This window comes from Nocardia sp. NPDC004123, from assembly GCF_053603795.1.
In genome coordinates, this window is the sequence record NZ_JBSGGG010000011.1 from 113343 (window position 1) to 169789 (window position 56447).

The 56447-nt window shown below is 69.6% G+C and carries 55 protein-coding genes (2 of these 55 cut by a window edge); 29 read left to right on the forward strand and 26 right to left on the reverse strand.

The window, feature by feature from the left end; translation table 11 throughout:
- Window positions 1–187, forward strand: partial view of an ArsR/SmtB family transcription factor gene (locus ACWEQQ_RS17625; RefSeq protein WP_452348909.1) — the 3' portion only. It extends 125 nt beyond the left edge of the window; 187 of the gene's 312 nt are visible here — the last part of the coding sequence; the start codon falls outside the window, past its left edge; its stop codon occupies window positions 185–187.
- Window positions 184–723 carry an SRPBCC domain-containing protein gene (locus ACWEQQ_RS17630; protein WP_452342108.1) on the forward strand — a complete coding sequence of 180 codons (540 nt, stop codon included), beginning with the start codon at window positions 184–186 and terminating at the stop codon, window positions 721–723. The genes ACWEQQ_RS17625 and ACWEQQ_RS17630 overlap by 4 nt, the downstream gene beginning before the upstream one ends.
- A gap of 35 nt (window positions 724–758) precedes the next feature.
- Here the strand turns inward: ACWEQQ_RS17630 and ACWEQQ_RS17635 are convergent, their stop codons facing one another.
- The 5 genes from ACWEQQ_RS17635 to recC all read right to left on the reverse strand — a co-directional run bounded on the left by ACWEQQ_RS17635 (window position 759) and on the right by recC (window position 12171).
- The gene (locus ACWEQQ_RS17635) at window positions 759–2213 is read right to left on the reverse strand and encodes a flavin-containing monooxygenase (RefSeq protein WP_452348910.1); all 1455 of its coding nucleotides are present in this window, start codon (window positions 2211–2213) and stop codon (window positions 759–761) included.
- Between the two features lie 34 nt (window positions 2214–2247).
- Entirely contained in the window at window positions 2248–3090 is an 843-nt protein-coding gene (locus ACWEQQ_RS17640) for an alpha/beta fold hydrolase (protein ID WP_452342106.1), read from the reverse strand.
- A gap of 189 nt (window positions 3091–3279) precedes the next feature.
- Window positions 3280–5172 carry an exodeoxyribonuclease V subunit alpha gene (gene recD / locus ACWEQQ_RS17645; protein ID WP_452348911.1) on the reverse strand — a complete coding sequence of 631 codons (1893 nt, stop codon included), beginning with the start codon at window positions 5170–5172 and terminating at the stop codon, window positions 3280–3282.
- Entirely contained in the window at window positions 5169–8516 is a 3348-nt protein-coding gene (locus ACWEQQ_RS17650; RefSeq protein WP_452349011.1) for a UvrD-helicase domain-containing protein, read from the reverse strand. The genes recD and ACWEQQ_RS17650 overlap by 4 nt, the downstream gene beginning before the upstream one ends.
- A gap of 334 nt (window positions 8517–8850) precedes the next feature.
- The gene (gene recC / locus ACWEQQ_RS17655; protein ID WP_452348912.1) at window positions 8851–12171 is read right to left on the reverse strand and encodes an exodeoxyribonuclease V subunit gamma; all 3321 of its coding nucleotides are present in this window, start codon (window positions 12169–12171) and stop codon (window positions 8851–8853) included.
- A 231-nt stretch (window positions 12172–12402) separates the two neighbouring features.
- On the opposite strand from recC, the gene ACWEQQ_RS17660 reads away from it, so the two are divergent.
- The 3 genes from ACWEQQ_RS17660 (at window position 12403) to ACWEQQ_RS17670 (ending at window position 15201) form a co-directional block, all read left to right on the forward strand.
- Window positions 12403–12555, forward strand: a complete 153-nt coding sequence (locus tag ACWEQQ_RS17660) for a hypothetical protein (protein WP_326361853.1) — start codon at window positions 12403–12405, stop codon at window positions 12553–12555.
- An 89-nt stretch (window positions 12556–12644) separates the two neighbouring features.
- Window positions 12645–13535 carry a tat pathway signal sequence gene (locus ACWEQQ_RS17665; RefSeq protein ID WP_452348913.1) on the forward strand — a complete coding sequence of 297 codons (891 nt, stop codon included), beginning with the start codon at window positions 12645–12647 and terminating at the stop codon, window positions 13533–13535.
- Between the two features lie 217 nt (window positions 13536–13752).
- Window positions 13753–15201, forward strand: coding sequence for an NAD(P)/FAD-dependent oxidoreductase (locus tag ACWEQQ_RS17670; RefSeq protein WP_379386127.1), 1449 nt, complete (start codon window positions 13753–13755; stop codon window positions 15199–15201).
- Between the two features lie 730 nt (window positions 15202–15931).
- Here ACWEQQ_RS17670 and ACWEQQ_RS17675 read toward each other — a convergent pair.
- A complete protein-coding gene (locus ACWEQQ_RS17675; RefSeq protein ID WP_452348914.1) occupies window positions 15932–16351 on the reverse strand; it encodes a tautomerase family protein in 420 nt (139 codons plus the stop codon).
- Window positions 16352–16379: 28 nt separating this feature from the next.
- Window positions 16380–17081: an SDR family oxidoreductase gene (locus tag ACWEQQ_RS17680; protein ID WP_452342101.1), complete on the reverse strand. Its 702-nt coding sequence runs from the start codon at window positions 17079–17081 to the stop codon at window positions 16380–16382.
- Between the two features lie 406 nt (window positions 17082–17487).
- On the opposite strand from ACWEQQ_RS17680, the gene ACWEQQ_RS17685 reads away from it, so the two are divergent.
- Window positions 17488–18576, forward strand: coding sequence for a nucleotidyl transferase AbiEii/AbiGii toxin family protein (locus tag ACWEQQ_RS17685; protein WP_452348915.1), 1089 nt, complete (start codon window positions 17488–17490; stop codon window positions 18574–18576).
- On the opposite strand, the gene ACWEQQ_RS17690 is transcribed toward ACWEQQ_RS17685, so the two are convergent.
- The 4 genes from ACWEQQ_RS17690 to ACWEQQ_RS17705 all read right to left on the reverse strand — a co-directional run bounded on the left by ACWEQQ_RS17690 (window position 18517) and on the right by ACWEQQ_RS17705 (window position 20859).
- Window positions 18517–19167 (reverse strand): urease accessory protein UreD, encoded by a 651-nt coding sequence (locus ACWEQQ_RS17690; RefSeq protein WP_452349012.1) that lies wholly within the window; start codon window positions 19165–19167, stop codon window positions 18517–18519. The two genes, ACWEQQ_RS17685 and ACWEQQ_RS17690, sit on opposite strands and share 60 nt — an antisense overlap.
- Window positions 19157–19870 (reverse strand): urease accessory protein UreG, encoded by a 714-nt coding sequence (gene ureG / locus ACWEQQ_RS17695; RefSeq protein ID WP_452342099.1) that lies wholly within the window; start codon window positions 19868–19870, stop codon window positions 19157–19159. The genes ACWEQQ_RS17690 and ureG overlap by 11 nt, the downstream gene beginning before the upstream one ends.
- A gap of 67 nt (window positions 19871–19937) precedes the next feature.
- Window positions 19938–20570 (reverse strand): urease accessory protein UreF, encoded by a 633-nt coding sequence (locus ACWEQQ_RS17700; RefSeq protein ID WP_452348916.1) that lies wholly within the window; start codon window positions 20568–20570, stop codon window positions 19938–19940.
- A 61-nt stretch (window positions 20571–20631) separates the two neighbouring features.
- The gene (locus ACWEQQ_RS17705) at window positions 20632–20859 is read right to left on the reverse strand and encodes a hypothetical protein (RefSeq protein WP_452342097.1); all 228 of its coding nucleotides are present in this window, start codon (window positions 20857–20859) and stop codon (window positions 20632–20634) included.
- 205 nt (window positions 20860–21064) lie between these two features.
- On the opposite strand from ACWEQQ_RS17705, the gene ACWEQQ_RS17710 reads away from it, so the two are divergent.
- On the forward strand, window positions 21065–22042 hold the full coding sequence (locus ACWEQQ_RS17710) for a zinc-binding dehydrogenase (RefSeq protein ID WP_452348917.1): 978 nt from the start codon (window positions 21065–21067) through the stop codon (window positions 22040–22042).
- Here the strand turns inward: ACWEQQ_RS17710 and ACWEQQ_RS17715 are convergent.
- Window positions 22031–22933, reverse strand: a complete 903-nt coding sequence (locus ACWEQQ_RS17715) for an SDR family NAD(P)-dependent oxidoreductase (RefSeq protein ID WP_452348918.1) — start codon at window positions 22931–22933, stop codon at window positions 22031–22033. The genes ACWEQQ_RS17710 and ACWEQQ_RS17715 overlap by 12 nt on opposite strands.
- A gap of 118 nt (window positions 22934–23051) precedes the next feature.
- Between ACWEQQ_RS17715 and ACWEQQ_RS17720 the strand changes: the two genes are divergently transcribed.
- Window positions 23052–23888 (forward strand): hypothetical protein, encoded by an 837-nt coding sequence (locus ACWEQQ_RS17720; protein WP_452348919.1) that lies wholly within the window; start codon window positions 23052–23054, stop codon window positions 23886–23888.
- On the opposite strand, the gene ACWEQQ_RS17725 is transcribed toward ACWEQQ_RS17720, so the two are convergent.
- Entirely contained in the window at window positions 23885–25384 is a 1500-nt protein-coding gene (locus tag ACWEQQ_RS17725) for an MFS transporter (RefSeq protein WP_452348920.1), read from the reverse strand. The genes ACWEQQ_RS17720 and ACWEQQ_RS17725 overlap by 4 nt on opposite strands.
- 112 nt (window positions 25385–25496) lie before the next feature.
- On the opposite strand from ACWEQQ_RS17725, the gene ACWEQQ_RS17730 reads away from it, so the two are divergent.
- From ACWEQQ_RS17730 to ACWEQQ_RS17745, 4 genes are all read left to right on the forward strand, one after another.
- On the forward strand, window positions 25497–26165 hold the full coding sequence (locus ACWEQQ_RS17730) for a TetR/AcrR family transcriptional regulator (RefSeq protein WP_452348921.1): 669 nt from the start codon (window positions 25497–25499) through the stop codon (window positions 26163–26165).
- Between the two features lie 354 nt (window positions 26166–26519).
- The gene (locus tag ACWEQQ_RS17735) at window positions 26520–27110 is read left to right on the forward strand and encodes a cadmium resistance transporter (RefSeq protein WP_452348922.1); all 591 of its coding nucleotides are present in this window, start codon (window positions 26520–26522) and stop codon (window positions 27108–27110) included.
- A 168-nt stretch (window positions 27111–27278) separates the two neighbouring features.
- On the forward strand, window positions 27279–29630 hold the full coding sequence (locus tag ACWEQQ_RS17740) for an arylsulfatase (RefSeq protein ID WP_452348923.1): 2352 nt from the start codon (window positions 27279–27281) through the stop codon (window positions 29628–29630).
- An 11-nt stretch (window positions 29631–29641) separates the two neighbouring features.
- Window positions 29642–30583, forward strand: a complete 942-nt coding sequence (locus ACWEQQ_RS17745) for a formylglycine-generating enzyme family protein (protein WP_452348924.1) — start codon at window positions 29642–29644, stop codon at window positions 30581–30583.
- Between the two features lie 30 nt (window positions 30584–30613).
- On the opposite strand, the gene ACWEQQ_RS17750 is transcribed toward ACWEQQ_RS17745, so the two are convergent.
- A complete protein-coding gene (locus tag ACWEQQ_RS17750) occupies window positions 30614–31024 on the reverse strand; it encodes a YchJ family protein (RefSeq protein WP_452342089.1) in 411 nt (136 codons plus the stop codon).
- Between the two features lie 4 nt (window positions 31025–31028).
- Entirely contained in the window at window positions 31029–31436 is a 408-nt protein-coding gene (locus ACWEQQ_RS17755; RefSeq protein WP_452348925.1) for a nuclear transport factor 2 family protein, read from the reverse strand.
- A gap of 87 nt (window positions 31437–31523) precedes the next feature.
- On the opposite strand from ACWEQQ_RS17755, the gene ACWEQQ_RS17760 reads away from it, so the two are divergent.
- The gene (locus ACWEQQ_RS17760; RefSeq protein WP_452342087.1) at window positions 31524–32078 is read left to right on the forward strand and encodes a PadR family transcriptional regulator; all 555 of its coding nucleotides are present in this window, start codon (window positions 31524–31526) and stop codon (window positions 32076–32078) included.
- A 40-nt stretch (window positions 32079–32118) separates the two neighbouring features.
- Here the strand turns inward: ACWEQQ_RS17760 and ACWEQQ_RS17765 are convergent, their stop codons facing one another.
- From ACWEQQ_RS17765 to ACWEQQ_RS17795, 7 genes are all read right to left on the reverse strand, one after another.
- Window positions 32119–32376: a hypothetical protein gene (locus ACWEQQ_RS17765; protein WP_452348926.1), complete on the reverse strand. Its 258-nt coding sequence runs from the start codon at window positions 32374–32376 to the stop codon at window positions 32119–32121.
- A 118-nt stretch (window positions 32377–32494) separates the two neighbouring features.
- Window positions 32495–33166, reverse strand: coding sequence for an O-methyltransferase (locus ACWEQQ_RS17770; RefSeq protein ID WP_452348927.1), 672 nt, complete (start codon window positions 33164–33166; stop codon window positions 32495–32497).
- Between the two features lie 109 nt (window positions 33167–33275).
- Entirely contained in the window at window positions 33276–34997 is a 1722-nt protein-coding gene (locus ACWEQQ_RS17775) for an urease subunit alpha (RefSeq protein WP_452348928.1), read from the reverse strand.
- A complete protein-coding gene (locus tag ACWEQQ_RS17780) occupies window positions 34997–35308 on the reverse strand; it encodes an urease subunit beta (protein WP_452342083.1) in 312 nt (103 codons plus the stop codon). The genes ACWEQQ_RS17775 and ACWEQQ_RS17780 overlap by 1 nt, the downstream gene beginning before the upstream one ends.
- Window positions 35309–35313: 5 nt before the next feature.
- Window positions 35314–35616 (reverse strand): urease subunit gamma, encoded by a 303-nt coding sequence (locus tag ACWEQQ_RS17785; protein WP_326310528.1) that lies wholly within the window; start codon window positions 35614–35616, stop codon window positions 35314–35316.
- A gap of 129 nt (window positions 35617–35745) precedes the next feature.
- On the reverse strand, window positions 35746–36189 hold the full coding sequence (locus ACWEQQ_RS17790; RefSeq protein WP_452342081.1) for a PaaI family thioesterase: 444 nt from the start codon (window positions 36187–36189) through the stop codon (window positions 35746–35748).
- Window positions 36190–36484: 295 nt separating this feature from the next.
- Window positions 36485–37462 (reverse strand): LuxR C-terminal-related transcriptional regulator, encoded by a 978-nt coding sequence (locus ACWEQQ_RS17795; RefSeq protein ID WP_452348929.1) that lies wholly within the window; start codon window positions 37460–37462, stop codon window positions 36485–36487.
- Window positions 37463–37618: 156 nt separating this feature from the next.
- On the opposite strand from ACWEQQ_RS17795, the gene ACWEQQ_RS17800 reads away from it, so the two are divergent.
- Genes ACWEQQ_RS17800 through ACWEQQ_RS17810 form a run of 3 tightly spaced genes read left to right on the forward strand, consistent with a single transcriptional unit; the run spans window position 37619 to window position 40756 of the window.
- Window positions 37619–39043, forward strand: coding sequence for an amidase (locus ACWEQQ_RS17800; RefSeq protein ID WP_452348930.1), 1425 nt, complete (start codon window positions 37619–37621; stop codon window positions 39041–39043).
- Between the two features lie 55 nt (window positions 39044–39098).
- Window positions 39099–39749: a hypothetical protein gene (locus tag ACWEQQ_RS17805; protein WP_452348931.1), complete on the forward strand. Its 651-nt coding sequence runs from the start codon at window positions 39099–39101 to the stop codon at window positions 39747–39749.
- On the forward strand, window positions 39746–40756 hold the full coding sequence (locus ACWEQQ_RS17810; protein ID WP_452348932.1) for a nucleotidyl transferase AbiEii/AbiGii toxin family protein: 1011 nt from the start codon (window positions 39746–39748) through the stop codon (window positions 40754–40756). The genes ACWEQQ_RS17805 and ACWEQQ_RS17810 overlap by 4 nt, the downstream gene beginning before the upstream one ends.
- A gap of 350 nt (window positions 40757–41106) precedes the next feature.
- Here ACWEQQ_RS17810 and ACWEQQ_RS17815 read toward each other — a convergent pair whose 3' ends face one another.
- Window positions 41107–41811 carry a hypothetical protein gene (locus ACWEQQ_RS17815; RefSeq protein WP_452348933.1) on the reverse strand — a complete coding sequence of 235 codons (705 nt, stop codon included), beginning with the start codon at window positions 41809–41811 and terminating at the stop codon, window positions 41107–41109.
- A 115-nt stretch (window positions 41812–41926) separates the two neighbouring features.
- Here ACWEQQ_RS17815 and ACWEQQ_RS17820 point away from each other — a divergent pair, with 115 nt between their 5' ends.
- The 7 genes from ACWEQQ_RS17820 (at window position 41927) to ACWEQQ_RS17850 (ending at window position 48717) form a co-directional block, all read left to right on the forward strand.
- Entirely contained in the window at window positions 41927–42964 is a 1038-nt protein-coding gene (locus tag ACWEQQ_RS17820; protein ID WP_452348934.1) for a FecCD family ABC transporter permease, read from the forward strand.
- Between the two features lie 119 nt (window positions 42965–43083).
- Complete coding sequence (locus ACWEQQ_RS17825) at window positions 43084–44133, forward strand: FecCD family ABC transporter permease (RefSeq protein WP_452348935.1); 1050 nt, start codon at window positions 43084–43086, stop codon at window positions 44131–44133.
- Window positions 44130–44957, forward strand: a complete 828-nt coding sequence (locus ACWEQQ_RS17830; RefSeq protein WP_452348936.1) for an ABC transporter ATP-binding protein — start codon at window positions 44130–44132, stop codon at window positions 44955–44957. Before ACWEQQ_RS17825 ends, ACWEQQ_RS17830 begins: the two co-directional genes overlap by 4 nt.
- A gap of 78 nt (window positions 44958–45035) precedes the next feature.
- A complete protein-coding gene (locus tag ACWEQQ_RS17835) occupies window positions 45036–45437 on the forward strand; it encodes a BlaI/MecI/CopY family transcriptional regulator (protein ID WP_354831823.1) in 402 nt (133 codons plus the stop codon).
- A 43-nt stretch (window positions 45438–45480) separates the two neighbouring features.
- Window positions 45481–46422, forward strand: a complete 942-nt coding sequence (locus ACWEQQ_RS17840; protein ID WP_452348937.1) for a M48 family metalloprotease — start codon at window positions 45481–45483, stop codon at window positions 46420–46422.
- On the forward strand, window positions 46415–48118 hold the full coding sequence (locus ACWEQQ_RS17845; RefSeq protein ID WP_452348938.1) for a DEAD/DEAH box helicase: 1704 nt from the start codon (window positions 46415–46417) through the stop codon (window positions 48116–48118). The genes ACWEQQ_RS17840 and ACWEQQ_RS17845 overlap by 8 nt, the downstream gene beginning before the upstream one ends.
- Before the next feature lie 215 nt (window positions 48119–48333).
- A complete protein-coding gene (locus ACWEQQ_RS17850; protein ID WP_452343762.1) occupies window positions 48334–48717 on the forward strand; it encodes a hypothetical protein in 384 nt (127 codons plus the stop codon).
- 8 nt (window positions 48718–48725) lie between these two features.
- Here the strand turns inward: ACWEQQ_RS17850 and ACWEQQ_RS17855 are convergent, their stop codons facing one another.
- Window positions 48726–49166: a nuclear transport factor 2 family protein gene (locus tag ACWEQQ_RS17855; RefSeq protein ID WP_452348939.1), complete on the reverse strand. Its 441-nt coding sequence runs from the start codon at window positions 49164–49166 to the stop codon at window positions 48726–48728.
- 95 nt (window positions 49167–49261) lie between these two features.
- On the opposite strand from ACWEQQ_RS17855, the gene ACWEQQ_RS17860 reads away from it, so the two are divergent.
- The 4 genes from ACWEQQ_RS17860 (at window position 49262) to ACWEQQ_RS17875 (ending at window position 54401) form a co-directional block, all read left to right on the forward strand.
- The gene (locus ACWEQQ_RS17860; RefSeq protein WP_354831806.1) at window positions 49262–50698 is read left to right on the forward strand and encodes a GuaB1 family IMP dehydrogenase-related protein; all 1437 of its coding nucleotides are present in this window, start codon (window positions 49262–49264) and stop codon (window positions 50696–50698) included.
- A 337-nt stretch (window positions 50699–51035) separates the two neighbouring features.
- On the forward strand, window positions 51036–52412 hold the full coding sequence (locus ACWEQQ_RS17865) for a hemolysin family protein (protein WP_452343774.1): 1377 nt from the start codon (window positions 51036–51038) through the stop codon (window positions 52410–52412).
- Complete coding sequence (locus ACWEQQ_RS17870) at window positions 52405–53469, forward strand: hemolysin family protein (protein WP_452348940.1); 1065 nt, start codon at window positions 52405–52407, stop codon at window positions 53467–53469. Before ACWEQQ_RS17865 ends, ACWEQQ_RS17870 begins: the two co-directional genes overlap by 8 nt.
- Window positions 53469–54401, forward strand: a complete 933-nt coding sequence (locus tag ACWEQQ_RS17875) for a 3-methyladenine DNA glycosylase (protein WP_452349013.1) — start codon at window positions 53469–53471, stop codon at window positions 54399–54401. The genes ACWEQQ_RS17870 and ACWEQQ_RS17875 overlap by 1 nt, the downstream gene beginning before the upstream one ends.
- Before the next feature lie 18 nt (window positions 54402–54419).
- Here the strand turns inward: ACWEQQ_RS17875 and ACWEQQ_RS17880 are convergent, their stop codons facing one another.
- A complete protein-coding gene (locus tag ACWEQQ_RS17880; RefSeq protein ID WP_452343758.1) occupies window positions 54420–54992 on the reverse strand; it encodes a carboxymuconolactone decarboxylase family protein in 573 nt (190 codons plus the stop codon).
- A 131-nt stretch (window positions 54993–55123) separates the two neighbouring features.
- Between ACWEQQ_RS17880 and ACWEQQ_RS17885 the strand changes: the two genes are divergently transcribed.
- A complete protein-coding gene (locus ACWEQQ_RS17885) occupies window positions 55124–55402 on the forward strand; it encodes a winged helix-turn-helix transcriptional regulator (protein ID WP_452348941.1) in 279 nt (92 codons plus the stop codon).
- Between the two features lie 86 nt (window positions 55403–55488).
- On the opposite strand, the gene ACWEQQ_RS17890 is transcribed toward ACWEQQ_RS17885, so the two are convergent.
- Complete coding sequence (locus ACWEQQ_RS17890) at window positions 55489–56115, reverse strand: DUF4232 domain-containing protein (RefSeq protein ID WP_452348942.1); 627 nt, start codon at window positions 56113–56115, stop codon at window positions 55489–55491.
- Window positions 56116–56383: 268 nt separating this feature from the next.
- Here ACWEQQ_RS17890 and ACWEQQ_RS17895 point away from each other — a divergent pair, with 268 nt between their 5' ends.
- Window positions 56384–56447, forward strand: the beginning of a protein-coding gene (locus tag ACWEQQ_RS17895) for an LVIVD repeat-containing protein (protein WP_452343755.1). The gene runs 1514 nt beyond the window's last position; only the first 64 of its 1578 coding nucleotides appear in the window; its start codon is at window positions 56384–56386; the stop codon falls past the right edge of the window.

Consider the following 56447-nt stretch of genomic DNA (forward strand, 5'->3'; position numbering starts at 1 on the left):
CGGCATCAGCAAGCACCTCCGTTTGCTCGAGGAAGCGGGCTTGGTGACGGCGGTCCGCAGCGGGCGAAAGAAGTTGCACTACCTCAATCCCGTGCCGATCCGGCTGATTCACGATCGATGGATCGACAAATTCACCGAACAACAGCTCTCCGCACTGGCCGATCTGAAGAAGGACCTGGAATCGTGAGCTTCGAGGATGTCCTCTCGCGTGCGCGCCCGGAGACGACACAGATCCATCGCGTGATCATCGCCGCACCGGCCATGCGGATCTGGGAGGCCGTAACCGATCCCGACTGGACCGTGCGTTACGGATTCGGCGGCCGCAGCGTGCTCGAGCCTCGGGTCGGTGGTGCGTTCACGGTGTTCGCTCCCTCCGGACCTCGTCCGATCGACAGCGAACCGGAGGTCATCATCCGCGGCACGGTCACCGACTACGACCCGCCGGTGCTGTGGGGTGCGCGCATACGTTTCCGGGGCGATGAGCACCTTGCCGCGGAGCCGGAAACCTATCTGCGATACGAGATTCGTGATCGCGGCGACGGCACCTGCGCCCTGACCGTCATCCACGATGTCGCCGGCGCTCCGCTCATCTCGGTCATCGTCTCCGGCGATCTGGAATCGGAGGGCTTCGGCGGCGGCTACCCGTTCATGCTCAGCGATCTGAAATCCCTGCTGGAGACGGGGCGGTCGCTGCCCGTCAGTCGCCCCACCCGGAAGAGCTGATCACGTGCACTGCAATCGATTTGCTTCCACCGGGGTCAGGCCCGCTCGAAACGCATGGCGGGGTCGGTGATTCGGCCGTAGCGGAGTTTGGGGAGGTCGCGAAGGTAGTTCATGTAGAGGCGCCAGGGGGCGCGGTCGCCCGTTTTGGGGAGGATGTCGAGGGCCCGGAGCACGTAGCCGGGCTCGAAGTTCAGGAACGGCGCGGTGCCGATGGACGGGTCGCGCACCGGGGTCGCCGTGGCGTAGCCGTGGGCATCCATGTGGCGCAGCAGGCGAACCACGTACTCGCACACCAGATCCGCCTTCAGCGTCCAGGAGGCGTTGGTATAGCCCATGACGAAGGCGAAGTTGGGGACATCGGAGAGCATCGCGGCCTTGTAGGCCATGGTGTCGGGGAGGTGGACCTTGCGGCCGTCCACCACCAGCTCGACGCCGCCGAAGGGGATGAGGTTCAAACCCGTTGCGGTGATGATGAGGTCGGCGTCGAGGTCGCGGCCGGATTCGAGGCGCAGGCCGGTCTCGGTGAAGGTGTCGATGCGGTCGGTGACCAGCTCCAGCCGCCCCTCGCGGATGGCGCGGAACAGATCGCCGTTGGGCGACAGGCACAGTCGCTGATCCCACGGCCCGTAGTTCGGGTTGAAGTGGGTGTCGATGTCGTAGCCGTCGGGCAGCCAGCGCTTCTGAAAGCCGCGGATCCAGGCCCGCATGCGCTTCGGATAGCGTTGCGACAGTTGGTACATCAGCGTGCTCAGGGCGACATTCTTGGCGCGGGTCAGGCCGTAGGCGATGCGCGCGGGCAGGTATGCGCGGGCGCGGTCGGCGAGGTCGTCGCGGTCGGGCAGGGAGATGATGTACGAGGGTGACCGCTGCAGCATGGTCACGTGCGCGCCCTCCTCGACCAGGGCGGGGCCGAGGGTGACGGCGGTGGCGCCGGAGCCGATGATGACGACCCGCTTGCCCTCGACATCGACGTGGGCGGGCCAGTGCTGCGGGTGGATGATCGGGCCCGGGAAGCGTTCGGTGCCGGTGAAGTCCGGGGTGTAGCCCTCGTCGTAGCGGTAGTAGCCCGAGCAGCTGAACAGGAAGTTCGCGGTCATGGTCACCGACCGGCCGTCATGGTCGGCGATGACGGTCCAGCGGTTGTCCGCCGAGGACCATTCCGCCCGAACCACCCGGTGCCGGTAACGGATGTGCGAGTCGATCCCGTTCTCGGCCGCGGTGTCGCGCACGTACTCCAGGATCGAGCCGCCGTCGGCGATGGCCTTCTCCCCCAGCCACGGCCGGAACCGGTAGCCGAGGGTGAACATGTCCGAGTCGGAGCGAATCCCGGGGTAGCGGAACAGATCCCAGGTGCCACCGCTGGCCTCGCGCATCTCCAGAATGGCGTAGGTCCGCCACGGGAAGGCGCGCTGCAGATGGTAGGCGGCATCGATACCGGACAGTCCGGCCCCGGCAATCAGCACGTCGACGTGCTCGGGCGTAGTGGCCATAGCCCCAGCCTATCGACCGCGGTGAGCGAGACCACTACGAACGCGACAAGAACTCGGCCACCAAGCCCGCCACCCGGTCCGGATCGCCCCTGTCGATGCCGAAATGGTCGAGTCCCGGCACCGTGACGCGTTCGCACTGCGGGATCACCGAGGCCAGCAGCTCCTGATCGGAGGCCGTCCACGCGCGCCGATCCTTGTCGCCCTCGAGCAGCAGCACCTCGGCGGTGATCTCGGCGTAGTGGTGGTAGGTACCGTCGAGCCGCACGTACTGGCGATGCTCGATGAGATTCTGCGGCAGCTGCGCGATGACCATGTCCATCTCGGGCGCCTCCATGAACCTCGGCATCATGCGGCGGAACATCCAGCGCGGGACCTTGCGCGCGCCGTCCGGGCCGATCGCACGAATGAAGTCGACGAAGGCGTCGAAGGGTTTGCCCTGGGCCAGGTACTTCTCGTAGGGACCCATCCAGTCGGACGGCATCGAACCCCGGACCGACAGACCCGGCTCGTACACCGCGACCTTGCGGGTGCCCGGATGGTTCCGCGCCGCCTCGAGGGCGACGAACCCGCCGTACGAATGCCCCACCAGGAACGCCGCACCCGTCTCGTCCTGGAGGGCACGCACATCCGCGCAGTCGTCCTCGACACCGTGGCCGGGCCGCTGCGGGCCGCTGTCCCCGCGCCCGCGCCGCTCGATCGTGTGCACCGTGAACGCGGTGGCCAGCGCGTCGGCGAACCCGCTGTACCCCTGCGCCAGCGCCAGCACCCCCGGGACCACGATCACCCCCGGCCCCGTTCCCTCGGTCACGTAGGCGATCCGCGTACCGTCCGCGGACACCACGGCATCCGTGGACCGCTCGCCTTCCCACTCGGCCATGGGCAACCTTCCGCTTCGGCCGCACGCGCCACTTTCGGCCGCACACTCCGAAAGACCACGGCGACAGCCGTATCGGGCCCCGTCCACGCTACGCCGATCGCGCCACCGCAGGCCGGCCTGCCAGCGGGATACTCCGGCGGCGGCCAGGTGTTCCGAGGTCGGCGCGTGTTCCGAGGTCGGCGCGGCGGGTCATTCCCGGTTGCGCAGGCCGCTGGCGCGCAGCACCCGGCGGGCGATGCCGGAGCGGATGGACTCCTCGCTGCCGAGGATGCGGACGTGCCGCCGGGCGCGAGTGATGGCCGTGTACAGCAGTTCGCGGGTGAGCAGCGTGGACTCCGGTCCGGGCAGCACGACCGACACGGTGTCGTACTGGCTGCCCTGGCTGCGGTGGATGGTCATGGCGTAGACGGTGGTCACGCCGGGGAACTGGGTGGGATGCACCAGGTAGGGCTCGCTGCCGCGCTGCAGGGCGGCGCGCAGGGTGCCGTCGGCCGCACGGACGATGACGCCGGTGTCGCCGTTGTAGATGCGAGCCTCGTGGTCATTGGCGGTGACCAGCAGCGGCTGGCCCGGGTACCAGTGCCCGGCACCGGGATCTGTACTGATCCCGGCGGCGGTGACCCAGCCGGCGGCCAGGCGATCCCAGCGTTCGACACCGTAGGGGCCCTGGCGGTGGGCGCACAGCAGGCGATGGGATTCCAGCGCGGTGAGCGCGGCGGTCGCGTTCCCGTCGACGGCGGCATCGGTGGCCTCGCGGGCGGCGCGCAGGACGTCGGCGCGCACCTCGGTGATGTCGTCGGGCGGGTAGAGCGACAGTTCGTCGCCGCCGTCGGCCAGCAGGGCCAGGGCGGAGTCCGCGTCGCCGGCCCGGATCGCGACGGCCAGTTCGGCGATGCGCCCCCCGAAGCGGCGGCCGCGGGTGAGCCGGACGATGCCGCCGCGCAGGCGTTCCCGCTCGCGCCCGGACAGGGCGTCCGGATGGGCGGCAGCGGCGGCCGGATCGCCGCCGAGGATGCGTTCCAGCGCCGGATTCGCCTGTCCCGGAACAGGTCCCGCGACCAGGTCGGCGAGCACCGCGCCCGCGTCGACCGAGGCCAGCTGGTCCGGGTCGCCGACCAGCACCAGGCGGGCGTCGGGTCGCACGGCCGGCAGCAGGCGGCTCATCATGGTCAGCGACACCATGGACGTCTCGTCGACCACGATGACGTCGTAGGGCAGCCGGTTGAACTCGTTGTGCTTGAACCGGCCCGCGCCGCCACGCTGCCAGCCCAGCAGACGGTGCAGGGTCGCGGCGGTCAGCTCGGGCAGACCGATCTCGCCCGCCTGCTCGCGCACCGATTCCTGCATGCGGGCGGCGGCCTTGCCGGTCGGGGCGGCCAGGGCGATGCGCAGGGCGGGGGCACCGGGCACGGCCTGCTGATGCGCGACCAGCAGGGCCAGCACCCGGGCGATGGTGTGGGTCTTGCCGGTACCGGGGCCGCCCGCGATCACGGTGGTCCACTGGGTGGTGGCCAGGGCGGCCGCCAGCCGCTGCCGGTCCGGCGGCTCGCCGGGTCCGGCGTGGTCGGGGAAGAGCCGATCCAGTTCACGGCGCACGAGTTCGGCGTCCACCATGGGATGGGTGGCGGCGCGCTCGGTGAGGACGCGGCGGATGGTCTCCTCCTGCCGGTAGTACCGGTCGAGGTAGAGCAGCGGGCCCGAGTCGTTCGCACCGGGCGGGTCGATGAGCCGCAGCGGGCGCAGCGGCCCGGACGGGCTGCCGGTCACCAGCGGACTCACCCGCAGCGCCGCGATGACCGAATCCACGTCCGGCCACGGCAGGGTGGCCGGGTCGATCGCCGATTCCTCGGTGCCCTCGGCGTCGACACCGATCTCGTGCATGCGCCGGACCTCCAGGCACACCGACCCGGAGCGCACCGCACGCACGGCCAGCGCGGTGGCGAAGACGACGGCCGGGGACCGCTCGCCGCCGAGCCGGGCGAGCCGCAGCGCCACATGCACGTCGGCCGCCGACAGCACCCCGGCGGCATTGAACACCTGCAGCGGGCCGGTGCCCCGCTGCGCCAGCTGGATCGCGGTCATCGCGCCACCTCCGGGTCCCCGGCCAGCAGGGCCGACAGCTCGACGATCAGGTCCGCGGGCGGCAGCCAGTCGAAAACGCCGCAGCCGTCCGGGGTGTCGGGTCCGACCATGCCGCGCACGAACAGGTAGCGGATGCCGCCGAGGTGTGCGGCCGGATCGTAGCCGGGCAGCCGCCAGCGCAGATACCGGTGCAGGGCAACGGAATACAGGATGGCCTGCAGCGGGTAGTGCGAGCGCATCATCTCCGCGGCCATGCGCTCGTGGGTGTAGTGCGCGACGGTGAGGTCGCCGGTGCCGAGCCGGTTGGTCTTGTAGTCGACAACCACGAATCGCGGTCCGGTGGTGCGCAGCACGGCGTCGATGCTGCCGGTGAGGTAGCCGCGCAGCGGGGTGTCGTCGAGGTGGGCCAGCTGGTCGGCGTAGGGGGCGAAGACATCGTCGGCGGGCAGGTGGCGGCGCAGCAGGTCGGCAATGCGCGGGACGGTCACCCGCGCCGCGACCGGATGGTCGCCACCGGCCAGCGGGAGCTCGAAGTCCAGCTCGCTCAGGCGATCCCGGGTCGGGAAGTCGGCGAGCGCGCCGAAACCGATGGGCGTGTGCATGACCGCCAGCAGCGCGTCCGACAGCACATCCGGGTCGGCGTCGAACATCTGCTCGCTCACCGCGTGCTGGACCCGCGCGCGGATCTCGGCGGCCAGGTCGGGTGCGTCGGTGTCGACGTATTCGAGGACCTCGTGCACGAGCGTGCCGAACTCCGCGCCGTAGGGCAGCGAATTCATCAGCGACGGCCTGGCTCCCGCGAAGGCGGTGAGGTCCTCGGCGAGCACGGACGGGGTGGCCGGTTCGTCGGCGACGCCGCGGCCCTCGGGCAGATCGGCGGCGGGCAGGGCGTCGTGCGCGCCCGCCGTGAGCGCCGAATAGGAGGTACGCCGCCACGCCTGGTCGAGGGCCCGGCCGAAGTAGGCGGCCGCCAAAGGCTCGGTGGCGGTGGCGGTGTCGTCGAGGGGCAGCCGGGCGCGGGTGATCTCGCGCACCGGCTCGACGGCGATCACGCCCGGCGCCGCGGTGGCGGCCCACTCCCGGATGCGTTCCAGCAGTACCGAATCCGCTGGCACCGGCACCTTGTCGGCCACGGCCGGACTGCCGGGCTCGCGGCCCAGCAGCATGCGGTGCAGGGGCGCGGTCTGAGTGTCGTAGGCGGGGGCCCACCAGGCCACGATCTGCGCGCCGGCCCGGGTGAGGGCGACGTACAGCAGGCGCAGTTCCTCGGCCTGCTCCTCGGCCTCGGCGCGCAGGCGGCGGGAACTGTAGCCGGGTGCGTCGGGGCCGCCGACATCGAGGACGCGGCGGCCCTGCTCGTCGTGGAACAGCAGGGTGGGCGGGTTGCGCAGTTTGGCCGCGTCCCACGCGAAAGGCAGGTACACGACCGGGAATTCGAGACCCTTGCTGGCGTGCACGGTGGCGACCTGTACGGCGGCGGCGTCGCGGTCCAGGCGGCGGCTGCGGTCGGCGACGCTGCCGGAGGCAGGATCACGCACCCGGTCGGCCAGCCAGCGGGTGAGCGCCGACAGGCCCAAGCCCTCGCGCAGGGCCGCGTCGTCGAGCAGCTGGGCGATCTGGCGCAGGTCGGTGAGCTGACGTTCACCGCCCTCGAGAGCGAGCAGGCGGGGGGCCAACTTTGTTTCGGCGCTGAGCTTTTCGGCGACGGCGGCGAAGCCCGCGCGGGCGAACAGCCGGGCCGCGTCGCGCAGTTCGGCGCTGAGACGGCCGACCAGATCCGCGCCCCCGGCGTCGATGTCCTCGGCGCGCAGCCCGAGCAACGCGGTGCCGGCGGCCAGGCGCACCCGGTCGGCCCGATGCGGCTGCTCCAAAGCGTGCAGCACCCACAGCCATTCGGTGGCCGCGGGCGTGCCGAACACGCTCGCGCCGCCCGCCAGCACCGAGGCGACACCTGCCGCCTCGAGTTCGGTGCGCACCATTTCCAGCTGATTCCGGTTGCGGACCAGGACCGCGATATCGCCCGGCCCGATCGGCCTTTCGCCGGGCGTGCCCGCATCGATGAGCACGCCGGATTCGAGCAGGCCGACGATATCGGCGGCCACGTCGACGGCGACCCGTTCCCGCTGGCGGCCGACCGTCGGATACCCGGACTTGTTGAGCGGACCCGCGCCACTGCGCGGCAGGCACCGCAGTCGCAGGGGCGTGACCCGCTCCGGCGCACCGGAGAGCCGCGAGAACGGCCTGGTCGCCGCCACCCGGTGCACGGTGATCTCCTTGTGCCCCAGGGCCGCACCACCGTGGAGATGCTCGAGCGCGGTCAGCAGGCCCGCGTCGCTGCGCCGGTTGGTGGTGAGCTCACGTTTGCTGTCGGCGTGCGCCACCGCGTCCAGATAGCTGAGCACCTCCGCGCCGCGGAAGGCGTAGATGGCCTGCTTCGGGTCACCGACCAGTACCAGGGTGGCGTGTCCGTGGAAAGCGCGGCGCAGGATGTCCCACTGCAGCGGGTCGGTGTCCTGGAATTCGTCGACCAGCGCCACCCGGTACCGGTCCCGGATGCGCTGGCAGGCGCGCGGCCCGTGCTCGGGATCAGCCAGCACCTCGTGCAGCAGCACCAGCAGGTCGTCGAAGTCCCGCAGGCCCGAAAGCCGTTTCCGCCGAGCCGTTTCCACCCGCACCGCCGTCGCGAACGCCACCCGCTCGGCCGCCCGATCCTCCTCGCCCTCGGCCTCGGGCAGCAGCAGGGCGTGCGGATCGCCCACCGCCGCCGCGGCCAGCCGCTGCGCGTCCGCCGGACCGAACGGTGCGCCGCCACGTGCGTACCGGCTCAGATACAGGTCATCGGCGACCGTGGACACCACATCCTCGATCCCCTCCACCAGCCGCACCCCCGGATCCTGCTCCCCCGCCAGCCCCAGCTCGTCGAGCATCCGCTGACAGAAACTGTGCGTGGTGGCAATGGTTCCCGCGTCGAAGTCCGACAGCGCCGCCAGCAGCCGCTCCCGCCGCGTCGCGATCTCCGCCGGATTCCCCTGCGCCAGATGCCGGATCAGCTCGTCCCCCGAGGCCAGCGCCCGCTCCGGATCCCCCAGCGCCGCCGCCACTCCCACGAACCGGTCCCGCGTCCGCTCCCGCAACTCCTGCGTCGCAGCCCGGCTGAATGTCACCAGCAGCAACTCGGAGACATCCACCCCCAGCTCGGCCACGAACCGCACCGCCAGCCCCACGATGGCGTAGGTCTTCCCGGTCCCCGCACTCGCCTCGAGCACGGTGGTCCCCACCGGCAACGGCCCCGTCAGCTCGAACCGATTCCCCGAATCCCCGGACGACGGGGAAATTGCGGACATGGCCACCGAATCATCCTGCGGCCCAGCATCATCGCCGACATCGGCGGGCGCATCCCACAGCCCGTGGTCGGCGGCCCCGGAATGATCGCGGTCCGGTTCGCCGCCCGGCATCGCCGAATCCGGCTCGGCGGCAGGCAGATCGAACAGATCCGGGGTGTCGCCGATCGAGGATGCGGTCTCCCGACGGCGCCTCTCGCCGGCGGGACCGTCGCTGCTGCGGCGCGTGCGGGTGGCCGGGCGCGGCGCCAGGTCCGGATCGGTGAGGGAGAAGAGGTCGTCGGTCATTCGGGGCTCCCGGGCGCGGTGACGGGCAGGGGGTTCCTCCTCGGGGTGGTCATGGCTGACCTTGATTCTCGTTGGTGAGCAAGGGGTTCCAGAGCCGGCGTGCCAGTTCGCCGAAACGGGTGGGTTCGGAGTCGACGCCGGGGAGCGCCGATGCGGCGGCCTCGGTCAGCTGGTCGAAGCGCGGCGACCGGCCGAGGATGTGACGGAAGTAGCGGTCGGTGTGTTCGCCGAAGCGATCGTCGAAGTCCTGTCCGGCGGCGTGCAGGGCGTCCTCGGCGGAGGCACCGGCGAGGCGGCGTTCGGCGTAGGTGGCCGAGGCCGAGGGGGCGATGGGCAGGGGTTCGGACAGGCCCTCGTCCCGCAGCAGCACCAGGTCGCGCAGGATGCCGCGGGCCAGGGGCGCGGTGGGCGAGGTGAGGGTGGACTGCCAGGCGGGGCGATGGTGTTTGCCACGCCCGATGGTGATGGCGCGCCACGACTGGTGGGTGCCCGTCGCGGCCAGCGCGAGCAGGCGAATCCAGGCCGCCATCCGGTGTTTCGGAGCCAGCCGCGAGAACGTGGTGCGCAGCAGCGCGTCGTCGTGGACGTCCGGGACGGTACCGGTGAGGCGGCGGCCGTCACCCAGATCCACGGCGATATCGACGGTGCGGGCGGGGATCTCGTGCAGCGGCCGGGCCACCCGCACCAGCTGGTCGACGGTGCCCTCGACCTCGTCGAGCACGGCCGCGCCCATGGTGAACGGCGGCAGGGTGCCGCGCCGCCATTCGGCCGCGCGCAGCACGTTCGGGTCCACGCCGGTCAGGCGCGCGGACAGCATGCGCTCGCCCATGTTCCATTTGGTCAGGCCGTCGAGCTCGATGGGGAGGCGGTCGGCGATCTCCTCCTCGTCCTCCGGCACCCGGATCCCCAAGCGCTGCCACAGGAATGCCCGCACCGGATGCTCGGCGAAGGCCACCAGATCGGCCAGCTCCACATCGCCGCGTTCACGCGCGGGCAGCGGCGTACCCAGGAACAACGGCCGCGGCTGCGGCGAGCGCCCCGCGGCCAGCGCGCCCGCCAGTGCCACGGTGTCGAAACTGAACGGCTGCTCGGGCCGGAAGTTGCGACGATCGAAGGGCTGCAACGGATGTCGCGTCACCACCTGCTCCAGGGCGGCCGCGCCGACATGCGCGCGCACCGTGTCGAGCAGCTCGGCCAGCGGAATCGCGGGCGGGCGGTGCGCACCCGACACCGGATCGGATCCGGTGTGCAGCAGGACGAGTCGCTCCCCGGCGGCCATGATGGCGTCCAGCAGCAGCTGCCGGTCCTCGCTGCGCGGATCCCGATCCCCGGGGCAGCGGTGCCGGGCCAGCGCGTCGTCGCCGTCCACACCGCCCGCGCGGGGGAACACCTCGTCGTCGAGACCGAGCAGCACCACCACCCGGTGCGGCACCGACCGCATCGGCACCATGGTGCACACCGTCAGCTCGCCGGTACGGAAGTTGGCGCGCGAGGGCCGCCCGGCCAGCCGGGCGGTCAGCAGCGCCCCGATATCGCTGAGCCGCAAGGGAATCCCGCTCGCGGGCTCGAGCGCAGTCGCCAGTTCCCGGCGCGCCTGCACCCCCATCCAGCCCTGGCTCGCGGGCATCTCGGTGAGCAGGTCCAGCGACCGGCCCAGCACCGCCGCCCACTCGGCCGCGGGCCGCGCGGTGCCCGCCGGTTCCTCCAGCGTGGACCCGCGCAGATCGCGCAGGCACACCGCCAGCCGGTCCACGAATTCGGCGAACCGACCGGCCAGATCGATGTCATTGCTGTCCACATCGTCCAGCGGCAGCACCAGATCCAGCCAGTCCTCACTGGATTCCCCGGCCGCCACCCCGAGCAGAATGCGATCCACCGCCGCATTGAGCGTGTTCTGCGCGAAGTCCCCGAGCCCGAACGCCTGCCGCTGCCGCTGCCCGATCCCCCAGCGCGCCCCGGTCTCGGCGGCCCATTCCCGCAGCCGCTCGATATCGTCGTCGTCGAAGCCGCAGCGCACCCGAACCGGTTCGGCCGCACACAGATCCAGCACCTCGGTCACGGTGACGCGCCCGTCGGCCAGCTCCAGCAGCGTGCCGACCACATCCAGCACCGGATTGACCGCCCGCTGCGCGCGATCGGCGAGCCGCACCCGCAGCCCGTGCGCCGGATGCCCGGGCTCGGCCCCGTCGAGGGACCACTGCCCGAAGGCCGCGCGCACCAGCGGCGCGTAACGCTCCACATCCGGGCACATGACGATGACGTCGCGCGGCTCCAGCGTCGGGTCGGCGGCGAACAGTCCGAGCAGCGCGTCGCGCAGCACCTCCACCTGCCGTGCCGGCCCGTGGCAGGAGTGCACCGCGATGGTCCCGTCGGCCAGGTTCGGCTCCGGCATGAGCGACCACCGGTCCTGCCGCACCGCGGCCTGCAACTCCGACAGCAGCGTGCGGGGCGCGGCCGTCTCCGGGCGCGGGTGATAGGTGTCGATGTGGTCGTACCCGGACAGCCGCTGCTGCAGCTCCCGCACATCCCGGCCCAGCGCCGCCAGCAGCGGATGCCGCACGCGCACACCGGGACTCGGGATCACCTCGGCATCGGCGAGCTTGGTCCACAGCACGGGGCTGGGATGCACCAGCCACAGATGCACCTGCCGCCCCGCCGACAGCGCCGACAGCACCTCCAGCTGATCGGTGGTCAGCCGGGTCACGCCGAACAGCGAAATCCGTTCCGGCAGCGACACGATGGACGGCTCCACCCGCAGCCGCGCGCACGCCGCGCCCAGGCGCTCGGCGGGACTCGCCACCCCGACCACGCTGCGCAGCCGCCGCCACAGCAGTGGCTGCCACACCAGATCCGTGGGCAGCGCCCGGCCCGCGCCGTCGGTGTCGCGGCCGTCGGCCCACTCGGTGATCATGGCCGGGCGCTGGGCGGCATAGCTGTCGAACAGCGACGCGATCCGCGCGGCCGTCGCGTACCGGCGGCCGACCCGATGGCCGCCCGCGTCCCCGTGCCCGAGATGGCGCGCGAGTACCGCGGCCCACGGCTCGGTCAGCACCCCGTCCAGCACCGGCAGCAGAGTCCACACCAGCCGCTCCGGCGACCACGGATCCTGCTCCGGATCCACTCCCGTCGCCTCCGCCAGCGCCGCCGCCACCAGGGCGGCCGGATCCGCGAAGTCGATATTGGCCGAAATACCGTCATTCGCCGCGCCACTGCCGAGCACCGTGGCCAGCCGCTGATTCAGCCAGCGCTCGATCCCCTTGGCGGGAACCGCCACCACCTCCGGGGTGAACGGATCGCCGAGCGGATCAGCGAGCAGCTCGGCCAGCGCGTCGGCGAGCGTGTCCGCTCGTTCGGCCCGGTGAATGTGCACGAGCTGTGTTTATACAGTCGGCGAACGACATGCAAACACCGAGCGCCCCGGCTCGCCGGGTGACACCTGCCACATGCCCAGGATTTGCTAGGGCGCGTCACCCCGAAATTCGAGTGTGGTATGCGACAGTGCCTTTCGGGGAGGTTCGAAGTTCTCAGGAAAGGCTGGTCCGCGTCGATGTCTGCGTCGGTGATTCCGCTCGTGCCCAGAACCGGGTTCACCGTTCGGCGGGTGGGAGACCGCTGGGAACTCGTCAACTCCCGGCATTACGGACGCGGCGTGGTGCTGCAGTCGTGGCCGCGGGAGCGGCACACCGAGGCATTCGAGCACTGCTACCGCCTCAATGGGCGCAGCATCGAAGAGCTACAAGCGGCTTTCCACTGACTCGCGCGAAAGTCCGTGCAACAGTGTCGATTCGATAACACACACACCGATTCACCTCAAGACGTGCGTATCGGGCATGGTCCCCTCTATTGTGTTCCCTCGTGCGTTCCCCCAAGGCCCGGCGCGTGGCCTCCTCCGCTTGTGTTCTCGCTGCCGCGGCCCTTATTCCGGCCGCCCCCGCCTTCGTCCCCCTGGCCGGTGCCGCACCGGTGCACACCCAGGGTCCGATCGCGGGATTCGACGCCGATATGAGCAGCCGCATCGCGGCCGTCGACAATTACCTCGGTACCCGCCCCGGCGTCACCGGCTACGTGATGCGTGACCGCGTCACCGGCGGCATTTATCGGAACGGCAACGCGGACACCAACTTCTGGACCGCCTCCACCATCAAGCTGGCAATCGCCGAGGATCTGCTGAACCGCGCCCGGATCGGCGCCATCCAGCTCGGACCCGACGACCGCGCGCTGATGGAGTCCATGCTGGCAACCTCCAACGACAATGCCGCCGACATCCTGTGGAACAAGTACGCCGGCATCGACCGCATGTCGTTCAACAACGCCTTCCGCGCCAACGGCATGACCGGACTGGTCCCCATGCCGCCCACCACCTCGATCGAGCAGGTCAAGCTGTTCCCCGACTGGGGTTTCCAGCAGTGCTCCCCGGCCGACCTGGACCGGCTGATGGACAACGTTCTCACCCGCATGCACCCGGACGACCGCGCCTACCTGCTCGACCGCATGCGTCACGTGGACACCAACCAGCACTGGGGCGTGTGGGGCGCGGGCGCGGCCATGAACCCGGGCCTGAAGAACGGCTGGTCCGACGAGCAGGGTGGCTGGGTGGTCAATTCGGTCGGCTTCGCGGGCCCGGGTGAGCGCTACACCCTCGCCATCATGACCGAGCAGGGCGATCAGGGCGGTTACGCCGACGGCTCCGAAACCACCACGCACGTGGCGCAATTGCTGTTCCAGGGGCGCTGACACCGAACCTGCGCGCGGGCGGTTCCGGCACGGCCGGGGCCGCCCGCGGCGCACTTCGGGGCAATCCTCGCTGGACGACCACCCATATTGTAGTTTCAAGGTTGTTGTCTAAAAGGTCTGTTTTCGGTCGATCCTGATTGGTCCGCGCTACTCACACTGCATTACCGTTACGGGTGAGTTGTCGTACTTTCCCCGTCTGGCGAGGAGCAGGAACTAGATGAACGCCGAGAAATCCGTCGCACAGCGTCATCGCGTGGTGGTGATCGGGTCCGGGTTCGGTGGACTGTTCGCCTGCAAGCAGCTGCGCAAGGCCGACGTCGACATCACCCTCATCTCGAAGACCTCCACGCACCTGTTCCAGCCGCTGCTGTACCAGGTCGCCACCGGCATCCTCTCCACCGGCGAGATCGCCCCCGCCACCCGCATCGTGCTGCGTCAGCAGCAGAACGCGCGCGTCGTGATGGGCGAGGTCACCGACATCGACGTCGAGAACGGCACCGTCACCTCGCGCCTGCTCAACCAGGACTACGTCACCCCGTTCGACAGTCTCATCGTGGCCACCGGCGCGCAGCAGTCCTACTTCGGCAACGACCACTTCGCCACCTACGCGCCCGGCATGAAGACCATCGACGACGCCCTCGAACTGCGCGCGCGCATCCTGGGCTCCTTCGAAGAGGCCGAGCTCGCCACCGATCCCGAAGTCCGCGACCGCTTCATGACCTTCGTGGTGGTCGGCGCCGGGCCCACCGGCGTCGAACTGGCCGGGCAGATCGCCGAACTCGCCGACCGCACCCTGGAAGGCTCCTTCCGCAATATCGACACCCGCGACGCGCGCGTCATCCTCGTCGAGGGCGCGGGCGCGGTGCTCGCCCCGATGGGCCCCAAGCTCGGCGGCAAGGCGCAGCAGCGGCTGGAGAAGATGGGCGTGGAGATCCAGCTCAACGCCATGGTCACCAATGTCGACGCGCGCGGCGTCACCATCAAGGAGCAGGACGGCTCCGAGCGGCGCATCGAATCCGCCTGCAAGGTGTGGTCGGCCGGCGTGCAGGCCAGCGGTCTGGGCAAGATCCTCGCCGACCGCTCCAAGGGCACCGAGGTGGACCGGGCCGGGCGCGTCATCGTCGAACCCGACCTCACCATCAAGGGCTACCCGAACGTCTTCGTGGTCGGCGACCTGATGTCGGTGCCGGGCGTGCCCGGGCAGGCGCAGGGCGCCATCCAGGGTGGCACCTACGCCGCGAAGGCCATCAAGGCCGAGGTCGCGGGCAAGCAGACGGTGGCCGACCGCAAGCCCTTCAAGTACTTCGACAAGGGCTCCATGGCCACGGTGTCGCGATTCAGCGCGGTGTGCCAGGTGGGCAAGCTGGAGTTCAGCGGCTTCTTCGCGTGGCTGGCCTGGCTGGGCCTGCACCTGTGGTACCTGGTCGGCTTCCGCAGCCGTTTCGTCACCGTGCTCGAATGGTTCGTCTCCTTCCTGGGCCGCCACCGCGGTCAGATGGCCGCCACCGAGCAGTGGGTGTTCGCGCGGCTGGCGCTCGAGGCGCTCGACGATCCAGCCGAGGCGCGTCAGCTCGCCAAACAGATCGGCGGCGAAAGTTCTTCCGGTAACGGCAAATCCGCGGCGAATGCGGAAGCGGAGAAGTCTTCGCAACAGCGCGCGGGCTGACAGCAAGCCCGACCCGATGGGGGCGCCGGTGGTGGCGGGCCGCGGGCGCCGACTACCTGGCCCTGGCCACCCTCGGCGCTCCGGCCGAGCAGTCGGCGAGCGGGAATCGACGACTCCGCACCCGTCGGCGGAGCCGTCGCGAACGAGTCGCCGCTCAGGAGTGAGTGCAGATGCACTGAGGCCGGAATCCCCGAACTGGATTCCGGCCTCTTTCATGGCTTTTCACGAGCACAGTGGCTAATTTTCAGTTATGGCAATGATTTCCGGTTGTCCACTTTGTCACCAATCCAGGCGACCGGTGGGTTCGAATGCCGAGCGTCGATGTACCCCTAGATGTTCTGCCTGAACAGAAAGGTTCTGCATGGCCGCAGGTAAGCACCGACCACTCAACCCGCACCGGAACAAGGTCGGCAATGTGGTTGCGGCAGGGGCGGTTCCACTAATACCGGCGATCGTCGGATCGGGCACCGCAAACGCGGCACCGGCCGAGGTCGCTCCGATGACACAGCAGGACGGCGCGCCCAGGGCGCAGTGGCCGGCCGCCGCCGTAGTCGGCGCGGCCGCCAATGCGTTCAACGCGTTCAATGCTCAACCCCGCGTCGTCGGCGACTGACCCTCGCCGCCGAGCAGCTCGATCGAGCACCGCTGTGCTCGCGGTGGGAACCGGCGGTGAGGGCCGGTTCCCGCCGGCCCCGCCAGCCCACCGCGCCGATCCGGGCCACGTCCTCGGTCAGTAGGGAATGGGTTTGTTCGCCTCGGCCCAGCCACGCTCGATATGGCTGCCGGGCGGGGGCGGGAACAGTCCACCGATCATCCAGGTGTCCCGGGGTACCTCGTTGATATTGAATTCGAGATGCAGCCCCCGATCGAGGGTGTACGGGGCCATGAGATCGTGCAGACGCTCGCTCATGTGCTTGCGCAGATCGGGGTCCTCGAGTTGGCGCGCCAGATGGTCGATGGTGATCCGCACCGCGGGGATCGATACCCCGCCGACATAGAAAGAGTCGGCCGGGACCTCGTGGAAGAGCGCCACCGCGTAGAACTCCGGCAGCCCGAAGCGCGCGTAGTACGCCGTGATGTCCTTGGCGAAATTCTGTTTGTCCTCGGCCGTGAGGGTGTCGGCGGGGTGATAGATGTGCCACAGCGGCATGATGAACTCCCTTGGAAGAGACGGATTTTCAGCGACCGAACGACAGCACGAGGCCCTCGACCGGGCCGGACAGCGCGGCCTTCACCTGCCTGGTGAAGTCGTCCACGAGCACCTCGGTCGACCCCTGCTCCAGCCCGTCGGCGACCGCCGCCGCCACCTCGGCCGGACTGATCTTCGGCGCCGCGATGGCCTTCACCATGTCGGTGTCGGCGAACGCGAGATGCACACCGACCACCTGCGTACCCTGCCCCGCCAATTCGATCCGCAGGGAATTGGTGATCGACCACAGCGCGGCCTTCGACGCGCCGTACGCGGCCGCCCCCGAACTCCAGGACAGCACCGAGTGGATATCCACCAGCGCCCCGCCACCGTTCGCGGCGAGGATCGGCGCGAAGGCCCGCGCGATCCGCAGCGGCCCGAAGACATTCGTCTCGAACGTCTCCACCACATCCGCCATCTCGGTCTGCAACAGCGGAGCCGGCCGCAACACCCCCGCATTGTTCACCACGATGCTCACATCCCCGGCCCGCTCCGCGACCGCGGCAATCGAATCCGGATCGGTGACCTCCAGCTCGACCGGCACGATCCGCGGATCGTCACTCGACTCCGGCTTCCGCGCGCTCACGTACACCTTGGCCGCACCCCGGTCCAGAAACTCCCGGGCAAACGCACGGCCCAGCCCACGCTGCCCGCCCGTCACCAGAACATTCGCACCCTCGATTGTCGTCATATCTACCTCCTGATTCACTGACGGCCCCATCTGACTATATCTAACTATAGCTACCTTGGGCGAGTAAATACAGGTCGCGGATCTGCCGTCGTCGCGATGGGCATCGATCTCGCCGAGGCCGCTGCGAAACCCACCTGGTCTCGCCATCTCGGGCCCGAGCCGGGAAGTAGCGACGCCGTCGCCGGTCAGCCACCCCGCGCAGCGCGATGATCGGGGGCCCGAATCTGTTGCGGCGCAATCCCGGCGACAAGATCAGGGAGCTCCCGGAGTGGGACAGGGCAGAATTCCGCAGTGACGGCTCCCTGATCTTGATCGTCCAAGTCCGGTGAGCGCGTGGCGCTTTCGCGGTCCTACAACCCGGAATGACCGTGACTTCCTGTCACACCCCTGTTCTAGCGTCGTGGAGGTGGAGACGACACCGCGGTTCCGCGCTGCTCATCGGGCGGCGCTGGACCACACGCTGGAGCTGATCGCCGAATCACCGTGGGGCCGTGGGCTGGTGCTGCGCGGGAGTATCACCATGGCCGCGTGGGTCGGCGACAAGGCGAGGCCGCCGGCCGATCTGGACTGGATCGTGCCCGACCCGACCGATGTCGCCTTCACCGATCCGGCCGACCCGTTTCCCTATGTCGAGGACATGTCCTGGGTACAGCACTGGCCCGAGGCCGCGTTCGGAGCGGTGACCGGCGAGATGTGGGAGGACGAGCAGTTCGAGTCGTTCGGGCTATGCCCGATCCTGCCGCCGGAGGGCCTGCACTGGGTGGATCCGGACGACTACAGCGAGAACCACACCTGGACTCCCCTGCTGGACAACCTGGTCGAGACGATCCGGCAGCGACCGGCGACCCCGGCAGGTGTGGTCCTGAGCGCCGACGGTATCGACGACACTTCGGACGGGAGCTATGCCCTCGACTACAACGACACCCCCGGCCTCAGGGTCCGGGTGCCCTGGTACACGACCGGCCCCGACGCGATGACGGGCTCGGTCCAAGTGGATTTCGCCGCCGACCAATCCCTCCCCGACTCCCCAGTCTGGACCCTCGTGCCACGCGGCGACGGCAGCGCGCCCACCCCCTGCGTCACGGCGAGCCCGGAATTGTCGCTGGCATGGAAACTCCTGTGGCTGTTCGCCGAATCCACCAGAACCTCGGAGTACGTCGACATCCGCGACGGCGGCGCGGGCAAGGATCTCTACGACGCCGTGCTCCTGGCGGAGTCCCCGCGCATCCACCTACCCCGGCCGCTGCTGCGCAGAGCCCTCGGCGCAGCAGCCGACGATTTCGAAGCCGACGACATCCTCACCTGGAACGTCCACTGGGACACGTTCCGGCAGAACCATCCGGACGTCACCGGCAGCCTGCGCGAATGGCTCGAACGACTGGTCCGAGCGCTCACCCGAGCCGGGCATAGATCTCCTCGAGAGAGGAACTCCGGGTCAGCGGGTCAGCAGGCGACCCGTCCGGGTGAACAGGGTGCCGCCTGCGGCGAGGGGTAGGAGTGCTGCGTCCAGGCCGGTGGTGTCGGCCGGGCGGTCGTCAGGGTAGGTGAGCACACTCTCCAGTGCGCGCGGGGCCGAGAGGGCGTCGTCGGTGATGGTGTCCGCGCCGAGTTCGAGGCGGTGCCGCAGGAGTGGGGTGGCGCCGATGTCGGCGGTGAGCTCGCCGCTCCAGAAGCCGTGGTCCTCGCCGGTGCGGCCGATCTGGATGCGTTCCCGAAGGCGCAGGCGCGCACCCTCTTCCAGGCGGATGGTGGTGAAGGTGTCGTGCTCGGCGCCGCCCGCGACCACCGTCGGCTCGGGATCGACATCGAGTTCGCCGCCGGCGGCCACGTCGAACCGCCAGTGCGCCACGGACTTCCGGGTCTCGCGCCCGGGCAGCGCGATGGTGGCGGCCACCGACCGGACCGTCAACCGCGCGCCCGCACCCACCGACACGACGATGTCCAGCACGTCGCCGCCGAGCGGGGTGGCGGCGGTGCCGATGATATGCACCGTGTCCGCACCGGTGTGCCGCGCCGCCAGGCCGCCGATCGCGTGGATGTGCGGCAGCGTCCCGGCGGTCGCGGTGATGCGGAGCTCAGTGCGAATGGGCACTGCCCGCCGCCGCGTCCTGTTCGGTGGCCACGCGCAGCTGTTCGCGCACCCAGGCCAGGACCGGCGTCGCGGCCGGGTCCTCGGTGAGGGAGGTGAACACGAACGGCCGGCCTTCGCGCACCTTGGTCGAATCCCGGTCCATGACAGCCAGATCCGCGCCGACCATGGGGGCCAAATCGGTCTTGTTGATAACCAGCAGATCCGACCAGGTCACGCCAGGTCCGCCCTTGCGCGGTACCTTGTCGCCACCGGCCACGTCGACCACGAAGATCTGCGCGTCGATCAGGCCGGAGGAAAACGTGGCGGTCAAATTGTCGCCGCCCGACTCGACCAGGATCAGATCCAGCGGCGGGTTCGCCTCGATCAGGTCGTCGATGGCGTCCAGGTTCGCGGTGATGTCGTCGCGGATCGCGGTGTGCGGGCAGCCGCCGGTCTGGACCGCCGTGATCCGCTCGTCGGGCAGCACCGCGTGCCGGCGCAGGAAGTCCGCGTCCTCGGTGGTGTAGATGTCATTGGTCAGCACGGCCAGCGACAGCTCGTCCCGGAGCTGCCGGCACAGGGCCGCGGTCAGCGCGGTCTTCCCGGACCCGACGGGCCCGCCGATCCCGATCCGCAGCGGCTCCCCCGGCGTCCGCTCCCGCTTGGGCCGGTCGTGGCTGTGGTCGTGCGGTTCCCCGTCGATGAGGTGAGGTGGCATGTGCGGCTCCTTTCACCCCCATCCTTGCCCAGCCACGTAAACCGGTTGTTACCAACCCGGTGACCGGCTAGGACGCGAACAGCGGCATGTCCCGCCGCAGGTGCCGCTCGGCGAGCACGTCCTGCAGCGGGTCGGAGAGCGCGGCAAGCGATTTCGCCGCCTGCCGCGCGGTGGCGTCGCACAGCTCGGCGAGCCGGACGGTGCAGGCGGCGACCGCGGCGGGATCGAGGGCCAGCAGTCGCTGCGCGGCCGTCGCGGCCCCGGTCATGGTGGTGTAGACGGTGACGGCGGCGATGTCCTCGGGCGCGGCGTCGCACACCGTACCGACCACCCCGAATACCGTGGACAGATGCGGTCGAGCACCGAGCGCCCGCCAATCGGCGTGCGGCCAGACCTGTTTTGCCAGCCGCAGCAGCCCGCGCCCCTGGGCCCGCGACGCCGCCCGAGCCGCCGGCGACGGCGTCCGAGCGTCGGCCTCGAGTTCGGCGCGCCCCGGTTCGAGGGTCCCCGCGCAGACGGCGGCGGCCAGTGAGGCCGCCACCAGCCCGGAGGTGCGGATGCGCCGCCGCAGGTAGAGCTCGACGCTCGCGACATCGCGCAGCAGACCGGAGGCGACTGCCTCCTCGACCCCGCCCGAATGCACGTGCCCGCCGATCGGCAGCCGGGAATCGGCGAGGGTGAGGAGGGTGGCCAGGCTCATCGCCGTACGTCCGGATATCGCATGGCCCGATCCTAGGCCGCGCCCGGCCGCGGCCCCTCGGTTAGGTGAGCAGGCAGGGCATCGAGGCCGAGATGCTCTTCAGGGCGCAGGTGAAGGAATTGAGCGCGCCCGCGGAACCGGTCTCGGGGACCAGCCCGGCGACGGGGTTCACCGCGGCCGGTTCGGGGGCGGCGGGTTGCAGCGACAGCGGGGCGGCCAGGGCCGGGGCCGCGCCGAGTCCGGAGCCGATGGCCGCGATCGCACAGGCTTTCAGCACAACGGTTTTCATGAATCGTCCTCTCTCACAGCAAGCTCACAGGAAGCGGAACGCAGCGAGACTAACCCGAAGGCCGTGAGTGTGAAGGCAATTCGTTTCAAATCGCGAGGTGAATTCAGCGCCGCAGGCGGCGGAGCCCGCGCCAGGGAACTTGACCTGAACCAATCTTCAGGTTGCAGGCTTGGGGGCACGTTCATTGCCGAGACCAGGAGTTGCTGTGCGCGCCATCCGTCTTCATGAGTTCGGACCTGCCGAGAATCTGCGGTACGAGACGGTCCCGGACCCCGAGCCCGGTCCCGGCCAGGTCCGGATCGCGGTCCGCGCGGCGGGGGTGCATCTGCTGGATACCGCACTGCGGCAGGGCTTCTCGGGATCGCCGACGCCGATCCCGGAACTGCCGACCACCCCCGGACGGGAAGTGGCGGGGACGGTGGACCGGGTCGGTTCCGGAGTGGACGACAGCTGGCTCGGCCGCGCGGTCGTCGCCCACATCGGGCAGATGCCGGGCGGATACGCGGAACTCACCGTCACCGAAGCCGAACGGCTGCACGCGATTCCGGACGGTGTCGATGTCGGGGCCGCGGTCGCCATGATCGGCACCGGACGCACCACGCTCGGGATTCTCGGCTTCGCCGAGGTCAGCGCCGAGACCGTGGCCATCGTGCCGTCCGCGGCCGGTGGCATCGGCACCCTGCTGGTGCAGTACCTGGCCGCAGCGGGCGCGACCGTCATCGGACTCGCGGGCGGCAAGGCGAAGGCCGATCAGGTCTACGAGAACGGCGCGGATCTGGCGCTGGACTACCTGGACCCGGCATGGCCGGACGCGGTGCGCGCCCGCTACGGCGACCGTCCGGCCACCCTGCTGTTCGACGGTGTCGGCGGCGAGATCGCCCGCACCGCGGTCGATCTGCTCGGCGCCGGCGGCGTGCGACTGGTGTTCGGCTGGTCCGGCGGACAGATCGACCTCGACGAGCAGGCCCTCGCCGCACGCGGCATCACCTCGCAGGTCGTGCTCGGCCCGCCCATGCTGGAACGCGCGGGCGGCTTGCGCGCCTTGGAAACTCGCGCGCTGGCCGAGGCCGCGACCGGCCGTCTGCGCCCGGCCGTCCAGTCCTTCCCACTCGCGCAAGCCGCCGCCGCGCACCGGGCCCTCGAATCCCGCGAGACGACCGGAAAAGTGGTGCTACTTCCCTGACCGGCGCCCCATGCCGCGCTCCATGAACCGTTGCGCGGCCCCGCGCCGCAGATCCGAGAACGCCTGCACCGGACCGGTCCACCAGGGCGAGATCTCCAGCGGCCGCGCCACCACGGCGTGGCAGATGAGATCGGCCGCCTCGTCGGCGCTGAGCCCGGGCACGCCGGAGAAATCGGTGGGCGCGCTCATGCGGGTGTGTACCAGCGGCATGTACACCGAGGTGGTGGTGACACCGTCGGCGGCGATCTCCGTCGCCACGGTGCGCAACCAGATGTCGAAGGCGCCCTTGGACGCACCGTAGGCCGACCACCGCGGCGCGGGCGGCATGCGCAGTCCCCAGGTGGAGATGTTGACGATGTGCCCGCGCCGGTGCTCGCGCATGCTCGGCAGCAGGGTGAGCAGCAACCGGACGGGTCCGAGGTAGTTGACGTCGATGGTGCGGGTGAAATCGTGGAACCGGTCATAGGATTCGTCGATCGGGCGGCGAATCGACCGGCCCGCGTTGTTGATCATCACGTCGACCCGGCCGTGCTCGGCCAGCACCCGCTGCCCCAGGGCCTCGACGGCATCGAATTCGGTGATGTCCGACTGGTAGACGTGCGCCGTCCCGCCCGCTTCCCGGATCTCGGCGGCCACCCGTTCGAGGTCCGCCAGCGACCGCGCCACCAGCAGCACCGTCGCGCCCGCGGCCGCCAGTTTCCGCGCGGCCGCCTTGCCGATGCCGTGCGAGGCGCCGGTCACCAGGATGACCTCGCCGGACACGGCCTCGCGCAGCGCTTTCTCACGCGGCCGGGAGGTCGGATAGAAGAGTCTGGTCGCCACGCGTTCCGCCAACGGACGTCCGTTCGACCCGGCCGGTCGCGCACTGTTCGGAGCGTCTTGCTCAGCCACGTTTCCGAGCCTAACCGTCGGACCGGTATGTGATCGGGAACTGAGTGGAAATACCCTGGGCGCAGCCCGCTTTCCGGCACCAGGATGGGAGGCGGTCTACGGGGGGAAGGAATCCGTCATGTCGCATCGAGCGCCGGAAGAGCCGACGCCGGAACACGTCTCGATCCCGGGTTGGATCGCACGCGGCATCGTGCTGGTGCTGTTCGTTCCACCGCGGCTGGTGTGGGAGGCGCTCAGGCGGATACCGCGACTGATCGCCGCGGCATTCAGGCTGTTCGACGAGCATCTGGCGCGACCGCTGGCGATCTTGTTCCGGGACTGGGTCTTCCGCCCGCTGCGCAATTTCGTGCGCAACTATCTCTGGCACCTGCTGATCCAGCAGCTGCTGTTCGGCATGGTCCTCACCCCGATCGGGGCATTCCTGCTCGCCTATGTCCTGCGCCCGATCCAGCGCGCCATCGAGGAGTGGCTGTGGCGGCGGGTCCTGAAGCCGGGCATCCCGTGGATCTTCCGCACCGTGGTGAGACCGATCGCCGAGGCTATCGGGTGGACGCTGGCCATGGCGTGGAAGTGGCTGGTCGCCGTCCCGATCTCGGCCCTGTGGCGGCGAATCCTGCGGCCCGGCGGCCACTGGCTGCTGGTCACGGTGCTCGAACCGCTCGTCACCTGGTTGATCGTGTGGCCCGCGGAGCACCTGTGGCGATGGGTGCTGCGTCCTCTGGTCTACGCCGTGGTCGTGACGGTCCTGTTCGGCTGGCGGGTGGCCACCACCGTCGTCCACATCACGGTGGTGGCCCCCTGCCGCTGGTTCCACCGCACTGTCCTGCAACCACTCTTCGCGGCCGTCGCCCGCGCCTGGCGTGCCCTCGCGAGCCCGGTGCGCTGGGCGTATCAGCGGGTGGTCATGCCCTGGCGCGCCCGCATCACCGAGGTGTGGACCACCCTGTTCGGCTAGTGCGCGGAACCGGCCGGCACCGCGGCGCTGGTCGCGGGGGCGCCGGACTTGGCGAAGAACACCACCACCGCCATCGCGGCCAGCAGCACCGCACCGGTCGTGGTCGCCACGTGCATACCGGTCACGAAGGATTCCCGCGCCGATTCGACCAGGGCGGCATTGTCACCGGCCTGGTCGACGGTCTCGCCCAGCGTCGGCCCGAAGTTCCCGCCGGAGCGGAACACCAGGGCCGCCAGGGATCCCAGCAGCGCCAGGCCCAGCCCGTTGCCGAGTTCGAAGCTGGTCTCGGAGATGCCGACCGCCGACCCGGCCCGCTCGGCCGGGACCGACGACACCGCCACCTCCGACACCAGCGTGAACGCGATGCCGAAGCCCGCGCCCGCGACCACGGAACCGGCGATGTACCAGCCGATCCCGCCGTCCACACCGACCCCGAGCAGCATGAGATTGCCCAGGGACGCCATGCTCAGCGCCAGCACGAAGGTGGTCTTGGTGCCGAGCCTGCGCCCGATCCGCGCGCCGCTCATCGAGAACACGAACACCACCACGGCCCCCGGAATCCCGAGCAGCGCCGACTGCAGTGCGTCGCGGCCGGTCACCGACTGCAGGTACACGCTGGTCAGGTAGCTCATGCCGGCCAGCGCCAGCATGCCGACCGTGCTGGACCCGATGGCCACCGAGAACAGCCCGCGCCGGAACAGGCTCAGATCCAGCAGGGGTTCGGCCAGCGTCCGCTGCCGCCGGATGAACGCGGTCAGCAGTAGCACGCCGAGGATCCCGATGCCGACGGCCGGCAGGTCGAATCCCTCGGCCGCGCAATGCTTGACGGCGTACACGAGCGGCAGGATGCCACCGATGGACAGCAGCACGCTCACCCAGTCCAGGCGCCCGCGCCCGGCCTCGCGGTGCTCGGGCAGCAGCAGCGGACCGAACATCAGCAGCACCAGCAGCACCGGCGTATTGATGAGGAACACCGAGCCCCACCAGAAGTGGTGCAGCAGGATGCCGCCGATGATGGGCCCGACCGCCGACCCGCCCGCGAAGAACGCGGTCCAGACGCCGATGGCGGTGGCCCGTGCCCGATCGTTCGGGAACAGTGTCGAGATCAGGGCCAGGCTGGACGGCAGCAGTGTCGCGCCGCCGATGCCCATGAGCGCCCGCGCCGCGATGAGCACGTCCGCGCTGGGTGCGAAAGCGGCCAGCGCCGACGCGATTCCGAAAACCGTGGCACCGGCGAGCAGAATATTGCGGCGCCCGATGCGGTCGCCCAGATTGCCCATGGTGATGAGCAGTCCCGCGATCATGAAGCCGTAGATGTCGAGGATCCAGAGCTGCTGTGTCGCGGACGGATCCAGGCTCTGGGTGAGGGTCGGCATGGCCAGGTAGAGCACCGACATGTCCATCGACACCAGCAGCACCGGCAGCAGCAGAACCGCCAGGCCCGCCCAGGCGCGGCGCGGCGTCTTCACGTCGGGACGCGCGAGGGTACTCGTCATGACCTATCCTTCGGGCTGATTTCGGGCTTGCAAGAAAATGCGCGCGTACGTTGTACGCACGAGCGCGAGTACAGTGTACGCAACCCCTGCGCGGAAGGGAACAATTCGTCCGATGACCGAGGCCAAGCTCACCCGGGCCGCCATCGTCGACACCGCCATCACCCTGGCCGACGAGTCCGGACTGGATTCCCTGTCCATGCGCCGCATCGCCGATCGGATGAACTCCGGCGCCATGTCGCTGTACCGGCACATCCCCAACAAGGACACCCTGCTGGCGGCCATGACCGATGAGGTCTCGCGGCGCAACCCCTACCCGCCGGCCGAGGGCCAGGGCTGGACCTGGCGGGACCGGGTGCGGATCGCGGCCGAGGTGGATTGGCGTCTCTACCAGGAACATCCGTGGGTGCTGTTCACCTTCGCGGTGCCGCGCTACAACTTCGGCGAGCACAGCCTGGTGGTGCTGAGCTGGCTGGTCGAGGGCTTCGCCGAGCTCGGCGTCGACACCCGCGAGGCGACCCGTATGTCACTGTCGGTGTGGAGCTACATCGCCGGGGTCGCTCTACAGGAGGTCAGCGCCCGGCTGCTGCAGGGCCGCGACAGCAGCGCCGACGAACGCTCCGGGCTCACCGCCCTGCTCGACGGCGACCCGCGCTGGCCCATCCCGCCCCCGCTCGCCGATCTCGTCGGCACGGGCGACACCGCCCTGCTGAATCCGGAGCATCTGCTCGACACCGGTCTCACCGCACTGTGCGACGGCTTCGAGGCCCGCGCCACTCACTGATCCGCCCGGAATCACCATCATGGGCACCACCGAATCCCGTTGTCCGGCATCGCCTGCACTCTTGCATTGACTGCAATATTGCGGACGATGCAGTTCTGCGGCTTCTGCGTGCAGACGGCGACGGCGTCTTGTGCCCCTGTTCGATCACTCGTAGACTCGAACACTCTCTTTCGAGTTCCCAGGCAAGGCCATCCGGGTCGCAGGCCGTGATATCCAGCGGGACCCCGGCGCCGGCCACATGCTTTTGCCGTCGACCTGATTCGGCATCCGTTCCGTCCATCGATCGGTGGTCGATGTGTACCGAACTCGGAACCGCGCCCTAGCCCATCCGGCGCCCACCCAGGCTTGGCGGAGATGGCCACCGTCGTGACCGCCGCGGCGATGTTCGTCGGTACCAACATCGACAATGCGGTCGTGTTGACGGTGCTCAACGTCACCTCGCGCAGCACGGGAATCCCGCGGCGGTGGCAGATCTGGGCCGGGCAGTTCCTCGGCGTCGGGCTGATCGTGGCGGTGTCCGGGCTGGCGGCGCTGGGACTCTGCGCCGTCCCGGTGGAGTGGATCGGACTGCTCGGCGTGGTCCCGCTGAGCCTGGGGATCGGGATGCTGGTCCGGGCCCGTCGACGCTGCGACCGCACACCGCCCGCGGCCGGCACCGGGCTGTGGTCGGTGGTGGGACTGACCGTCGCCAACGGCGGGGACAATATCTCCGTCTACACTCCGGCCTTTCGCATCATGGGGACGGCGGACGCGCTGCTCACCGTCATGGTGTTCGCCATCCTCACCGCCGCCTGGTGTTCGGCCGGCATGGTGCTGATAGCCCATCGCCGGCCGGCCGAAATCCTGCGGCGCTACAGCCGTTGGATGATGCCGGTCGTGCTGATCGTGCTCGGGCTCTACATCATCGACCGTTCGGGCCTCGTGTTCGGCCAACTGCTGCTATGAGTCCATTCCGGTCGGTACTCTTCTATCGGAACGAGAGGCCGGTGAGCAGCGAGAGTTCCGGACACCGAGTCCAGGAATGGCATGGTCACCGACGCGTCGATGAACTCCCAGCGGTATCGCCGGAGCTGGGTATCACTCCCAACGATTCTCCTTTTCCCGAGGTGAATGATGGCCAGGAAGTTCGAAGGACATGTCGCCCTGGATATCCGTGACTCGGTCGCCGACTGGGGCCCGTACGCGGAGCCGACCGCGAAGCAGGGCGCGCCCAACGTGCTGTATCTCGTGTGGGACGACATCGGAATCGCTACCTGGGACTGCTACGGCGGTCTGGTCGATATGCCGAATATGAAGCGGATCGCCGATCGCGGCGTGCAGTTCACGCAGTTCCACACCACCGCACTGTGTTCGCCCACGCGTGCCTCGCTGCTGACCGGGCGAAACGCGTCATCGGTCGGCATGGCGACGATCGAAGAATTCAGCGATGGATTCCCGAGCCTGTCGGGGCGCATACCCGCCGACACCGCGTTGTGTTCGGAGGTGCTCGCCGAGCGCGGGTGGAACACCTACGCCGTCGGCAAATGGCACATGACGCCGCTCGAGGAGGAGAATCTCGCGGCGTCGAAGCGGCATTGGCCGCTGGGGCGCGGGTTCGAGCGGTTCTACGGCTTCCTGGGCGGCGAGGCCGACCAGTGGTATCCGAATCTGGTGTACGACAATCACCCGATCTCGCAGCCCTATCCGCCGGAGGACGGGTATCACCTGTCGAAGGATCTGGCCGACAAGTCGATCGAGTTCATTCGCGACGCAAAGGTGATCGCCCCCGACAAACCCTGGTTCATGTACCTGTGCCCGGGATGCGGGCATGCGCCGCACCACGTCGCGCACGAGTGGGCCGACAAATACCGCGGCCGGTTCGACATGGGCTACGAGAAGTATCGCGAGATAGTGCTGGAGAACCAGAAGCGCATGGGCCTGGTGCCGGAGAACACCGAGCTGTCGCCCATGAACCCGTACCTGAACGTCACCAGCGCCGATGGCAAGCCGTGGCCGGCGCAGGACACGGTACGGGCATGGGATTCGCTGTCCGACAACGAGAAACGGCTGTTCGCCCGGCAGGCGGAGGTGTTCGCCGGATTCCTGTCGTACACGGACGCCCAGATCGGCCGGTTGCTGGACTATCTCGAGGAGAGCGGCCAGCTCGACAACACCATCATCGTGGCCTTCTCGGACAACGGCGCCAGCGGTGAGGGCGGTCCGAACGGTTCGGTCAACGAGATGAAGTTCTTCAACGGCTACATCGACACGATCGAGGACAGTCTGGCCAAGCTCGACGAGCTGGGTTTGCCGACCACCTACAACCACTACAGCATCGGGTGGGCGATGGCCTTCAACACCCCGTACAAGCTGTACAAGCGGTATGCCTCGCACGAAGGTGGCATCGCCGATCCATGCGTGATGTCGTGGCCGGCCGGCATCCCGGCCCGTGGTGAGATCCGCCACCAGTACCTCAACGTCTGCGACATCACCCCCACCGTCTACGAACTGCTCGGCATCACACCGCCGGACACGGTGAAGAACGTGGAGCAGCGACCCTTGGAGGGGGTCAGCTTCCGGGCCCTCTTCGAAGACGCCGGCGCCGATATCGGCAAGCACACCCAGTTCTATTCGATGCTCGGCACGCGCGGCATCTGGCATCGCGGGTGGTTCGCCGACACCATTCACGCGGCATGCCCGTCGGGCTGGGGACATTTCGACAAGGACCGCTGGGAACTGTTCCATCTCGAACAGGACCGCAGCCAGATGCACGACCTGGCCGAGGTCCATCCCGAGAAGCTGGAGGAACTGAAGGCACTGTGGTTCTCGGAGGCCGAGAAATACAACGGGATGCCGCTCAACGATCTCGACATCGTCTCCGCGATGGTGCGCTATCGCCCGACCTACGCCAAGGGCCTGGACCGGGCCGTCTACTACCCGGACAGCGCGGAGGTCGGACCGGGCGCGGCGCTCGAGATTCTGGGACGCTCGTTCGCACTGCTGGCCGAGACGACGATCACCAGCCCGGACGCGGAGGGAGTGCTGTTCGCCCACGGTGGGCGGCTCGGCGGGCACGCCTTGTTCGTCCAGGACGGTCGCCTGTGCTACATCTACAACTTCCTCGGCGAGGAGGAGCAGGCCATCGTCTCCGACCGCCGGGTACCGCTCGGCGATCACATCCTCGGGGTGCGGTACGAACGGCACGGCACCCGGCCCGACCACTTCACGCCCACGGGTGAGGCCGTCCTCTACATCGATGAGAACCCCGTGGGTTCACTCGACGACATGCGGATCCAGCCGACCGTGTTCTCCGGTGTCGGGGAGGGCGTCCGGGTCGGCCGGGACACCGGCCAGTCCGTGACGGCGCGGTACCGGTCACCGTTCCCGTTCACCGGGGGGACTATGCACCAGGTCATCGAGGACGTGAGCGGAAAGCCGTACCAGGATCTGGAAATGGCAGCGGCCGCGGCCTTTTCGCGCGATTGAGGCGAGCGCCCATGGCCACTGCGATCCGCGCACAGGTCCACCGCGGCATGGTCCGGATAGCCGGTGGCGATTTCAGCATGGGTTCGGAGGGTTTCTTCCCCGAGGAGCGGCCGGTGCATCGGGTGCGAGTCGATTCGTTCTGGATCGACCCGCACCCGGTGACCAACGCCGCCTTCCGGCGATTCGTCAAGCAAACCGGATACATCACTGTCGCCGAGCGCATTCCGGCGGCCGAGGACTACCCGGATGCGGAGCCGGCGGACCTGACACCGGGCGCGCTGGTGTTCCGGCCCACCTCGGGTCCGGTGTCGTTGGACAACTGGCGCCGCTGGTGGCGGTACGTTCCGGGAGCGAGCTGGCGCCATCCACACGGACCCGGCAGTACGCTCGACGGGCTCGATCGTCACCCGGTCACCCAGGTCGCCTACGAGGACGCTTCGGCCTACGCGGCCTGGGCCGGCAAACAGCTGCCCACGGAGGCGGAATGGGAGTACGCGGCCCGCGGCGGACTCGATTCGGCGACCTACGCCTGGGGTGACGAATTCGAACCCACCGGCCGGCGCCTGGCCAATGTCTGGGTCGGCGCCTTCCCCTGGAAGTTCCATCCCGGCCGAGGGCAGACGTCCACACCCGGCACCACGGCGATCGGCACCTATTCGCCCAACGGCTACGGCCTGTACGACGTGACCGGCAACGTCTGGGAGTGGACGGTCGACTTCTTTCACCCCGGGCACTCGGCGTCGTCCTGTTGCGCGCCACGCAACCCACAGGTGGACACACCCGAAGTCGAAGCGGCGCAACGCTTTCCGCGCCGCGTGGTCAAGGGCGGCTCGTATCTGTGCGCGGCCGACTACTGTCTGCGCTACCGCCCGGCCGCCCGGCAGGGGCAGACCGAGGACACCGCCACCTGCCATCTCGGATTCCGTTGTGTCGTGCGCGACGAAGGTCCGTGACGAGTGGTGCGGCAGAACCGAACTCGCTGATCAGTTCTCGATGTCGCCGTCGAGGTAGACCCACGCCCCGCGGTCGCGGCGGAAGCGACTGTTCTCGTGCAGCTGCCCCGCCCTGCCGTGGGCGCGGTAGTGGGCACGGAACTCCACCGTGCCCTCGGTGTGGAACGGTCCCCCGCCGGTCGTGCCGAGGATCTCGAGCCGGTCCCAGCGCAGTCCCGGGTCGAAATCCACATCGGCGGGCCGGGTTTCGGGGGCCCAGCTGCGCAGCAGATACGCCTCGTCCCGCACCGCGAACGCGCTGAAGCGCGACCGCATCAGCTGTTCGGCGGTGCCCGCGCTGACCTCGCCGCGGTGCAGGCGCCCGCAGCAGTCGGCGTAGGCGGCGGGCAGCCCGCACGGGCAGTCCTCGGGCACGGGACGGGGGGTGCGGCGCTTCGACATGGGCTCAAGCGTAGAAGCTGCGTCCGGTGGGTCCACCGGACACCGACCAGACCTCGACGATCCGCCCGTTCTCGAACCGCAGGATGTCGGTACCGCTGATGTCGCGCACGACGGTGCCGTCCGGATCGACGATCCGGGCCCCGTAGGGCTGGGCGACTAGTCCGGTTCGGCTGTCGGCCATGTCGACGACGGGCACGCCCTGCGGGGCGTACTCCAGGCCCGGCCGTTCGGCGCGGAACGCGTCGACGACGGCGGCGAGGGCCGCGGGGTCGCGGACGTCGTCGAAGGCGGACGCGCCGGGCTGGGCGTAGCGGAGGGTGAATTCGGGCGCCATGATCTCGGCGGCGATGGCGAGGTCGCCGTTCCAGAGGGCGGCCCAGCGGTTGTACAGGTCGATGGCGTAGTCGCGCATCCCAACTCCATAGTCTCATTGATACGGTATGACGGGAATGAATGTATAGTCTCAGCGATACCGTGTCAACCCGAGAGGAGTTGCCGAATGACCGACCTCGGCCCGCAGGACCACATCGTGCTGGGCCTCATCGCCCGGCACGGCCCGCTGACGCCCTACGACCTGAAGGTCCGCCTCGAGGAGAGCGTCGACAAGTTCTGGCCCATCCCGCACGCCCAGCTCTATCGCGTCCCGCCGCGCCTGGCCGAGCAGGGCCTGCTGCACGAGGAGGCCGAGGAGAGCGGACGCCGCCGCCGCGTCTTCCATCTCACCGAAGCCGGCCGCGCCGAACTCACCCGCTGGCTGGGCGACCCCACCTCGCCGCCGCCGGAGACCCGCGATCCCGCGCAGCTGAAACTGTTCTTCGCCGACCTCGGCGAGCCCGGTGACGTGGTGGCACTGGCCCGCAATCAGGCCGCCGAGCATCGCGGCTGGCTGGAGCTGTACCGGACGCTGTACAGCGAGATCGATCCGGACGACAGCGAGCGCGCGACCTCCCGCGCCCGCGTGCTGCGGCTGGGCATCATGCACGAGCAGGCGTACGTGGACTACTGGGAGGAGTTGGCCGCGAACCCGGACGAAACGCCCGGTTCGCGAGAGTGATCGCCCGCAGGGCAGGTGACAGTGATTGCCCCACAGGGCATTACGACGCGTGCACGACCGGGAGCACCGGACTGGCCGACACGGTGGTGGAGACGCCGGCCCGCTGGTTCCGGCCGGGGTCGGCGGTGGCCGGATGCTCGCCGCGATAGATGACGACGGCGAGCACACCCACCGTCCCGACCAGCGCGGCCACGAACACGGCCGAGCGCAACCGCTCGAGCGCGCCGGGTCGATGCCCGGATTCCGGCAGGGCCGCGAAGGCTGGCGGCGGAAAGGTCGAGCCGTACGGGTCCGTCATGCGTACGACCGTATTGACGACACCCACAGGATGACAAGCGAACGTGCAGCAAATTTTCCGGGGCGAGGCGGACCGGGCAGAGTATACCCAGTTCACCCTCCGTTCCGTGACCTGAAACTCAGTCGTCCTCGCCGAGCACGACCGCGTAAGCGAAACCGTCCCAACCCTTTCCGCCAACGGTCTGCAGTACGCTCCCGTCCAATCGTGGCTCGGCGGCGATCAATTCGATGACCTCCCGGCTGGCCCGCACCGCCGCATCCGCCGACGCCGCGTCGGCGATACCACCATTGCGGACCACATTGTCGACGATGATCACCGACCCGGGCCGGGTCAGCCGCAGGGCCCACCGCACATAGTTGGCGTTGTTGACCTTGTCGGCATCGATGAAGACCAGATCGAACGGTTCCGGCTGCTCCTCGGCCAGCACCGGCAGCGAGTCCAGCGCCGCGCCGACCCGGATGTCGACCCGCTCCCCCACCCCCGCGCGATCCAGATTGTGGCGCGCCACCTCGGCGTGCTTCGGCTCGTATTCGAGGGTCACCACCCGGCCGGCCTTCCCGACGGCCCGTGCCAGCCAGGTGGTGCTGTATCCCCCCAGCGTGCCGACCTCGAGTACGCGCCGCGCCCGCACGGATTTCGCGATCAGATACAGGAACTTGCCCTGCGGCGGCGAGACGTCGATGGCGGGCAGCCCCGCCTGCGCGTTCGCCCGCAAGGTTTCCGAATCCTCGTCTCCCACCAGGGTTTCGACGAGATAGTGATCAACTTCGGCCCACTCGGCAGTCGTCATATCCGAAGTCTGCCACCGCCTCCGGCGCACTCCCAGCATTGCGCTCACGCCGAGAGATTTCCCACTCGGGAGCCGGGCGCGCGCCCGCCGCGCCCGGCGCCGGCTCCGTTCAGAACAGGAAGTACCGCTGTGCCATGGGCAGTTCGGTGGCGGGCTGTTCGGCCCACACCTCCCCGTCGATCCGGACGGTGAAGGTGTCCGGCTCCACCTCGATGCGGGGCATGGCGTCGTTGTTGGGGAGGTCGGCCTTGGTGCGGCTGCGAACATTGGCCACCGGCACCAGTTTCCGGTTCACCCGCAGCCGGTTCGCGAGGCCGTCCTCGATGGCCTGCTCGGACACGAAGTGCAGCGAGGTGCCCGCCGCCACGCTCGGCGCGGCCCCGAACATCGGGCGCGGCAGTACCGGCTGCGGAGTGGGAATGGACGCGTTGGCGTCGCCCATGGCGGCCCACGCGATCGTGCCGCCCTTGATGACCGCGTGCGGGCGGACCCCGAAGAAGGCGGGCTCCCACAGCACCAGGTCGGCCAGTTTGCCCACTTCGACGGAGCCGATCTCGGCGTCGAGGCCGTGCGTAACCGCCGGGCAGATGGTGTATTTCGCGACGTAGCGCCGCACCCGGTTGTTGTCGGCCGCACCGTCGCCGGGCAGCGCGCCGCGACGGCGCTTCATGACGTGCGCGGTCTGCCAGGTGCGCATGACCACCTCGCCGATGCGGCCCATGGCCTGTGCGTCACTGCCGATCATGGAGATCGCGCCCAGATCGTGCAGCAGATCCTCGGCCGCGATGGTGGAGGGCCGGATCCGGCTCTCCGCGAAGGCCAGATCCTCCGGAATGGACGGGCTCAGGTGATGGCACACCATGAGCATGTCCAGATGCTCGTCGAGGGTGTTGACGGTGTGCGGCCGCGTCGGGTTGGTGGAGCTGGGCAGCACGTTGAGATGCGCAGCGACGGTGATGATGTCGGGTGCGTGCCCGCCGCCCGCACCCTCGGTGTGATACGAGTGGATGGCCCGGCCCCGGATGGCGGCGAGCGTGTCCTCCACGAATCCGGCCTCGTTCAAGGTGTCCGAGTGCAGCGCCACCTGCACGCCGGAGGCGTCGGCCACGGTGAGGCAGTGGTCGATGGCGGCCGGGGTGGTGCCCCAGTCCTCGTGCAGTTTGAAACCGCCCGCGCCGCCGCGCAATTGCTCCCACAGCGCGTCCTCGCGCACGGTATTGCCCTTGCCCAGCAGCAGGATGTTCACCGGCCAGGAGTCGGTGGACTCCAGCATGCGGGCCAGATGCCAGGCGCCCGGGGTGACGGTGGTGGCCTTGGAGCCCTCGGCGGGTCCGGTGCCGCCGCCGACGAGGGTGGTGATGCCGCCGGCCATGGCCTCGTCGAGGATCTGCGGGCAGATGAAGTGCACGTGGCAGTCGATGGCGCCCGCGGTGACGATCCGGCCGTTGCCGGCGATGATCTCCGTCGAGGGCCCGACCACCAGGTCCGGGTGCACCCCGCTCATGGTGTCGGGGTTGCCGGCCTTGCCGATGGCGACGATGCGGCCGTCACGGATACCGATGTCGGCCTTGATGATTCCCCAGTAGTCGACGATCACCACGCCGGTGATGACGGTGTCCGGGGTGCCCTCGGCGCGGGTGGCGCGGGCCTGGCCCATGGATTCGCGCAGCACCTTGCCGCCACCGAAGACGGCCTCGTCACCGGCGAGACCCGGTCCGCCGCTGCGGTCCTCGGTGATCTCGATGAGCAGATCGGTGTCCGCCAGGCGGATTCGGTCGCCGGCGGTGGGCCCGAACAGTTCGGCGTAACGGGCGCGGGACAGTTCGGCCATCAGGCATCCAGCTTTCCGGGTGGGGTGAGGCTGATTCCGTGCACCTCGCGGGCGCCGCCCAGCGGAACCAGCGAAACCCGCTGCCCCAGACCGGGTTCGAAGCGCACCGCGGTGCCGGCGGGAATGTCGAGGCGGCGGCCGCGGGCGGCCGCGCGGTCGAATTCGAGGGCGGTATTGGCCTGCGGGAAGTGCACGTGCGAGCCGACCTGAACCGGCCGGTCACCGGTATTGACCACGTCCAGTTCGATGCGTTCCGCGCCCGCGTTGAGCTCGATCGTGCCTTCGGCACAGAGGTATTCGCCAGGAATCACGGCCGTCATCCGATCGGGTGGTGGACGGTGACGAGCTTGGTGCCGTCCGGGAAGGTGGCCTCGACCTGGACGTCGTGGATCATCTCCGGGATGCCGTCCATGACGTCGTCGCGGGTGAGCACGGTGCGGCCCGAGGCCATCAGCTCGGCGACGGTGCGGCCGTCGCGCGCCCCCTCGAGCACGTGATCGGTGATGATCGCGATCGCTTCCGGGTGGTTCAGTTTGAGTCCACGGGCCTGTCGCCGCCGGGCCAGCTCGGCCGCGTAACTCAGCAGCAGGCGCTCCTGCTCGTGCGGCGACAGTCGCATTCGGACTCCTCGTCGAATCGCGGGGACGGATCGTCGGTCATTCTGGCACGACCTGCGTTACCAGCATGTTTCGGTGATATACGATCCGCGGACGACGAGTTCCGGCGCGGCGATTCCGGTTCCGCGCCTTCAGTTCTGGGGGTTGAGGTTCTGCAGCCGGACCTGACCGCGCGCCACCGTCCGGTCCTGTTCGTCGGTGATCACCACCTGCCACAGCTGCTGCGAACGCCCGCGATGGATCGGGCTCGCGACACCGGTCAGCTTGCCCTCCCGCACCGCGCGCAGGAAGTCGGTGTTGTTGTTGACGCCCACCACGGTCCCGCGATCGCCCAGCCAGGCGCCGGCCGCCACGCTGGCGAGGGTCTCGATGACCGTGCAGTACACGCCGCCGTTGACGATCCCCGCCGGCTGATACTGCTGCGGCGTCACCACCCACTCCGCGGCCACCCCGTCACCGCTCAGCGCGGTGAACTTCAGTCCCAGCAGGTCGGTGAAGGTGCCCTCGCTGAACTTGTTCATCAGCTCCGGGGTGATATCGGCCAGGGACTTGATCGAGGAGAAGTCGTCGCTCATTGCTCCACGTTCGCACGCGGGATCTCGGTCCGGACCGCCGGGTCGGCGCCACTTGTCTAGTTAGGTAAGCCTGACCTATACTGGCTTCGGCGTCAGGATCGAGCGAGGCCCCGAGGGCTGCGGTGGCCCCGATCCCCTGCCGGTGGTGGGTTCCGTCGGACGACGGAACCCACCACTTCGTCTTCTCCGGCCATGCCCCACAGCAGGCGGATCCATCCCGGGTATCGGGCGCTCTCCACGTCGTAGAGCTGCAGATCGAGCGCGACCCCGGTGGCCACTTCCCGTTCCGAGCCGATCAGCGCGCGGCCTCGACCTCGAGGCCCCAGCGCACCGCGGTGGTGGCGGCGACGGTTCGGTTGGGCGCGTTCAGTTTCCGCAGGATGCGTTCGATATGGGTGGCGATGGTGGAGGGTTCGACGCCGAGGTCGGCGGCGATCCGGGCATTGGATCCGCCCGCCGGGAGCAGCGCGAGGACCTCGAGTTCGCGCAGGGTGAGCGCGTGCGGCGGGTCGATCCGGCGGTAGGCGACCCGGGTGCCGCCGGAGCGGGCCGGGCGCATCCGTGTGCGGTAGACCTCCCCGCCGGCGATCAGGAGATGGTCACGCGGACAACCGGATTCGGCCACCGACCGCGCGAGCTGGAATCCGGCGGTACCGGCCGCGAACAACCTCGCTGTGGCGAACTCCGTCACCGCGTGCACGTCATTCCCGGGGCCGACGAGCACCACCGATTCCCCGGGATCGACCGCGGTCTCGGGGCTGCGGCACGGATCGAGCGCCGCGCCGACCACGTCGGCGAGCAGGGCGAGCGCGGTCATCGACGACCGCGAGAACGGCACGCCCGCAGTGCCACTCATGTTCAGCATGCCCAGGTAGCGGCCGTCCACGCCGAACAACGGCTGGGTGAGGCCCTGCCGGTAACCGAGCGGCACGATGACCCGTTCGAACACCGGTCCGGAGCGGGCCGTGGCCGGAACCGCACCCAGTTCGAGGGGTACCCGCTCGTCGCGGAGCCGCGTGAACATCGGGTGCGTGTGCAGGCAGGTATCGATGACTTCGAGCGCACCCGGCGGATAGCCGACACCGGCCGCCGTGCGGTGCACTCCGGCGACCGGATCGAACCGTGACAGCGCCGCGTGCTCGAAGGCGACGACCCGCGACAGCTCGAACAACACCCGGCCCAGACCCGGCCGGTCCGGTGTCGCCGCCGCGATCGACGTCCGGACCCGCAGGGCGACGGCCGGGTCCAGACCCTCATCAGATGCGGCAACCATCCGGCCAGTATGACGCCGGTCACGATTCCCGCGGCCACGGGACGGTGTGCGGACAGCACCCGGACCGCCGAACCGCGTCCGTCGATCGACGGATGCCGCACCCGGCGCGGCGACCTACGTTCTGGCGCACCAGCACACAGCACCGGGAGGTTTCCGATGGATATCGCCGACTACGCGGCACACGACGCGACCGGTCTCGCCACCCTCATGCGGCAGGGACAGGCCGGGGCCGCCGAGGTCCAGGCTGCGGCGGCGGCCGCGATCGCCCAGGTCGATCCCCAGCTCGGGGCGGTCGTGGGCGAGGTGTTCGAGCGGCCGCTGGACTACGACCCGTCCGGTCCGTTCGCCGGCGTGCCGTTCGCGATCAAGGATCTGATCATCCACGCGGCGGGCGTGCCGCAGCGCAATGGCAGCCGGTTGTTCGGCGAGGGTGTGGCGCACCCGCACGACACCGCGCTGATGGCCCGCTTCCGGCGCGCGGGCCTGGCCACCATGGCGGTGACCACCTCCCCCGAGCTCGGTTTCAACGCCACCACCGAGGCCCGCGCCTATGGTGCGCCCACCCGGAATCCGTGGGATCCGGCGCGCAGCGCGGGCGGATCCAGCGGTGGCGCAGCCGCCTTGGTGGCTGCCGGGGCGCTGCCGGTCGCGCACGCCAATGACGGCGGCGGATCCATCCGTATCCCGGCCGCGGTGTGCGGACTGGTCGGGCTGAAGCCGAGTCGCGGACGGGTCTCCGCCGCACCCGATTACGCCGATCCGCTGCTCGGCATGGGTGTGGAGTTCGCGGTCACCCGGACGGTGCGGGACTGCGCGGGCCTGCTCGACGCCGTGCACGGCAGCGAACCCGGGGACAAGTACCTGTTCCCCGCCGAGCCGGCCGACTTCCGCACGCTCATCACCCGGCCCGCGCCCATACTGCGCATCGCCGTGACCGCCGACCTGTCGCAGGCCGATCCGGACTGCGCGCGGGCGGTCGCGGACGTCGCCCGCGAACTGGCCGACATGGGGCATCAGGTCGAACTGGCCGATCCCGCTGTCGATTACGAGGCGTTCCACCGCGCCAACCTCGACGCCTGGTGCAGTTTCCTCGCCGACGCCGTCACCACCGCCGCGGCCGCGCTGGGCGTCACGCCGGGCGCCGATCACCTCGAGGCCACCACCCGCGCCTGTGTCGCCTACGGCGCCACCCGCACCGCGGCCGATCTGTACGCGGTCGAGTCGACCTTCAATACGGCTCGCCGCGCGGTGGCCCGGCTGCTCACCGACTACGACCTCTACCTCACCCCCACCACCGCGCGCCCGGCGCTGCCGCTGGGCCACCTCGACGCCGACGATCCGGCGCTGACCGCGCCCGAGTGGTGTCGCAAGATCTTCGAATTCGGCTCGTACACCGCACTGTTCAATGCCACGGGCAACCCGGCCATCTCGCTGCCGCTGGGCCGATCGGCCTCGAACCTTCCGGTCGGTGTGCAGTTCGTCGCCGGCTACGGCCGGGAGGCCACCCTGCTCGCGATCGCCGCCGACCTGGAGCGCCGACTCCCCTGGCACCGGCGGCGCCCCGGGATCCACGCACACTGATCCGGCGCCCGAAAACCCTGCGACGGCACGGCGGTGGGTTTGCGAGGATGGCGCGGTGACCGCGACCGCTCCCCCGATCTTCCACGGCGACTTCGAAGCCCACCTCACCGTGCGCGCGACCGATGCCGGACGCCTCGAACGGTACGCCGCCGCACAGGGATTGAAGTTCGTGCACATCGTGCTGGAGCGCGGCCGCGTCATCGACCAGCCGATGCTCACCGTCCACGCCGCGGGATCGCTTCCCGCGGTTGCGGATTCGGTAGCGGCGCTCACCGCGCGCCTCGGTGCCGCGGGATTCGAGGTGGTCCGCACCAAGATCGAGGCGACACCCTGGGCGGCAGGCGTGCCCGCCACCGATGACGCCGCCGTCGCATTGGGTGCCGGCTACTACTTCGAGCACCACATCAAACTGCTGCTCACACCCGGCACCGAGGTGCGCGCACTCGCCCGCCTCGCCACCGCCCACACCGCACACCTGTCCGCCAATGCCCGCCGCACCCGGCCCGACGGCCGCACCGAGCGGTTCGTCACCCAACGCTGCCGCCTGGTCGGCGACGCCACCGCCACCGCCCGCCACACCGCCCTGCTGACCGCGCTGCGAGCGAACAACTACGAAGTACTCTCCGCCGAACGTGAATTCGTCGTCCTCGACACCGACGAGTCGATCGACGCCGGCTGGATCACCGAGGGAGAGAATCGGCCATGACGACCACCCCGTGGACCGCCCTGGGGCCCGGCCCGTGGAAGCCCACCGCCGTGGTCCCGGCCCAGCCGCCGTCCCCAGCGGACAGGGAACTACGCGACCTGCCCCGCACGCTGCTGCCGGTCGCCGGCGACGGCGTCCAGCAGCGGCCGGTCTTCGATCCCGCCATGGCGGAGCATCGCATGGGAATGCGCTTGAGCGAACCGCACTTCGACGACGCGGACCTGGCCGCGGGCTGGTTCGCCGCTCGCCGTGACGCCCTCGATGCCGTGCTGGCGGCCATCGCCGATTCTCCCTGGACCGACCACCTGGTATTGCGCGGCAGCGTCGTGCTCGGCGCCTGGTTCGGCGACCTGGCCCGCGAGCCCGGCGACGTGGATTTCATCGTGCTGCCCACCGAATGGGAGTTCCACAGCGACCTCACCGACAGCATGCTCGCCGATATCGCTGCCCGGGCGGCCGCGGCCGCCGAGGCCTCCGAGTCGATCCGTCTCCACGCCGGCGAGGCCGTCGATGCCGACATCTGGACCTACGACCGCGTCCCCGGTCGCCGTCTGGTCGTGCCCTGGACCGCCCTCGATGCCCGGATCCCCTCCGGCACCGTGCAATTGGACTTCGTGTTCAACGAACCCCTGCCCGAACCGCCGCGCTGGACCGAGATCCCTCGCCTGGGCCGCCCCGGCCCGGCCGCCGCCATGCTCGCGGCCGGCCCGGAACTGTCGCTGGCGTGGAAACTGCTGTGGCTCACCGACGACCGCTTCCCCGAGGGTAAGGACCTCTACGACGCCGTCCTGCTCGCCGAGCACTGCACGCCGACGCCGGAACTGCTTCGCGCGGTCACCCCGGACACCCGGTTCATCCAGCTGTGGCAGATCGCCATCGACGCCGACTGGGCCGAGTTCGCGAAGGACCGCCCGGACCTGGCGGACCAGCAGGACGCCTTCGCCCGGCGGCTGACCGAAGCCCTCGCGCCGGCCTTCCCCCCGGAGGAGGTCGGCGAGCAGCGCTGACAGGGATTGCCGCTCATGCGCTGAATTTCTGTGACCGGTGGGCGGGGCGCGGCTGGAGAGGGCGGAATCGGCAAGACGGCGTTGGCCGACGCACGCTGCAAGGCATTTCCGCGGTGTCCGCGCAGGAGACCGTTGTCATTCCGGGACCCGGCGGCGTCTACTCGTCCTGCAGCTGAACGCCACCAGTAACCAGGACCAGGCCGGGGTGCTGCAGTCGGCCATCGACCAGCAGATCACCATCACGGTCTGAGGAGCGAGGCCCGGCAACGCAGCAGGGCCGGTGTCCGTCTCCTGACCCCGATCGAGACCGGATCCGGTCTCGACCGGCCGACGCCAGGTGCGGGTCGGGCCTACCTGATGCAGGCCCGGCGGACCGGTAGACCGCGGTCCTCCAGCACGGCGAGCATGGCCTGGCCGCGGCGCGCGCCTTCCGAGGACGAGGTGCGCGACAGCGCGGGCACGTAGGTCGCCGCGCCCACAACGGATTCCGCGACCAGGCCCCAGAAGCGGCGGACGCCCAGACCCGAGCAATGCGCCATCGCCTCCTGGACCAGGGACAGGGCCGGCAGGCAGCGGTGGGCGAGCCAGACGTAGAGCGCCGGCTCACAGGGCAGGGCCACGACGCCGTCCTCGCCGGTGAGGAGGTCGCCGTCGATCACGCGGATCGTGGTGTCGGACAGGCCCGCCCAGTCGATACCGCCGTCGTTGTCGGTGTGGATCCACAGGTTCTCCAGGCCCGGATCCCAGGCTCGGCCCTCGGACACCACCATGGCCATCACCCGTCCGATCACCGCGTGGATGAGCGCCGTGGCCACCACCTCGGCCGCGATGTCGGCATTGCTCATCTCGGCCGCGTGCCGCCGGTACATCATCTCGATCCGCCCCTCGCGGATGCCGTCGGCGAGCCGCCACCAGCGGCGTTTGCCCTGGTCGGCCATGGCGGCGACGGCGTAGACGCGCGGGTGTTCGGGTTGCAGGGCGCGCAGGCGGGAACAGGCCGTCCCGAAGGCGAGCCGGGAATCGCGCGGCGGACACACGGTTACGGGTTCGAGCATCGAACCTCCTCATTCATCGACTATTCGGCCAATGCAGGGGCAATGAGCACGGGAAGGTAGGTTAGGCTTACCAGACTTATCGAAGCAATGAACGCGTCAGGAGTAGTTCGTCACCGTGCCCGCCGTAGTCACCACCAGACGGCGACGTCTGTCCGGACTTCTCGTCCTCGCCGCCCTGCTGCTGTGTGCCATCGCGGCCAGCATTGCCCTCGGCTCCCGGAATCTGAGCCTCGGGACCGTGTACGACGCGCTCATTTGCCCTGGTGGACTGCCACTCTCGTGTCCCGCGGACGGCTCGGCCGCCCAGATCGTGCGCGAATTACGCCTTCCGCGAACAGGACTCGCCCTGGTCGCCGGACTCGCGCTCGGCATGGCCGGAGCCCTGATCCAGGGCTACACCCGAAACCCGCTGGCGGACGCCGGATTACTCGGCATCAATGCGGGCGCGGCCTTCCTGGCCGCGCTGAGCATCCACCTGCTCGCCCTCACCACGCCCGCGCAGTACATCTGGTTCGCCTTCGCGGGCGCGCTGCTCGCGGGCCTGGTGGTGTTCGGCGTCTCCTCGCTCGGGGGCGGCCGGGCGAGCCCGCTCAGCCTGGTCCTCGCCGGCGCGGCCGTCACCGCGTTCCTGCAGGCCATGACCAATATCGTTGTCCTGCTGGACGGCACGGCGCTCAATACCTACCGCTACTGGGTGGTCGGCGACGTGGCCGGGCACGACGCCTCCACCTTCGGTCAGGTGCTGCCGTTCCTCGCGCTGGGCGCGATCCTGGCCCTGGCCTCCGCCCCCGCCCTCAACCTGCTCGGCCTCGGCGATGAGGTCGCCCGCGGTCTCGGCGTGAACGTCACCCGCAGCCGGGCACTCGGCCTGGCCGCGGTCGTCCTCCTGGCGGGCGCGGCCACCGCCGCCGTCGGACCGATCGCCTTCCTCGGCCTGATCGTCCCCCACCTGGCACGCGCCCTCACCGGCCCCGATTACCGCTGGCTACTCCCCTTTTCGGGCCTGCTCGGCGCCCTGGTCCTGCTGCTGGCCGACACCGCCGGCCGCCTCATCGCCCGCCCGGGCGAACTCCAGGCCGGCGTCACCCTCGCCGCCCTGGGCGCACCCTTCTTCATCCTTCTGGTCCGCCGCCGAAAGCTGGTGAGCCTGTGACTCTTCCGACACCTCCCAATGCCACCCGCAGCGCAGTGAGCCCCAGCCACCCCACGGCAAACACGCGCGGAAACACCGCGCCGAGTTCCGTCGACACGGTGCGCACGGTTCGACCTGCGGTGCGAGTGGGTCGAATCTCGGCGGTGCTGCGAATCGGCGCGGTGCTCACCGTGGTTGCGCTGGCAGCGATTCTGCTCGGGTTGTTCGCGCTGGATATCGCGGTGGGCGAGTTCCGGATTCCGCTCGGACGGGTGCTGGATGTGCTGGGCGGCGGGGGGACTCGCGCGCAGCGGTTCGTGATCATGGATTCGCGGCTGCCCAGGGCGCTGACCGCGATCGTGGTCGGGGCGGCGCTGGGGTTGGCGGGCGCGGTGACACAGTCGATTCTGCACAATCCGCTGGCCAGCCCGGATCTGCTGGGCATCACCTCCGGCGCGAGCTGCGGCGCGGTCGCGGTGCTCGTCGGGATGGGTGGCGTCGGGACGGGTACGGCCGCGGCGCTGGGTGTTTCGGCGGCGGCACTGGTCGGCGGGCTGCTCACGGCCGTACTGATCTACCTGCTGGCCTGGGGCCGGACCACGACCGGGGACAGCGGGGTCATGGGATTCCGGTTGGTGCTCATCGGGATCGGCGTGAACGCGGCGCTGCTGTCGGTGGTGAGCTGGCTGCTGACGCGGGCCACGCTCACCGATGCCGCGCATGCCCAGCAGTGGCTCACCGGGTCGCTGAACGCGGCGGACTGGTCGACCCTGGTGCCCGCCACGATCGGCCTGGGCGTCGCGCTGCTCGTCACGGCCGGGTCGGCGCGGACGCTGGCCGCGCTGCGATTCGGCACCGACACCACACGCATCCTCGGCGTCCGCATCCAGACCCAGCAGGCGATTCTGATTGCCGCCGCGGTCGGTTGCGCCGCGCTGGCAACCGCGGCGGTGGGCCCGCTCGGGTTCGTGGGGCTGGCCGCGCCGCAGATCGCGCGGCGGCTGCTGCGCACGCCCGGGGAACCGGTCATCGCTTCGGCGCTGGTCGGAGCGATCGCGGTGGTCGGGGCGGACCTGCTCGCGCGCACCGTCTTTCCCGTCTCGCTGCCGGTCGGCGTGGTCACCGCGGCCGTCGGCGGACCGTTCCTGCTCTACCTGCTCGCTCGGACCAACCGGAAGGCGACCCTGTGACTCTCGCGGCGGAAGACATCACCCTCGGCTACGGCGAGCGGATCATCGTCGACGGGCTCTCGGTGCAGATCGAGCCCGGGCTGATCACCACCGTCATCGGCCCCAACGGCTGTGGCAAGTCGACGCTGCTGCGCTCCCTGGGCCGGTTGCTGCGGCCCCGGTCGGGCCGAGTCCTGCTGGACGGCAAGGCCATCTCCACCATGAAGACCAAGGACATCGCCCGCATCGTCGGCATGCTGCCCCAGACGCCGGTCGCGCCCGAGGGCCTGACCGTCGCGGATCTGGTTGCCCGCGGCCGTCATCCGCATCAGTCCTGGCTGCGGCAATGGTCGGCCGACGACGAGGCCGAGGTGACCGCCGCCCTGGAACAGACCGGTATCGCGGAGCTCGCGGGCCGCACCCTCGACGAGCTCTCCGGCGGCCAGCGCCAGCGCGCCTGGATCTCCATGGCCCTGGCCCAGGGCACCGACATCCTGCTGCTCGACGAGCCGACCACCTACCTCGACCTCGCCCATTCCCTCGAGGTCCTCGACCTGGTCGATCGCCTGCACGACGATCTCGGCCGCACCGTGGTCATGGTCCTGCACGATCTGAACCTGGCCATCCGCTACAGCGACCGCCTCATCGTCATGCACGCCGGCCGCATCGTCGCCCAGGGCGTCCCCGCCGACATCATCGACGCCGAGCTGCTGCGCGCGGTGTTCGGCCTGCGCGCCGAGGTGCTCGAGGACCCGGTGTCGGGGCGGCCGATGATCGTGCCCATCGGCGCCCGGCACGTGCGCGACTCCCGATCCGGAGACATGCCGGCGGATGCCGGGGTATGAGCAATACCACACCAGCAACTCGCCGGTTACGACGGGCTGTAGTACGCATTCCTGTCGTTGTCTCCGTAAACTTGTGGGATGGCAGGTCTTGGTGAACTCGAGAAAGCGGTCATGGACCAGTTGTGGTCGGCCGACGAACCGCAAACGGTCCGGCAGGTCCATGAAGCCCTCGCTGAGCGTCGTGAACTCGCGTACACCACGGTGATGACCGTTCTGCAGCGCTTGGCGAAGAAGAATCTGGTGGTCCAGCAGCGCGACGACCGTGCGCACCGCTACGCGCCGGTGCACACGCGCGACGAACTCGTCGCCAGCCTCATGGTCGACGCACTGCAGCAGGCGGACGAAGTCGGCAGTCGCCGCGCCGCGCTGGTGCACTTCGTCGAACAGGTCGGCGCGGACGAGGCTGCCGCATTGCGCGACGCACTCGCTAAGCTCGAAGCCACCGAGGTGGCGCGCAAGGACAAACCCGAGTCCAAATAGCCGTAGCCTCGGCCCGAGCCCCACAACGCAGTGAGCTGAGGACATGGACTGGACAGCGCCGGTTTTCGCCGGTCTCGCCTTGTTATTGGCGGGACCGGTGCCAACGCTGCTCAGCCGTGCCACCTGGCCCTATCGCAGCCCCCGTGCGGCGCTGGTGCTGTGGCAGGCGATCGCGCTGGCCGCGGTGCTGAGCGCCTTCGGTTCCGGACTCGCCATCGCCTCCCGGCTCCTCGTCCCGGGCGGCGACGGCCGTCCGACCACCACGCCCAGCAAGGAGATCGACGCCCTCGGTCTGCCGCTGTGGCTGGCCCTGGTCCTGGTGTTCGCGCTCACCCTGCTCGTCGGGACGCGGCTGATCTGGTCGGTGATCCGGGTCGGCATCCACACCCGCCGCCGCCGCGCCCACCACCGCATGCTGGTCGACCTGCTGGATCAGTCCGGTGTGCATCGGAAATCCGCCGACATCCGGGTACTGGCCGCCACCGAGCCGATCGCCTACTGCCTGCCCGGCCTGCGCCGGCGCGTGGTCCTCAGCCAGGGCACCGTCACCAATCTGTCCGACGAGGAACTCACCGCCATCGTCAGCCACGAGCGCTCCCACCTGCGCGCCCGCCACGATCTGGTGCTCGAGGCCTTCACCGCCGCGCACGAGGCGTTCCCCCGCGTGGTCCGTTCCAAATCCGCGCTGGACTCGGTGAAGCTGCTCATCGAACTGCTCGCCGACGACTCCGCGGTCAAGGTCACCGGTCCCACTCCCCTGGCGCGCGCCCTGGTGGCCTGCTCCAATTCCCCGGCCCCGCAGGGCGCCATGGCCGTCGGCGGCCCCACCACCCTGATCCGCATCCAGCGCCTGGCCGGTCCGATCGGCGATCTCCGCATCGCCGTCGCCGCCTACTTCGCCGCCGCCGCGATCCTGGTCGTCCCGACCCTCGCCGTCGCGATCCCCTGGCTGGTCGAGCTCAGCCGCCTGGTCAGCCGTGCCTGACTCCCACCTGCCCGCTCCCGAATCCGACTCGGGCGCGGCGCAATCCGCCATGCCCGCCGCCGATTCCGGCCCGGGCGAGAGCCTTTCGCCACCGCCCGCGACCAGCGGCAACCCCACTTCGACTTCGACACCCACTTCAGCCCGGGAGGAAACCATCGCCACCGACTCGTCACCCGCAGCCGAGGCTTCGCCGACCGACCGAGCGGCCGAAGCCCGCCTCCGGACCGGCGCCCGCGAGAGCGGGCGGGACCAGCGCGACCCGGCTGGGACCGCGAGCCCGGTGGACGAGCGCGTGAGGGCCGGTTCCGAGGGTGGCGAGGTGCGGTTCACGGATCTGGGACTGCCGCCGGTGCTGGTGCAGGCGCTGCGGCGGGGCGGAATCGATAAGCCGTTTCCTGTTCAGGCAGCGGTGATTCCGGACATTCTGGCTGGACGGGACGTGCTGGGCCGGGCGGCGACGGGGTCGGGGAAGACGCTCGCGTTCGGGCTGCCGATGCTGGTGCGGCTGTTCGGTGCGCCGAGTGCGCCGCGGCGGCCGCGCGGACTGATTCTGGCCCCGACGCGCGAGCTGGCGATTCAGATCGAGAGCGCGTTGGACGAGCCCGCGCTGTCACTGGGGTTGCGGCTGGCCACGGCGGTCGGCGGGTTGCCGATCAAGAAGCAGGAGGAGCGGCTGGCGCGCGGGGTGGACGTCGTCATCGCGACGCCGGGGCGGTTGACCGATCTGCTCGGGCGGAAAGCGGTGCAGCTGGGCGACATTCGGGTCGTCACGGTCGACGAGGCCGACCATATGGCCGAGCTGGGCTTCCTGCCGCAGCTGACGGCGCTGCTCAACAAGGTGCCGGGCGAGGCGCAGCAGCTGCTGTTCTCGGCGACCCTCGACGAGACGGTCGACGGACTCGTACGGAAGTACCTGCGGGAACCGGCGACCCATGCGATCGGCACCCTTCCGGCCGCGACGTCGGCGGGGCCGGTGGAAACGGGTGCGGCAGACACGGATTCGGGCAGCGAGCTCGGGAGCGTCGCGGCCGGACCCGATATCGCGCACTACGCCCTGCATGTCCGGCGGTCCGACAAGCGGGCAGTGGTCAGCGAGATCGCCGCGCGGCAGGGCCGGACGCTGCTGTTCGTGCGCACCCAGCACGGTGCCGACAAGCTGGCGCGCAAGCTGCGCGAGATCGGGATCGGCGCGGTAGCGCTGCACGGCGGGAAGGCGCAGAACCAGCGCAATCGCATGCTCGCGGCATTCGCGGACGGGACGGCACCCGTACTGGTCGCCACCGATGTGGCCGCCCGCGGGCTGCACATCGACGATGTCTCGCTGGTCGTGCACGTGGATCCGCCCGCGGATCCCAAGGACTATCTGCACCGGACCGGGCGGACCGCGCGGGCGGGCGCGTCGGGCACGGTCGTCACCATCGTCACCCCGGACGATCGGGAGGAGGCCGCGCGACTGGCGGAGCGAGCCTCGGTGACGCTCACCGACGTGGAGGTGCGGCCGGGCGATCGGCGGCTGCTCGAGATCACGGGCGCGCGCCGGCCGAGCGGCCGTCCGGTAGCGGATCCCTCGGCGCCGCCGGCGCCCGCGGCGGAGGCTCCGCGCGAGCAGGCGCGGTTCCGGCAGCGGCCGCAGGGCGAGAGCCGGCCGCACAACAAGAAGCGCAAGCCGGGCGCGGCCCGACGCTCGTCCCGGTGACGCCGACACGTTTGGACGTTCCTACGACACGCGCGCGAAATCGAGCGGGTTTTCCGGCAAATCGGACGAGATTGAGATAACTCCGAGCCCGAAAGTGGCCGTAGCAATCTATTAGCAAACGGCACTTGGATGACCCGGCACGGGGAGCGGACAGCCTCCGCGTCATTCCCCGCAGGGAATCGCGAACTCGCAGCCGGGCGGTGATCATTTGGGCCATGAGCGAACGAAAGAACCTGCGCTACACCGTCATCGAAGCCACGAACGAGGGCGGTTCGACGTTCACCGACGCCGAAATCCCTTTGGCTGAGCGAACTCTGGCGATCGGAGTGCCCGCCATGGCCGTCGGCGGCATGCCCTCGACCGCGGGTGTGTCCTATCTGCGCAGCGCGGGCTTCGACAGTGCGCCGCATCCGGCCCCGGCCCGGCAGTGGGTGGTCATGCTGCGCGGCGTGATCGAGGTGACCACCTCAGACGGTGAGCGCCGGCGGTTCGCACCGGGCGATCTGGTGCTGGCCGCCGACACCGAGGGACGCGGTCACACGACCGTCGCGGTGGGCGAACCGCCCTTCGAGGCGCTGTTCATCCCCACCGCGTCCTGAGCTACCGCTCAGAGCAGGTCGGCATTGCCGTCGATGGTCTTCAGCTGGTATTCGAAACGGTCGATGCGCCAGCCCTTTTCGGTCCGCTGCAGGCCGAGGACATAGCTGCCGACGAACCAGCGGGTGGTGCCGCCGGTGGCGTCGTTCTTCACGTGCACGGCGATGGCATCGGCGTGGGCCAGCGCGGTGTCGCCGGTGATCTCGACGAGGTGATTGCCGGCCTGGTGGTGGACGGCGTCGAGAGCGCCCAGGCCGGTGGCCCAGGCATCGGCGATGTCGGCGCCGGGCCGCGGGCCGACGGGTCCGCCGAAGCCGTTGTCGAAGAACACCTCCGCCGCGAGTACCGACTCGCGCAGGTCGGCCCAGCGGGCCTGGTCGCAGTAGACGAAGAGTTTGGTGATGGTGTCGCTGACATCCAGTCGATCGGCGAGCGCCGCAAGATCGGTCACGGACGCCAACATAGGAGACCCCGCTGGCGCCCGCCTGGCATTTTCCCCGCCCGATCGCACCGCGAACTCCCAGCATTCAGCTACCATGGTCCAACGTGCAGTTTCTTCCCGGGCAGACTCCGCCCTACGACCTGACCTACGACGACGTCTTCCTCGTCCCCCGCCGGACGGATGTGGCGTCCCGGTTCGATGTCGATCTCTCCACCACCGATGGGAGCGGCACGACCATTCCGCTCGTGGTCGCCAATATGACAGCCGTCGCCGGCCGCCGCATGGCCGAGACCGTCGCCCGTCGGGGCGGCATCGTGGTACTGCCGCAGGATCTTCCGATCCCCGCGGCCGCCGCCACCATCGCCTTCGTCAAGAGCCGCTCGCTCACCGCCGACACCCCCGTGGTGCTCGATCCCGACCAGTCGGTGTCCGACGCGCTGGCCCTGATCCACAAGCGCGCCCACGGCGCGGTCGTGGTGGTCGAGAACGGCAAGCCGGTCGGTGTGGTCACCGAGGCCGCCTGCGCCGACGTGGACCGCTTCGCCCGCCTGAGCGTGGTCGCCGACGCCAATTTCGTCAGCGCCCCGGCCGACTCCTCGCCGCGCGACATCTTCGATCTGCTCGAGGCCGAGCACGCCCACCTGGCCGTGCTGGTCCATGCCGACGGCACCCTCGCCGGCGTGATGACCCGGACCGGCGCCATCCGCACCGGCATCTACACCCCGGCCACCGACGCCAATGGCCGGCTGCGCATCGCGGCCGCCGTCGGCATCAACGGCGACATCCCGGCCAAGGCCAAGGCCCTGGTCGACGCGGGCGCCGACGTCCTGGTCATGGACACCGCGCACGGCCACCAGCAGAAGATGCTGGAGGCGCTGGCCTCGGTGGCCGCGCTGGATCTGGGCGTGCCGCTGGTCGCGGGCAATGTGGTCTCCGCCGACGGCACCCGCGATCTGATCGCGGCCGGTGCGGACATCATCAAGGTCGGTGTGGGCCCCGGCGCCATGTGCACCACCCGCATGATGACCGGGGTGGGCCGCCCGCAGTTCTCGGCGGTGGCCGAATGTGCCGCGGCCGCCCAGGAATTCGGCAAGCACGTGTGGGCCGACGGCGGCGTGCGCCACCCGCGCGACGTGGCCCTGGCCCTCGCGGCCGGCGCGGCCAACGTGATGATCGGCTCCTGGTTCGCGGGCACCTACGAGTCGCCCGGCGACCTGCGCGTCGACCGCGACGGCAACCGGTACAAGGAGTCCTTCGGCATGGCCTCCAAGCGTGCCGTAGCCGCCCGCACCGCCACCGACTCGGCGTTCGACCGGGCCCGCAAGGCGCTGTTCGAGGAGGGCATCTCCTCCTCGCGCATGCGCCTGGATCCCGAGCGCCCGGGCGTGGAGGACCTGATCGACCACATCACCTCCGGCGTGCGCAGCTCCTGCACCTACGCCGGCGCCCGCACCATCGGCGAGTTCCACGAGCGCGCCGTACTGGGCGTGCAGTCGGCCGCCGGTTTCGCCGAGGGCCGGCCGCTGCCCTCCGGTTGGTGATCACCACCGGGTAGTACTGCACATCCCGAACCCGGCGGGTCCCCTCGGACCCGCCGGGTTTCGCGTGTGCGGAGCCCGGCCCTGCGGCGATGCGGGGCCGCCGCCGGATGTGATACGGCACCGCTGTGCGGAAACCACGGAAGCCGCCCGGTAGCATGGCCTGACCGGACCCAAGAAATGGGTATCCGTGGCGTATCTCCGCCAGTAACCCCTGCGAAAGGAACAAGTTGTCACCCGCGTCCAAGGGCGCTTCACAGGAGGGCTCCTCTACCGAGCCGGGTGACGAACCCGGCTTCCCCGCAATACCGGCTTCGGAAACGGCCAGGTGGTGCTGACCGTGTCGGTCCTGCTCACCGTTCTCAGTCTGCTCGGATTCATCGCTCTGACCGCCGGCACGGCACTGTTCGTCGCTGCCGAATTCTCGCTCACCGCCCTGGAACGCTCCACGGTGGAGGCACACGCCCGCGACGGCGACCGCCGGGCCCGGCAGGTGCGGCAGGCGCATCGCACACTCTCGTTCCAGTTGTCGGGCGCCCAGCTGGGCATCACCATCACCACGCTGATCACCGGTTATATCGCCGAGCCCGTGCTGGCGCGGCTGCTGGAGCCGATGTTCCGCTCGTTCGGGGTGAGCGCCGGTACCGCACAGGGCATTTCGCTGGCGCTGGCACTGCTCATCGCGACCTCGCTGTCCATGATCTACGGCGAGCTGGTGCCCAAGAACATCGCCATCGCCAACCCGCTGTCCATGGCACGGCTGACCGCCGGGCCGATGATCGCGTTCTCCACCGTGTTCAAGTGGATGATCAATTTCCTGAACGGGGCCGCCAACTGGGCGGTGCGCCGGCTGGGCGTGGAGCCCGCGGAGGAACTCCGTTCGGCGCGCTCGCCGCAGGAACTGGGTTCGCTGGTGCGGACTTCCGCGCTGCACGGGGTGCTGGATCAGCGCACCGCGCAGGTGGTGGACCGCTCGCTGCAGTTCGGTGAGCGCACCGCGGAGGAGCTGATGACGCCGCGGATGACGATCGAATCCCTCGATCAGGACTGCACTCTCGCCGATCTGGTCGACGCCGCCCGCGAGACCGGTTACTCCCGCTTCCCGGTCATCGACGGCGACCTGGACAACACCCTGGGCTTCGTGCACGTGAAGCAGACCTTCGTGCATCCGGCCAGGGATCGCCGCAGCATCAAGCTGAAGACGATCGCCCAGCCGGTGCCGATCGTGCCCGCCAGCCTCGATGGTGACGAGGTGCTCGACCGGGTGCGCCGGGACGGCATGCAGGTGGCGCTGGTGGTCGACGAGTACGGCGGCACCGCCGGCATCGTCACCATGGAGGACCTGATCGAGGAGATCCTCGGCGACGTGCGCGACGAGCACGACGAGGAGGAGCTCGACGTGCGCCGCACCCCGAACGGCTGGAACTGCTCGGGCCTGCTGCGCATCGACGAGGTCTCCCGCACCACCGGTTACGACGCGCCCGAGGGTGAGTACGAGACCATCGGCGGCCTGGTGCTGACCCGTTTGGGCCGGATCCCCGAGACCGGCGACGAGGTGCTGCTGCCGCACCCGGGCAACCACCAGCTGGAGCAGCCGCACACCAAGGGCGGCTGGATCGCCCGGGTGGAGCGGATGGACGGCCGGCGCATCGACCGCGTCCTGATCCGGCCCGTCGACGCCGAGGCCCTCGCGACCTGGGAGCACAGCCATGGGTGATCTCTACGCCGTCCTGCTCACGCTGGCGCTGCTGCTGGGCAACGCGTTCTTCGTGGGTGCGGAGTTCGCGCTCATCTCCGCGCGCCGCGACCGGCTGGAAGCGCTTGCCGCGCAGGGCAAGCGGAGCGCCAACACGGTGATCGAGGCGGGTCAGAACCTGTCGATGATGCTGGCGGCCGCGCAGCTGGGCATCACCATCTGCTCGATCCTGCTGGGTCGCGTGGGTGAGCCGGCGGTGGCGCATCTGCTGGAGAAGCCGTTCGATCTGGTGGGCGTGCCGGATTCGCTGCTGCATCCGATCTCGTTCGCGCTGGCGCTGACCATCGTGGTGATCCTGCACATTCTGCTGGGCGAGATGATTCCGAAGAACATCGCGCTCGCGGGGCCGGAACGGTCGGCGCTGCTGCTGGTCCCGCTGCATCTGATGTGGCTGCGGCTGGCGAAGCCGTTGATCGCGATCTACAACTTCGCGGCCAATATCACCCTGCGCGCCCTGCGGATCGAGCCCAAGGACGAGCTGGATTCCACGGTGTCGTCGGTGGAGCTGGCCGAGATGTTCGGCGAGTCGCGTTCGGAGGGTCTGCTGGACGAGGAGGAGCACCGCCGCCTCACCCAGGCGCTGGGCTCGAGCGACCGGATCGTCGCCGATGTGATGGTGACGCTGGCCGAGACCCGCTCGGTGCCGCTGCGCGGGGACGGGACCACGCTGGGCGATATCGAATCCGCCGTCGCCGAGACGGGATTCTCCCGGTACCCGGTGCGCGCGGACGACGGTTCCCTGGTCGGCTACCTGCACGTCAAGGACGTGCTCGATCTGACCGCCGACGACAGTGCGGGCCCGGGCACCCCCATCCCCCGCACCGATATCCGCCCGCTGCCCACCGTCAGCATGGGCACCACCCTGTTCGAGGCGCTGGCCCGCCTGCGCCGCACCAACTCGCATCTGGGCCGCGTGGTCGACAGTCGCGGCAATACGGTCGGCATCGTGGCCCTCGAAGATCTGGTGGAGGAGTTCGTCGGCACCGTCCGCGACGCCACCCACCGCCTCGCCGAATGATGAATGTGCGCACCGATTCCACCGTGTCACCCGGACCCGAATGGCTGTCCGGCCCCGCTTGGCGGGGCCGGGCGGCCGCCCACCGCGACCGCGTCGACGCCCTGGTCGGCCCGTACCTCGAACGCCGGGCGGTCGGTTCGAAACACCCGGTGATCGATTTCCTGTTCACCTACTACGGCCACAAGCCCGCCCAGCTCAGACGCTGGCACCCCGGCTTCGGCGTGGTCCTCGCCGATGCCGGCGACTACGCGGGTTCCCGCGGCTACCACCAGGTCTCGCCCCCTCCCGCCGACGGTGTCCCCTCCTCCGGCTGGACCGCCGACCCGGCCTTCCTCGAAAAGCGCCGCGACACCCTCGAATTCGTCGCCCGCCTGCTCTCGGCCACCGCCACCCGCCCCGCCCAGCTGTCCTGCTTCGGCCTCCACGAGTGGGCCATGGTCTACCGCACCGACGACGTCCGCCACCAGCAGGTCCCTCTCCGCCTGGGCTCCGAAGGCACCGACGCCGTAGTCGACTCCATGCAGCTGCGCTGCACCCACTTCGACGCCTTCCGCTTCTTCACCCCCGAAGCGGCCCCCCGCAATGCCGAACCCCTCACCCGCGACCTGCAAATAGACCGCGAACAACCCGGCTGCCTCCACGCCAACATGGACATCTACAAGTGGGGCTTCAAACTCACCCCCCTGATCTCCTCCGACCTCCTCTTCGAGGCCTTCGAATTGGCCTGCGCCGCCCGCGAACTCGACATGAAGGCCAGCCCCTACGACCTCCTCTCCTACGGCTACACCCCCATCTGCATCGAAACCCCCACCGGCCGAGCCGAATACGTCCGCGCCCAAGCCGACATCGCCACCCGCGCGGAAGTCCTCCGCACCCGCCTGCTCGATGCCTGCCGAGCGCTGCTGACCGGGGTGATCACGCCCGCGCCGTAAAGCGGAGGGGCGGTGGGTCTATTCCGTAGTCGCCGCCAGATCGGCGAAGTTCGGCGTACCGGGCTCGTTCGGCAATCTGGTCACACGCGCGACGAAGCTGATCGCGTGGTACCAGCCGCACAGCAGCACCAGATCCAGCAACTGCCGCTCGTCGAACTCCTTCGCCAGCGCGCCCCACAGGCCGTCATCGATATCGCCCTCGCCGTGCAAGGAGTCGACCGCGCGGATCAGCAGGCGTTCGGATTCCACTGTCCAGCAAGGATCGTCGGGCTCGCCGTGGGTGAGCGAGATCTGCTGTTCCGTGGTGAGCCCGGCACGCCCGGCGAAGACCGCGAGGTGTACACCCCACTCGTATTCACAACCGCAGCGGGCAGTGGTCCGGTCGATGACGATCTCGCGTTCGCGCAGGTTCAGTGACAGTTCCTTGCTCAGTTCATAGCCTCCCCAGCCGTGCATTGCGGTGGCCATGGGCAGGTTCTTGACGAAGAGCCGGAACAGACCGATCGGGGCCGCGCCGCCGGGCATCATTCGGGCCAGCAGTGAGCCGGTTTCCTCGGCGTACGGCGGCTCGAGAGGTTCGATCCTGGACATGTCCAACTCCCATGTTTCGGAAATAGAAACACCCCGGATGCTAGTGTTTCGATATTCGAAACACAAGGAGTGCGATGGGAGTCCCACGGCCCGGAAGACCGGTACGCGGTTCATCGACGGGACGTCCGCTGATGGCGGCCCTCGACCTGCTCGGACGGCGGTGGACCCTGCGCATCATCTGGGAACTTCGTGACGGCCCGGTCGGAGCGCGAGGTCTACTCGCTCGATGCGAGGGACTGTCGTCCAGCGTGCTGTACCAACGGCTGAGGGAACTCGCGGAGGCCGGGGTGCTGCACGCAGACGAAGACGGGTACGCGCTGACTCCACTGGGCGCCGCCCTGCGCGGCGCACTCGGCCCACTCGACGCCTGGGCCATCACTTGGGCCGAAACCCATTCCAGCACAGACTGACTCGCAGAGACCACGACCATCGGCACCTCGACTGCCCTGTTCGCGATCATCGTGAGCACCGAGCGAACGCAGTGGCAGCCAACGCGTTACTCGGTGACGGGGTGGATCTCGAGGGTGCAGGTGTAGACGGCGGTGTCGATTACGCGGGTGTCGGTTGAGTTGGGGGCGGTTACTTCGGTTTTGACGACTTTGGGGTCGGGTTTGCTGTAGGGGCCGCAGGAGGTGCCCTCGGCGATGGCGTGGGCGGGGTGGCCGGATTTGACCACCACGGCGGGTGGGGTGTCGGTGCCGGCGGGGAGGCCGCCGATGTAGCCGTTGGGGGTGCGCTCGGCGTGGATGACGGTGCCGGTGTCGGTGATTTCGTCCAGGCCGGGGTAGCCGGTGAGGGCGCAGGCCTGAGACGGGTTGGCGATGGCGAAGGTGAGGGTTATGCCGTTGTGGCTCATGGCGGCGCCCATGCTCTTCGCGGTGACGTCGATCTGGCCGGAAGCGCAGGCGGCGATGGGGGTGTCGGTGGGTTGCGCGGTCGTGGAGGCGGGAGTGCCGGTGGCCGGGCCGCCGCCGCCCTGGTTGCCACCGGACGGGGTGCCGCCCGTGGTGAGCGCGGAGGTGGTCGGCGCGGCGGATGGGGTGGAGGACGGGGAGCTCGAGCATCCGGTGGCGGCTGCCAGTACGGCGCACGCCAGTAGTGCCGTGAATCCTGTTGTGCGCATGAGTCACCTACCCCCTTCGATCATCGGATGTTTCCGAAATCGACGGGCCGACCGGGTCTGTTACGCACTGCAGCAAGGGATTTGGTCCGGCTCCCGGGACGATCAGCCCCATTGACCGATAGTGTCACAGACACTTATTTGTGACTCGCCCTACCGGACAGTCAGTTTATGCGTTAGCGTTTCGAGACGTAATGGTGACCACATTGCATAGCTGTCTGTGCCACCGGTCACGATACGGACATTTCGGAAGAAGACGGGGGTAACCGCAATGATGCGGTTCACAGGCGTGCGCCGGTCCAAGCCGGCGGCGGTGCTGGCGGTGACGCTGCTGG

Excerpts from the sequence above, each read along its gene's own strand:
- ACWEQQ_RS17635 (WP_452348910.1), bottom strand. The coding sequence starts at position 2,213 with ATGGCCACTACGCCCGAGCACGTCGACGTGCTGATTGCCGGGGCCGGA.
- ACWEQQ_RS17640 (WP_452342106.1), bottom strand. The coding sequence starts at position 3,090 with ATGGCCGAGTGGGAAGGCGAGCGGTCCACGGATGCCGTGGTGTCCGCG.
- recD (WP_452348911.1), bottom strand. The coding sequence starts at position 5,172 with ATGACCGCGATCCAGCTGGCGCAGCGGGGCACCGGCCCGCTGCAGGTG.
- ACWEQQ_RS17650 (WP_452349011.1), bottom strand. The coding sequence starts at position 8,516 with ATGTCCGCAATTTCCCCGTCGTCCGGGGATTCGGGGAATCGGTTCGAG.
- ACWEQQ_RS17670 (WP_379386127.1), top strand. The coding sequence starts at position 13,753 with ATGAACGCCGAGAAATCCGTCGCACAGCGTCATCGCGTGGTGGTGATC.
- ACWEQQ_RS17675 (WP_452348914.1), bottom strand. The coding sequence starts at position 16,351 with ATGCCGCTGTGGCACATCTATCACCCCGCCGACACCCTCACGGCCGAG.
- ACWEQQ_RS17680 (WP_452342101.1), bottom strand. The coding sequence starts at position 17,081 with ATGACGACAATCGAGGGTGCGAATGTTCTGGTGACGGGCGGGCAGCGT.
- ureG (WP_452342099.1), bottom strand. The coding sequence starts at position 19,870 with ATGCCACCTCACCTCATCGACGGGGAACCGCACGACCACAGCCACGAC.
- ACWEQQ_RS17700 (WP_452348916.1), bottom strand. The coding sequence starts at position 20,570 with ATGAGCCTGGCCACCCTCCTCACCCTCGCCGATTCCCGGCTGCCGATC.
- ACWEQQ_RS17705 (WP_452342097.1), bottom strand. The coding sequence starts at position 20,859 with ATGAAAACCGTTGTGCTGAAAGCCTGTGCGATCGCGGCCATCGGCTCC.
- ACWEQQ_RS17720 (WP_452348919.1), top strand. The coding sequence starts at position 23,052 with ATGTCGCATCGAGCGCCGGAAGAGCCGACGCCGGAACACGTCTCGATC.
- ACWEQQ_RS17725 (WP_452348920.1), bottom strand. The coding sequence starts at position 25,384 with ATGACGAGTACCCTCGCGCGTCCCGACGTGAAGACGCCGCGCCGCGCC.
- ACWEQQ_RS17730 (WP_452348921.1), top strand. The coding sequence starts at position 25,497 with ATGACCGAGGCCAAGCTCACCCGGGCCGCCATCGTCGACACCGCCATC.
- ACWEQQ_RS17735 (WP_452348922.1), top strand. The coding sequence starts at position 26,520 with ATGGCCACCGTCGTGACCGCCGCGGCGATGTTCGTCGGTACCAACATC.
- ACWEQQ_RS17740 (WP_452348923.1), top strand. The coding sequence starts at position 27,279 with ATGGCCAGGAAGTTCGAAGGACATGTCGCCCTGGATATCCGTGACTCG.
- ACWEQQ_RS17745 (WP_452348924.1), top strand. The coding sequence starts at position 29,642 with ATGGCCACTGCGATCCGCGCACAGGTCCACCGCGGCATGGTCCGGATA.
- ACWEQQ_RS17750 (WP_452342089.1), bottom strand. The coding sequence starts at position 31,024 with ATGTCGAAGCGCCGCACCCCCCGTCCCGTGCCCGAGGACTGCCCGTGC.
- ACWEQQ_RS17755 (WP_452348925.1), bottom strand. The coding sequence starts at position 31,436 with ATGCGCGACTACGCCATCGACCTGTACAACCGCTGGGCCGCCCTCTGG.
- ACWEQQ_RS17760 (WP_452342087.1), top strand. The coding sequence starts at position 31,524 with ATGACCGACCTCGGCCCGCAGGACCACATCGTGCTGGGCCTCATCGCC.
- ACWEQQ_RS17765 (WP_452348926.1), bottom strand. The coding sequence starts at position 32,376 with ATGACGGACCCGTACGGCTCGACCTTTCCGCCGCCAGCCTTCGCGGCC.
- ACWEQQ_RS17770 (WP_452348927.1), bottom strand. The coding sequence starts at position 33,166 with ATGACGACTGCCGAGTGGGCCGAAGTTGATCACTATCTCGTCGAAACC.
- ACWEQQ_RS17775 (WP_452348928.1), bottom strand. The coding sequence starts at position 34,997 with ATGGCCGAACTGTCCCGCGCCCGTTACGCCGAACTGTTCGGGCCCACC.
- ACWEQQ_RS17785 (WP_326310528.1), bottom strand. The coding sequence starts at position 35,616 with ATGCGACTGTCGCCGCACGAGCAGGAGCGCCTGCTGCTGAGTTACGCG.
- ACWEQQ_RS17790 (WP_452342081.1), bottom strand. The coding sequence starts at position 36,189 with ATGAGCGACGACTTCTCCTCGATCAAGTCCCTGGCCGATATCACCCCG.
- ACWEQQ_RS17795 (WP_452348929.1), bottom strand. The coding sequence starts at position 37,462 with ATGGTTGCCGCATCTGATGAGGGTCTGGACCCGGCCGTCGCCCTGCGG.
- ACWEQQ_RS17800 (WP_452348930.1), top strand. The coding sequence starts at position 37,619 with ATGGATATCGCCGACTACGCGGCACACGACGCGACCGGTCTCGCCACC.
- ACWEQQ_RS17810 (WP_452348932.1), top strand. The coding sequence starts at position 39,746 with ATGACGACCACCCCGTGGACCGCCCTGGGGCCCGGCCCGTGGAAGCCC.
- ACWEQQ_RS17815 (WP_452348933.1), bottom strand. The coding sequence starts at position 41,811 with ATGCTCGAACCCGTAACCGTGTGTCCGCCGCGCGATTCCCGGCTCGCC.
- ACWEQQ_RS17835 (WP_354831823.1), top strand. The coding sequence starts at position 45,036 with ATGGCAGGTCTTGGTGAACTCGAGAAAGCGGTCATGGACCAGTTGTGG.
- ACWEQQ_RS17840 (WP_452348937.1), top strand. The coding sequence starts at position 45,481 with ATGGACTGGACAGCGCCGGTTTTCGCCGGTCTCGCCTTGTTATTGGCG.
- ACWEQQ_RS17850 (WP_452343762.1), top strand. The coding sequence starts at position 48,334 with ATGAGCGAACGAAAGAACCTGCGCTACACCGTCATCGAAGCCACGAAC.
- ACWEQQ_RS17870 (WP_452348940.1), top strand. The coding sequence starts at position 52,405 with ATGGGTGATCTCTACGCCGTCCTGCTCACGCTGGCGCTGCTGCTGGGC.
- ACWEQQ_RS17875 (WP_452349013.1), top strand. The coding sequence starts at position 53,469 with ATGAATGTGCGCACCGATTCCACCGTGTCACCCGGACCCGAATGGCTG.
- ACWEQQ_RS17880 (WP_452343758.1), bottom strand. The coding sequence starts at position 54,992 with ATGTCCAGGATCGAACCTCTCGAGCCGCCGTACGCCGAGGAAACCGGC.
- ACWEQQ_RS17885 (WP_452348941.1), top strand. The coding sequence starts at position 55,124 with ATGGCGGCCCTCGACCTGCTCGGACGGCGGTGGACCCTGCGCATCATC.
- ACWEQQ_RS17890 (WP_452348942.1), bottom strand. The coding sequence starts at position 56,115 with ATGCGCACAACAGGATTCACGGCACTACTGGCGTGCGCCGTACTGGCA.